This window comes from Egicoccus halophilus (assembly GCF_004300825.1).
Taxonomy (GTDB): Bacteria; Actinomycetota; Nitriliruptoria; order Nitriliruptorales; family Nitriliruptoraceae; genus Egicoccus; species Egicoccus halophilus.
Genome location: NZ_CP036250.1, coordinates 2,750,044 through 2,806,262, shown reverse-complemented (window position 1 = coordinate 2,806,262; position 56,219 = coordinate 2,750,044). Strand labels below are relative to the sequence as shown.

Here is a 56,219-nt window from a genome sequence, read left to right as displayed (position 1 = left end):
GGCGTCACCCGCCGCCCCTTCGGGGAACACGGTGCGCACCTCGTCGGCGGCCATCTGCTCGGCGAGGATCGGGGTGCCGCCGGCGTCGACCAGCCGCAGGCCGGGCTCCCAGGCGGTGGCGAACAGGTCGCGACCGGGGCCCGGCCCGAGCGAACGGATCGGGACGATCAAGGCCAGCCCGAGCGACGCGCCGGCACCGGCCAGCAGACGCAGCAGGAACCGCCGACGGCCACCGACGACGGCCTCGCCGAGCGACTCCTCGTAGGCGGCCTCGAACTCGTCGCGTGCCGGTTCGGGCGAGCGCATCGGATAGCGCTCCTCGACCACGATCCGGGGCCCGATGACCTGCTTGCCCCAGATGCCGAGACCGGTGCCCACCGCCCCGAAGGCGACGAACAGCAGCGCACCCTCGAGCTGGGTCTGCCCACCGGCGATGTAGACGCCCATGAGCCCGAACGCCGCGATGATGGCGACGACGAAGCTGATGGCGGCGAGCCGGGCGCCGCGGTCCTGCCGCTCACGCTGTTCGCGCCATTGTTCCCCGCGCGTGCGGGGCCGGTCACCGCTCGCCACGGTATTCCTCCACCTCGTCGTACTCGTCGTGCGCCTTCTCGCCGAGCAGGTACATCACGATCGTGAGCAGACCGAGGCCGACGATGATCGCGATGGCGCCCTCGGCGACCGGGCCCGAGCGCCCGAAGGACCAACCGCCCGGTGCCTCGCGTTCGCGAAGGTCCATGACCCAGGCCGTGACGGCCTGCAGGTCCTCCTCGCTCATGGTGTCCTCGAGGAACCGGGGCATCACGCCCGGGCCGCTGCGGACCGCCTCGGCGATCTCGAGCGGCGGTACGACGTCGAGGGTCGAGGAGATGTCGCGCTGCCCGACCGCGATGCCCTGGGCCGTGGGCCCGTGGCAGGCGGCACAGTTGCGCGTGAACAGCTCGAGGCCGTGGGAGAGGTCGGCCTCCTGCCAGCCGTCGATGTCGGGGATGTCGGGTCCCTCGCCCGGGGCGAGGCTCTCGACGAACGCGACCAGCGCCCGGGTGTCCTCCTCGCTGAACCGGTTGGGGCCGCGCTGCAGGCGGTTCTGCGCATCGGTCATCGGCATCCGGCCCGAGCGGACCATGAAGTCGACCGAGGCCGCCCCGACGCCGATCAGCGAGGGTCCGGCCTGCGGTCCGGGCTGCTGCAGACCGCGGCCCTGCTCACCGTGGCACAGCGCGCAGTTGGCACCGAACAGCTGTGCTCCGCGGTTGACCAGGTCCTGGTCCTGGGCCCACTGGCCACCCAGACCTGGTTCCTGGGCGGTGGCGCTCGCGCCGAACGCGAGGTTGATGCCGACGGCGACGGTCGCGATCGCGACGACACCCAGCACCCACCTCAGTGCTCGCAGCGAGCGGCCGGACGCGGACCGGAGTGCGTCGGCCGACACGTGCCTCACCTTTCGGGGGAGGAGCAGATTCGCAGAGGACGGGATCACACGAACGGCGTGGCCCTCGAGACGGCCGCGTGGGCGTTCCTCCGGAGCGGGCCGCAGCGTACCCGGCTCCTCTGTGCGCCCGGTGCAGCGTCGCGGTCCGCCCGGTCCGCGACGCGCCCGCCCCCCGTGGCCTCACGCGTTGCGGGAAGCGTCGGACTGGTTCGGCGCGAACGACTCGGCGAACTTGAGCAGTTCCATGGGGATGGGCAGCACCAGCGTGGAGTTCTGCTCCGCGGAGATGTCGGTCAGGGTCTGCAGCAGTCGCAGCTGCATGGCGCCGGACTCGGTCGCCAGCACGTGGGCGGCCTCGGACAGCCGCTGCGCCGCCTCGAACTCCCCCTGCGCGTGGATCACCTTCGCCCGGCGGTCGCGCTCGGCCTCGGCCTGGCGCGCCATCGCGCGCCGCATGACCTCGGGCAGCTCGACGTCCTTGACCTCGACGAGGGTCACCTTGACGCCCCAGTCGTCGGTGATCCCGTCGATGATCTGCTGCAACTGGGAGTTGATCTCGTCGCGGTTGACGAGCACCTCGTCGAGGTCGACGCCGCCGATCACCGAGCGCAGCGTGGTCTGGGCGATCTGGGAGGTGGCGTAGGCGTAGTTCTGCACCTTGACGACCGAGGCCACCGGTTCGGTCACGTTGAAGTAGGTGACGGCGTTGACCCGGACGGTCACGTTGTCCTTGGTGATGATGTCCTGCGGCGGGATGTCCATGGCGATGGTCTGCAGGTTGACCTTCACCATCTTCTCGATCACCGGGATGAGGAAGAACAGTCCGGGGCCGCGGGCGCCGGTGACCCGGCCGAGACGGAAGATGACCCCGCGCTCGTACTCGTCGACGATCCGGATCGACGACGCGACGATGAGCACGAGCAACACGAGGGCGAAGGCGATGCCGATGACGGCGCCGTCCATGGGGTCTCCTGGGTCAGTCGGTGCGGATGGGAGCGGCGGAGCCGTCGGCACGCGCGCGTGCGACGGGGACCACCACGAGGTCGAGGTTGTGCCGGTCGACGACCTCGACGGTCTGACCGTCGCGCAGCGGCGGCGCGCCGTCGAGCGGTTGCAGGCGCCAGTACGAACCGCTCACCCGAGCCCGTGGCGTGCCCGTCGCGGCGTCGCGGACGACGACCGTGCGGCCGAGCAGGTCGTCCGAGCCGGCGGCCGAGGGACGCGCCCGACTGCGCCAGACGATGCGTCCGGCGAGGATCGTGAGCGCGAGCATCAGCACCGCGGTCGGGGCGATGACCCACCAGTCCACCCCGAGGCCCGGCTGGTCCTGGAACAGGAACAACCCGCCCAGGACCAGCGCGCCGGTGCCCCCGGCGGCGCCCACCCCGACGCCGGGCATGAACAGCTCCGCGACGAACATGACGAAGGCCACCACGAGCAGGACCGCGCCGGCCCAGTTCACCGGCAGCACCGCGAGCGAGAACATCGCCAGGACGAGGGAGGCGACCCCGATGACGCCGCCGAGCCCGAGGCCCGGCGAGGCGATCTCGTAGAGGATGCCCAGCGTGCCCAGCGAGAGGAAGACGAACGCGAGGTTCGGGTCGGCCAGGATCGCCAACAGCGTCCGCGCCGTGGACATCTCGTAGTCGACCGTGGTCGCACCGGCCGTCGTGAGCGTCACCGTGCCGCGCCCGCGGACCTCGACGTCGGCGCCGTCGAGACGTCCGAGCAGGTCGTCGAGGTCGTCGGCGATCAGGTCGACGACCCCCTCCTCGAGCGCGGTCGCGGCGGTGACGGAGCGCCCGTCACGCACGGACGCCACGGCGAAGTCGACGTCGCGTCCGCGTTCCTCGGCGAGCGTCCGGGCGAAAGCGGCCGCGTTCTCGACGATCTTGTCGCCGACCTCACCGCCCTCGAGGTCGACCGGGGTGGCCGCGCCGATGGTGGTCGCCGGTGCCATCGCGGCGACGTGCCCGGCGTAGGTGATGAAGGTGCCGGCCGACCCGGCGTCGGCGCCCGCCGGGGCGACGTAGACGACCACCGGCAGCGGGGCGTCGAGGAAGGACTGGGCGATGCGGCGGGTCGCGTCGACCAGCCCGCCGGGGGTGTCGAGGAGCACGACCAGCGCCTGGTGTCCGTCCTGGGCGGCCAGCGCGACCGTGTCGGCGAGGTGCTCGGCGGTGACCGGCGTGATCGCCCCGGTGACGGTGGTGGTGGCGATCGAGGTCGGTGCCTGCGCCCGGACCGAGGTGGCGCCCAACACCGACAGCAGGCCGGCGACGAGGCAGGCGAGAGCGGCCGCGGCACGCAGCCGGGAGGCGTCGGTTCGCTCGACCCTGTTCACGTCCCGGTCGAGGGTAGTGGTCCCGGCGGCCGGTCTGGTTGGCTGTTGGTCCCGCCCTCGGACGCGCGTGTCCGGGCGATCCCCGACACCAGGAGCCCGCCGTGATCGTCGCCTTCTCCGTTGCCCCCGTCGGCCCCCAGCACGTCGGTGACGCCGTCGCCGAGTGCGTCCGGGTCGTGCGCGAGAGCGGCCTGCCCAACGAGACGAACGCGATGTTCACCAACATCGAGGGCGAGTGGGACGAGATCCAGGCGGTGCTCAAGCAGTGCATCGACGTCTGCGAGCGCTACGGGCCGCGGGTGTCGCTGGTGATGAAGCTCGACCACCACCCCGGCGCCGGGCACGAGCACTCACTCGCCTACAAGAAGGACCGCGTCGAGCGGGCGCTGCAGGACCCGACCGCCTGACGGGTCGCTCGGGGGCGCGCCGACAGCTGCGGGGGCGGACGCGCGTCCCTCTGCGCCGCTCAGCCGCGGCCGAGCGGCGCGGGAGGCAGCGATTCGCGGCGTGAGGTGATCCACGCCCCGGCGAGCACCAGCACGGTGCCGACGACGGCCAGCGGGTGGACCTGCTCGCTGCGGAACGCCACGCCGGCGGCGATCGCGACCACCGGGACGAAGTAGATCGCGACCGAGCCGCGCGGGCCGCCCACGCGTCCGACCAGCGTCGCCATCAGCACGAACGCCAGGCCGGTGCCGAGCAGACCGAGCGGCAGCATCGCGAGCGCCGCGCCGAGGTCCCAGCGTGACGGGCCGATGGCGGCGATGCCGAACGGGGCGATCACGACCAGCGCGGCGAGCTGGGCGCGGAGGAGGACCGACAGCGAGCCGTAGCGTTGCTGCAGCGGCACGGCGAGGTTCGCCGACAGCCCGTAGAGCACGACCGCGACGAACACCAGGCCGGTTCCGAGCGCCGTGGCACCGGTGCCGGTGCGGGTGGCTCCCACGGGCAGTTCCGGGAGCGAGATGGCGACGATCCCGGCGAACCCGACGGCCAGACCGACGGCTTGCGCGCGGCCTGGCAGGCGTCGCAGCAGCAGGGCCGACCACGCCGCGGTGGTCAGGGGCATCGCGGCGTTCACCATCCCGGCCACCGAGGAGTCGATCCACTGCTGCGCGACCGGGAACAGCAGCAGCGGGATACCCATCCACAGCACGCCGAGCAGCGCCACGCGGGGGAGGTCCTCGCGGGCGACCCGGGTGCGACGGGCCGCGGGCACCAGGGCCAACGACAGCGCTCCGAGTCCGACGCGCGCCAAGGCGATCAGGCCGGGTTCGAAGGCCTCGAGTCCGACGGCCATGAACAGGAACGAGGTACCCCAGATCGTCGCGATGACCGCGAGCAGACCCCATTCCGGGCCGCCGAACGCCTCGAGGTTGGTCCCCCCGGAGGTGGCCAGCATGCGCGGTCGATGCGGGGTCGACGGCGACGAGGCTGGCACGGGCGTCTCGTGAGGAAGCGGGCCGACGTTCGGTTCGCCGGACGATCCGATCAGCATACCGACGTTCCTGGCCGGCTCGACACCAGGCGACGGCTTGTCGACCGGTCGCTGTCAACGCGTCATCGCCCTGACCGTCCGGCCGGGGAACCCTCGTCCGGACGCGGGGGCCGTCCGCCTGCGGCGACCCACCCGACTTCCCGCCCGGGCGTACTCCCAGGTGGCCGGGCTCCCGGCGCCGCCGCACGGTGGACTCGTGTCGTCCACGTCCCCAACGCAGGAGCGTCCATGTCTCGTCGTGCCCGCACGCAGCCGGATCGTGCCCGCACGCAGCCGGATCGTGCCCGCACGCAGCCGGATCGTGCCCGCACGCAGCCGGATCGTGCCCGCACGCAGCCGGATGGTGCCCGCACGCAGCCGGATGGTGCCCGCACGCAGCCGGATGGTGCCCGCACGCAGCCGGATGGTGCCCGCCGCTCCCGCCGCGCTCCCGCCTCGCGTCTCGTCCAGGGGCTGACGGCCGCCGGCGCCGTGGTGGCGGCCGCGACGGCCGCGGTCGTGATCGATGCGGCGGCGGGCACCGGGGAGCGCGGCAGCGGTGAGGTGCGGACGGTGACGGTGACGCCGGGTGACCGGCTCGAACCGATCGTGACCGCGGAGGCTCCCCTCGCCGTCGAACTCGCCGAGTCCATGGAGGCGCGCACGCAACTGGTCGCGACCGCGGCGGCGGAGGTGGACGCGGTACCGGAGCCGGCGCCCGAGCCGGAGCCCGAGCCGGAGCCGGTGCCGGTGCCCGAGCCGGCGCCGGAGCCGGCAACGCCGGGCGGGGCCACCGACACGGGCGTCTGGGAGCGGATCGCGGAGTGCGAGTCGGGTGGCAACTGGAGCATCAACACTGGCAACGGCTTCTACGGCGGCCTGCAGTTCACGCTGGATTCGTGGCAGTGGGTCGGCGGCAGCGGCTACCCGCACGAGGCCTCCCGGGCGGAGCAGATCCGCCGTGGCGAGATCCTGCTCGAACGCCAGGGCTGGCAGGCGTGGCCCTCCTGCAGCCGGCAGCTCGGCCTGCGCTGACGGGGCCGGGCCGCCGACGTGCCGAGCGTCGCGTCGAGCGGCGCGTCGAGCGACGCGTCGAGCGACGACGGGTAGCTAGGGTCGCCCCGGGTGGTGGGGCCGACCTGGTCCGACCCGGACGAAGCACCGGTCGAGGACCGGACGATGACGGACGATGACCGGACGATGACCCGGTGGACGATGCCGGGGGAGAAGGAGCAACACGTGCGCGTGCGATCGATGCTGTCGTTCTCCGCGGGTGCCGCGATGGGCGCCGGCTGGATGTACCTCAAGGATCCCGAGCACGGTGGCGACCGACGCCGCGAGCTGCGTCGGGACGCGTTGCGTCGCGTGCGCTCGACCGCGCTCGGCGCGGCCGGTGACCTGCGCCGACGCGGCGAGGAACTCGCGCTGGCCGCCGTGGCCGGGTTCGAGCAGGGCCGTACCCGCGAACAGGCCGACCACGAGGCGGCCGATCGCCACCTGCGCAGCGTCGGCAGCTAGCGTCGCGGCTGCGGGTGCCGGCCGGTGTCCGCCACATCGCACGGGAGAGCGACGTTGGATCTGCGGCTGAGTGCGCGCGGCGAGGAGTTCCGGGACTCCCTGCTCGACTTCCTCGACGTCCACGTCTACCCCAACGAGGCCCGCTATGCCGCGGAGATCGAGGCGTCGGGGGAGCGCCATCACCACCCGGCGGTGTTGCGGGAGCTGCAGGACGAGGCCCGGCGACGCGGCCTGTGGAACCTGTTCCTGCCGGACCCCGAGCACGGTGCCGGCCTGTCGAACCTCGACTACGCGTACCTCGCCGAGCTCACCGGACGCTCGCCGCTGATCGCGCCCGAGGCGCTCAACTGCAACGCGCCGGACACCGGCAACATGGAGGTGCTGCACCTGTTCGGCACGCCCGAACAGCAGCAGCAGTGGTTGCACCCCCTGCTCGAGGCCGAGATCCGCTCGGCGTTCTTCATGACCGAGCCGGACGTCGCCTCGTCCGACGCCCGCAACATCCGTTCGCGCATCGAGCGCGACGGCGACGAGTACGTGCTCAACGGCCGCAAGTGGTGGTCGACCGGGGCAGCGAGTCCGCGCTGCCGGGTCGGCATCTTCATGGGCGTCACCGACCCCGACGAGCAGCCCTACCGCCAGCAGTCGATGATCCTCGTGCCGATGGACACCCCGGGCATCGAGATCGTGCGGGAACTGCCGGTGTTCGGCCACTACGACGGTCACGGGGGGCACCCCGAACTGCGCTTCACCGACGTCCGTGTCCCCGCCGGGAACCTCATCGGACAGGAGGGCGACGGGTTCCGCATCGCCCAGGAGCGGCTCGGCCCCGGCCGCATCCACCACTGCATGCGCCTGATCGGCATGGCGGAGCGGGCCTTCGACCTGATGTGCGAGCGGGCCGTCGCCCGCGAGACCTTCGGCAAGCACCTGGCCCGGCAGGGGATCGTCCAGCACTGGATCGCCCAGTCGCGGGTGCGGATCGAGCAGGCCCGTCTGCTCACCCTCGAGGCCGCCGCCCTGATGGACACCGTGGGCAACAAGGGCGCGCGCATGGAGATCTCGGCGATCAAGATCGTCGCGCCGCAGATGGCCGAGTGGGTGCTCGACAAGGCGATCCAGGTGCACGGCGGTGCCGGGTTCTCCAACGACACGCCGCTGGCCATGATGTGGGCCCACGCCCGCACGTTGCGGATGGCCGACGGGCCGGACGAGGTCCACGAGATGGCCCTCGCCCGGCGCGAGCTCAAGCGCTACCTGCCCCAGTGAGCGGCCGGTCGGCGTCGCGGCGGGCCGCGACCGTCGCCCGGACCGCTTCGGGGTGGGGGGTCAGCGGGTGCGGTCCGAAGGTGGCGGTGAACTCGTCGCCGAGCGCCACGTAGGGGCGGTCGAACTGCGGCACCTGCTCGCGGGCCTCGCGCAGTTGCCGGTCGACGAGGCCCGCCGCCCACAGCATCGCCGGCGGAACGGCCGCGAGCCGGCGTTCGACGCCGACGGCGTCGGTGACCAGCGCCGCGACCTCGCGCTGGGTGATCGGCTCGGCGGCGGGAAGGATCCAGCTGCGGCCGTCCGCCTCGGGACGCTCGACCAGCGTCGCGAACGCGGCCGCGGCGTCGGGCAGGTACGCGAACGTGTGCGGCTGGTCGGCGGCGACGAAGGCGCGAGGTCGCCGGCCGCGCAGCACCGGGTCGATCATCAGCATGCCGAGCAGGCTGTGCTGGCCGTGGGGGCCGTAGTAGTCGGAGAAGCGGCCGATGGTGACGCCGGTCCGGCCGGCGTCGTGGGCGGCGAGCAGCAGAGCGGCGACCCGGCGCCGCACGGCGGCCTTGCGCGAGGGGCCGGCCTCGGGGGAGCGGTCGGTGATCGGCGCGGCCGGTGCGCCGTAGGCGTAGAGATTGTCGACCATCACGAAGCGGGCGTCGGTCGCGACCGCGGCGTCGAGGGCGTTCCCGACCGTCGGCAGGAGGTGCGCGTGCCAGTCGGCGTAGGGCAGGTTCGCGGCCATCACCACCACCTCGGCACCGGCGCAGGCACCGCGGGCGGCGGCCGCGTCGGTGAGGTCGGCCGCCCGGACACGGGTGCCGGGCGGCACGTCGGACGCGGTGACCGAGCGGCTGACGGCGGTGACCTCGTGGCCGCGGGTGAGCAGTTCGTCGACCAGCGTGCGGCCGATGCCGCCGGTGGCGCCCAGGATGGTGACGCGCATGGGAGTGCTCCTGCCGGGGTGCCCGGCGGTCGAGGGGCGTAGCGCCCCGAAGTGCGAACGATGTTCGCGTTCCTGTGCAGTAAACGCGAACGACGTTCGCGTTGCAACCCCTGATCGCTACGCTGGCCGGCGACGGGCGCCCGGAGACGGAGATCGGAAATCCCGTGGAGTCGCGTGACCTGACCCCGCCCCCGGCACCGTCGGGGCATCGGGCCCGCCTGCGACTGCAGACCGAGCAGGCGCTGCTCGCGGCCGCGTACGCGGAGATCCGCGAACACGGGGCCGTCGCCCTGTCACTTCGCCGGGTCGCCCGCCGCGTGGGCATGAGCCCGGCGGGGCTCTACCGCTACGTCGCGTCGCGCGACGACCTGCTGACGCAGGTGATCACGGCCAGCTACCACGGGCTCGCCGATCATCTGAGTGCTGCCATCGGCGCACTGGACGAGCGCGTGCAGCCGCGGGAGGACGACGCGCCGCCGCCGCTGGTCGCCGGTCCGACGTGTGAGCTCGGCGACCGGTTGCGCGCCGTCGCGCTCGCGTACCGTGACTGGGGCGTGACCCACCCCCAGGAGTTCACGCTCGTGTTCGGCGATCCGGTGCCCGGGTACGCCGCGCCACCGGGTGGCCCGACGGTCGCCGCCATGGGACGTGTCGGCGCGGCCCTCGGCCGACCGCTGCTCGAGGCCTGGGACACCGGACGCCTGCGCATCCCCGCGGGATGGCGTGCCGCCGCCGCCGACGACGACACGGCCGGCCGCCTCGCCGGGATGGGCGTCCTCGACGGCCACGAGCTGCCACCACCGGTCGGGGCCGCCCTGCTGCTGGCCTGGGGGCGCCTGCACGGTCAGGTGAGCCTCGAGGTCTTCGGCCACCACCGATGGCTGTTCCCCGACGGCTGCGCGACGCTCTACGACGGCGAGGTCACCGCGCTGGTCGAGCAGTTGCTCGCAGCCTGAGTCGAGCAGTCGCTCGCAGCGGAAGTCGAGCAGTTGCTCGCAGCGGAGTCGAGCAGTTGCTCGTAGCGTTCGGCGGCTCAGTGTGCCCGGCGCAGCAGCAGCGTGAAACAGCTGCCCGCTCCGGGGGTGGAGACCACCTCGATGCGCCCACCCTGCACCTCGGCGTTGGCGCGGCTGACGAACAGTCCCACGCCGGTCCCGGTCGAGCGCGGGTCACGGGTGAAACGGTCGAACAGGTGCGTCAGCTGGTCGGCGGGGATTCCCGGTCCGGCGTCGACCACGGACACCCGCACCAGCTCGGGATCGTCGCCCCACCCCACCTCCACCCGGATCGGTGCGCGGGTGCCGGCGAACCGGACGGCGTTGTTGAGGAGTTCGGTGACGATGCGCTGCGTGCGTGGGAGGTCCGCCAGGGCCTGTGGGAGCCCGGGCTCGACGTCGAGAACGATCGTCGCCCGGTCGCGGAACAGCTCCGTCGCCTGTTCCACCACCTCGGTCAGCGTCAGCGGGGCGAGGTCGGCCGTCGGTTCGTGATGCTGGCTCTCGAGCAGGGCGAAGTCGAGGTACTGGCCCACCAGCCAGTCGAGGTGGCGGACCTGCCGTGTCAGCACCGCACGCAGTTGCGCGTCGGCGATGTCCGTCGGCGGGGTGGCCGCCGCCAGGCTGGCCACGCCCTGCAGCTTGGCGATGGGGGTGCGCAGCTCGTGCGAGATGCCGGCCAGGAGCGTGTCGCGGTAGCCGGCGGCGACCCGCTGGGACTCGGCGGCGACGGCGCCGCGGGCCGCGAGCCGCAGTTCGAGTTCGTCCATCACGATCGCCGCCAGGTCCTGCAGGTGCTCGAGCTCACCCGGTCGCAGGGACCGGGGCGCGACGTCGATGACGTTCAGGGTGCCCAGCCCGTGCCCGTCGGCGGTCCGCAGCGGGATCCCGACGTAGAACCGCAGCCCCAGCTCGCCGCGGACGAGGCTGTTGTCGAGCGTCCTCGGATCGAGACTGGCGTCGGTCACCACGTACGGGTCGGGCTGCAGGACGGCCGACGCGCACAGTCCCGGCTCGTGGGCGATCTCGGTCACGTCGAGGCCATGGGTGGCCGGGAACCAGATCCGGTCCTCGTCGACGATCGAGATCGTGGCGATCGGCGTGTCCGTGAGGCGGGCGGCCATGCGGGCGATGCGCTCGAACGCGCCGTCGGGCGGGATCGCCAGGGCGTCGTAGCGTCGAACGGCGGCGAGCCGTGAGGATTCGTCGATGATCGGGCTCGCTGCCACCTGTATCCGGGTGCTCTCGTCGGCGTGCCGAGCCTAGGGCGTGCTTCAGGAGCTGTACAGCGCGCGTCGTCGCCCGATGGGCCGCGCCGTCCTCGGCGTGCTCAGGTCTCGGGCGTCTGCCCGCGTTCCACCTCGGCGCGTGCCTCGGCCAACTCCGCGGCGGCACGCAGCAGGCGGGTCAGCTCTCCCTCCGTCGAGGCGGCGCGTGCCAACCCGGCGACCAGGTCGCTGAGCGCCCCCGGATCACCGACGTGCGCGAGTCGGGCCAGGTCGTTGACGAGGCTGCGCAGGTCCTGCACGAGGAACGGCAACTGTCGGACCACATACCCCAATGCCAGCAGCAGGTCACCCGGCAGCCTCACGGCCGCGACCACGGTCGGGAGCAGACCGTGCCGAGGGGTGGGCGGCGCCGGGGCGGGACCCCGCGCGTCGTCGTCGCCCACGGTCGGGCGCAGCGCTGTGGGCAGTCGCACGGTGGCCTCGTCTCGTCTCGTCGTCATGGACCTGCCGGTTCACCGTAAGGCGCTATCGCGGCACGACCCGGCCGTGCCCCGACCGTCCGTCCGCATGCGCCGCGCGGGGCTGTCGGGTCGCCGCCGGGCACGACGCGAGGTGGCGGACCACGCCTCAGGCGGCGATCAGGACGCTGGTGAGCAGGGCGAGTGCGACGCCCCCGGCCTGCGGGCGGGTGAGACGCTCGTGCAGCAGCTGCCGGGCCAGCACCAGTACCACGACCGGGTAGAGGCTGGTGAGCAGCGAGGCCAGCGACAGCAGTCCGGTACGGGTGGCGAGCAGGAACGACACGTTGGCGAGCTGGTCGGTCACGCCGCTGACCACGGCCAGCCGGCGGCCGTCGGTGGACGGCCAGGGACGGGGTCGGGCCCGCACGAGGGCCGCCAACAGCCCGATGCCGGCCAGGCGCGACCCCACGAGCGGCCACAGCCCCGAGTCGCCCGGCGTCGCGTCGAGCAGCACCAGGAACAGGCCGAACGCCGCCCCGGCGCCGGCCGCGACCAGCGGTCCGCGACTCCCCGCCGCGGCCCGGCCCGCTCCGCGTCGGTAGGCGACGAGCACGACCGCGGCCAGACCGGCCACCACCCCGGCGACGTCGCGGGGATCCAGGCGCTCGCCGGCGAGGCCGACGGCCCACAGCACCGGTACGGCGGCGCCGACCAGTGCGGCGACGGGTGAGATGACACCCATCGGCCCGAGTGCCATGCAGCGCAGGTAGAGCACCAGCCCGAGGCTGCCGAACAGTCCGGCCGCCGCCCCGTACCCGAGGGCGGCGAACGACGGTCGGCCCGCCACCAACACCAACGCCGGCACCAGCGCGAGCAGACCGGCCACCTGACCGAGCAGGGTCACCGTCAGCGCCGAGCCCCGCCGCGCGGCGAGCCCGCCGGTGTAGTCGGAGACCCCGAAGCCGAGTGCGGCACCGAGCGCGAGCAACGAACCCACGATCTGCCCTTCGCAACGGACGCGGCCGACGCGAGTCGCAGGGAGATCGGTGGCGCGGACCGGGAGGCTAGCGCGCCGCCCGCGCGCCGCTTCCCGCATCCCGGGGCCGGTGTTGTCGGTGTCGCACGGGTCGTTTAGCGTCCGTCGACGCCCCGCGAGGGGCCAGTCCGGGCCCGGGGTTCGGGGGAGGGCAGGACATGTACGCGGTACTCGAGGCGTGGTCGCCGCTGGCGGCCGAGTTGCTGTTGGTCGCCGTCGTGCTCGGCGCCGGTCTGCTGCTGCCCGCGGGACTGGCCAAGCTGCGGCGTCCCCAGGACGCCGGTGACGCGCTCGGCTGGCGCGGCGCCCGCGCCCGGTTGCTGGTGCGCACGATCGGTGCCGGCGAGCTCGGGCTGGCGGTGCTGGTGCTGGTCGTCGGCGGACGCCTGCCGCTGGTCGGCCTGGCCCTCGCCTACGGCGCCTTCACGCTCGTCGCCGCGCGGCAGTGGCGCCGTGGTGCTTCGTGTGGCTGCTTCGGGCAGGCCGCCGCGCCCGCCGGGCCGCTGCACGTCACGATCGACGCGGTGGTGACCGTCGCGGCCGCCGTGGCTGCCCTGGCGCCCAACCTGGCGTTGCTCGGGTCGCCGGCCGCCGGGTTGGGCCTCGCCGCGCTCCCGACCCTGGTCGCCGCCGTCCTGGCGTTGGTGGCCGTCGCCTCGCTCCAGCAACTGCTGGGCGCCTTGCCGGACCTGCGGGCCGCCACCCGCCGCATCACGTTGCCCGCGCCGCGGGTGGCGCCGTCCGACCCGGGCGCCGGAGGTCGCGCATGATGGTCGTGGTCGTACTCCTCGCCGTCGTCGTCGCCGTGCAGACCGTGCTGGTCGTCGGACTGCTACGCAGTCACGCCGAGATCCTGCGGCGGCTGCACGAGCTCGGTGCGGGCATCGACCCGGACCAGCCCGCCGGCGCGCCCGCGTCGTCCGGGGCGCCGACGGCGGCCGTCGCGGCGCCGGCCACGCCGGTCGACGGCCGGCTCGCCGACGACGTCGTCGGCGTCGGTCCCGACGGCGAGGTGCTCGCGTTGCGCGTGCGCGAGGTGCGCCACGACACGGTCCTGGTGTTCCTGTCGTCGACCTGCGCCGGCTGCAAGCCGTACTGGCCCGCGCTCGAGGCGCCCGACGTCCCGGGCGACACCCGGGTGGTGGTCGTCACCCGGGAGGAGCCCGACGAGGACCGCGACGCGATCGCCCGTCTGGCGCCGCCCGGCGCGACCGTGGTCATGAGCGACGCGACCTGGGACGCCCACGACGTGCCGGGCAGTCCGTACGTGGTCCACGTCGACGGCGCCACGGGCCGGGTCCGGGGCGAGGGCACGGCCGGGACCTGGCCGGCCGTGCGCCGCCTGCTGCTGCAGGGTGCGGCGGGGCGCGACAAGGCCGCGGCCGACGCCCGTCGCGAGCGCGACGCCGACCGGCACCTGCTCGCCGCGGGCATCGAGCCCGGCGACCCGAGTCTGTACCGCCGGGCCGAGCAGTTCGCGCCGGGCGACGAGGTCACCGTCGGCGGCGCGGGCGCGCCCGCGGCAGGCGACGACACCGGGACGCGACCGTGATCCCGGCACTCGGCCTGACCCTCGCGACGGTGGCGGCACTGCGCAGCTCCTGGTCTCCCTGAGGGATGTCGATGCTCTCCAGCATCTCCCCGGTCGGGGAGGCCTCACGAGGACAGCGGTGGTCGGTGACGGCCGCCGCCTACCTCGTCGCGTCGATCATCGGTGGGGCGGTGGTCTTCGGGCTGGCAGGTGCGGTCGGCCGGCTGGCGGCCTGGCTGGGCGCCGCCGCCGGCTGGGAGCTGCCGCGTCCGCTCGGGCTCGTGCTGCTCGGACTGGCCGCGGTGGGCGCCCTGCTGGTCGACGCCGGCCGGATGCCCGGCCGGCTTCCCAGCTGGCAGCGGCAGGTCGACGAGCGGTGGCTGGACGACTTCCGTGGCTGGGTGTACGGCGCCGGCTTCGGGGCCCAGCTCGGCGGCGCCGTCTTCACCCGCATCCCGACCGCTGCGACGCACCTGTTGCTGCTGCTCGCGCTGGCTTCGGGCTCGACCGCGACCGGTGCGTTGCTCGGGGCGAGCTTCGGCCTCGTGCGTGCCCTGCCGTTGCTGACCACCGCGCGGCTGCGGGACCCGGCCGGCCTGCAGCGCTACCACCGTGCGCTCGACCGGCGCAGCTCGTTGGCCCAGCGGATCACCGAGGTCACCGTCGCCGCGGTCGCGGCCGCGCTGTTCGTCGGCGCAGCCGTCTGAAGGAGGACGACATGCAACTGCGAGGTCACGGGATCCGGGCGGAGCTGCCCCGGGGGTGGGAGGGCGCGATCCGTCGCGAGCCGATGCACGTCGACGGCGAGGTGGGACCCTTCGCGGCGGCCGCGGCGGCCGCGGCGGCCGCGAAGGGGCCACCCGTCGTCCACCTCGCGACTTTCGCCCTGCCCAACGAACGGGGCGACTTCGGCTCCGGCGCCGTCGACCTGATGGCCGACGACGACGCGTTCGTGGCACTGCTGGAGTACGGCACCGAGGAGGCGGACACGCCGTTGTTCGCTGCCCAGGGACTGCCGCGGCGACTCGACCCGCGCACGTTCAGCACCCGTTCGCTGCAGCGTTCGATGCGCAACCAGGCCGGCTGGCAGCACTTCTTCACCGAAGCCGGTCGGGCGTTCTGCCTCTACGTCGTCCTCGGCGACCACGGGGACGTCAACCGGCAGGTGCGCCGCGTCGAGGCGGTCCTCGCGCAGATCTCCATCGACCCGGCGCAGCCGGGGGAGGAACGACCATGACGGCCACCTCCACGACCGGCCCGGTCGAGACGCGCGCTGCCGGCACCGACACCCCGCTGAGCGTCCGGCTCGTCGACCGGGTGGGTCGGGCGCTGGCCGGTCGCGGCCTGTCGCGCCGCCGGTTCCTGGGGCGGGTCGCCGTCGTCGGCTCGGCGATGGCGATCGACCCGATCCGCTACACGCTGCGGCCAGGGACGGCGTACGCGCAGGTCTGCGGGACCGGGGCGTCCTGCTCGAGCGGGTGGACCGCGTTCTGCTGCAGCGTCAACGACGGGGCCAACACCTGCCCGCCGGGGTCGTACGCCGCCGGGTGGTGGCGCATCGACGACTCGCCGTTCTGCATGGGACGTGCCCGCTACGTCATCGACTGCAACCGCAGCCCCTCGGCGTCCTGCAACTGCCGCTGCGCCGATGATCCCTGTGACCAGCGGCGGGTCTGCTGCAACAACTTCCGCTACGGCCAGTGCAACACGCAGGTCGCCGGGGTGACCGAGGTCGTCTGCCGGGTCGTGACCTGCATCGCGCCGTGGGAGTGGGACGCGTCCTGCAACCGCACGGTGCGGGTGGACAACCGCACCCGCAGTCACAACTCGACCTGTCTGCCGCAACGCGACGCCACCTTCATCGACCTCAGGTACCAGGACCTGGGTCTGTCCGGCTCGATCCTCGGGCGTCCCACCACGCCGGAACGGGGCGGAGCCGCGGGCGGGCGCTACCGCCGCTACGACAACGGTTCGATCCACTACCGCCAGGCCACGGGTGCACTGGCGGTGTACGGCTCGATCGACGCCGTCCACCGCGAGCTCGGCGGGGACACCTCGCCGCTGGGCTATCCCACCACCGAGGTGACCGCCGTCGGTGACGGCGCCGGCACCTCCGTGCGCTACCAGGGCGGAACCATCTACCTGCGTTCGCGCTCGGCGACCCCGCAACCGGTCGTCGGCGCCTTCGACGAACGCTTCCGCGCGCTCGGCGGCCCCCGCGGGCGCCTGGGCTACCCGATGGGCACGACCCGCACCGGCGGCGGCGTGATCGTCTCGTTCCAGCACAGCACGCTGGCGCAGGCCGCCGGCGGACCCATGGTCGAGCTGCGCCGTGACGTGGTGGAGGCGACCCGTCGCTGGCCGAGCGGGCCGGACGCGGTCGGACTGCCGGTCGCCGAGGAGACCACCTCCGGCACCGCCCGTCTGCAGCGCTTCGAGCGCGGCATCGTCACCCAGACCCGGGGCGGGACGCTGTTCCCGATCGGCGACGACCTGGCGGTGCGCTACCTCGAGGCTGGCGGCCCCGGTGGTTCCTGGGGGCGGCCGCTGCGCTCCGCGAGCAGTGTCGCCGGTGGACGCGGCCGCCGGCTCGACCTCGTCGAGGGAGCGCTGTTCACCGGCGAGGGGACGGGGGTCCGCCACCTGTCCGGCCCGGTGCTCGCCGCCTACGACGACGCCGGCGGTCCCGACGGCCGGCTCGGTCTGCCGACCAGCGACGTCGTGGCCGTCCCGGGCGGCCGACGGCGTGCGTCGTTCGAGGGTGGCGCGATCGTCGTCGGTTCCGACGGCCGCGCGCAGATCCTCGAACGACGCCCCGCACGCCGCCCGGCCGCCGTCTCGGGCACCGGACCGGACGGCACCGCGCCGCGGTCGCCCCGACGCCCCAGCGACCTGCCCTGACCGATCTGCCCTGCTGAGCCGCGCCCGCCCGCGGTGCCCCGCCGCCCGAATCGTGAGCTGAAAGGCCGTAGCCATGCCGACCCCCCGCCGCCGCACCCTGTTGCTGGTGCTGTGCCTGGCCTCCCTGGCCATCGCCGTGCCGGCCGCGGCTCACCACGTCTTCAGCGACGTGCCCTCGAGCAGCACCCATCACGACGCGATCTCCGAGCTGGCCGGCTCGGGCATCACCGCCGGGTGCGCGACCGACCCGCCGCGCTTCTGTGCCGGCAACGCGGTCAACCGCGGGCAGATGGCGGCATTCCTGACCCGCGGCCTGCCCCGCGTGAGCGCCGATCACAGCACCACCACGCTCGCCGACGGCAGCGGGGTGCCGGTCACCGTCACCGTCGAGGCGACGGGGGACCGCGGGGGCACCGGGTACGTGGTGCTGCAGGGATCGCTGACGGTGCACGCCGAGCAGGCCACCGCGTGTCCGTGTGAGGTCGAGGCGTTCGTGTTCCGGGCCCGCGACGAGGCGCAGGGACCCTCGTCCTGGTCGGTCCTGACCGGTCAGGCGGGGGCGAGCGGTGTCAGCAGCGTGTCCCTGCCGGTCACCTGGGCCGTGCCGCAGGCCTCGGGCACGACCGACGAGTACCGGGTCGCGGTGTTCGTCGACGGGGCGCCCGCCTCGGCGCGTGCGGAAGCGAGTCTGACCGCGATGACCAGCCCGTTCGGTGAGGTGCCCCAGCCCTGACCGGTAGGAGGGCGGGGCGCGCCGACTACCCTGCCCGGCTCGCGGGCCGGTAGCTCAGCTGGTCAGAGCAGGCGACTCATAATCCTTTCCGTGGGTCCTCGGCCACCTCGCGAGTTCGGCCCAAGCGCGTGAGAAATCTCACGAATCTGCGTGGCTAGCACCCCGTACGTGGCCAACCTCGGTTCGTGCGTGAACGTGCGTGACGGAGCGCCGTCGAGCGTGACCGCGGGTCCTGGTGGGTCCTGGGCGGGTCCTAGCTACCCTCCGCCTCCTGGGGCCGGTAGCTCAGCTGGTTAGAGCATGCGACTCATAATCGTTTGGCCGCGGGTTCGAGCCCCGCCCGGCCCACCCAGCCCTTGTCCACAGCTGTCGGGCAGCTCCTTCGCAGCCGCGTCAACCCCCGGGGTAGGGTCGCCGCGCTGCCGCGTCCTGCTCCCGAATCGTCAGCTACCCCGCTGCTGGAGGAAGTTCTCGTGCTCAACCTCAAGGACGATACGGACTACGTCGTCCATGCGGACAACGCCGAAGTGCTTCCGGCGTTGCCCGACGCCTCGTTCCAGCTGGTCTACATCGACCCTCCGTTCAACACGGGGAAGACGCAGCAGCGTCGCACGCTGAAGGCAACTCGGTCGGAGTCCGGCGAGCACGTGGGCTTTGGTGGGAATCGGTATGACATCTCGGAGTTGGCTCGGCGCGGCTATCTGGATGCGTACGATGACTACTTGTCCTTCATAGGTCCTCGACTTGAGGAAGCGCATCGCTTGTTGTCTCAGGATGGAACTCTCTACTTCCACATTGACTATCGGGAAGCGCACTACTGCAAGGTTCTTCTCGACAGCATCTTCGGTCGAGATGCATTCCTGAACGAAATCATCTGGGCCTACGACTACGGCGGGCGAGCCCGTGACCGGTGGCCGGCGAAGCACGACACAATCCTCGTATACGTGAAGAGCCCGAAGAATCACTACTTCGACCAAGAAGCCATCTCGCGCATTCCATACATGGCGCCGGGACTCGTCTCCAAGGAGAAGGCAGCAAGAGGAAAGCTCCCGACCGATGTCTGGTGGCACACCATCGTGCCGACGAACGGCTCGGAGAAAACCGGATACCCGAATCAGAAGCCCGAGGGCATTCTGCGACGGGTCATCCAGGCTTCAACGACGGCTGATGGGCGCGTTCTCGACTTCTTCGCGGGTAGCGGCACAACGGGCGCGGTCGCTCGCGAGCTGGGCCGACGCTTCGTCATGGTCGACTCGAATTCCGAAGCAGTCGAGGTGATGGGGCAGCGCTTGGGCTCGCGCGGCATCAGTTACGTCGACATCAACGGCGACGATGCCACGCCCTCCTCCGTCGAAGACGCCGAAGTGAGCCTTTTCTGACGGAAGCGCTACACGGCGACCGAGGCTGCGCTTGACTCCCCGGCCCACGTAACGTCGGCCTTGGAGTACTAGTGAGCCACGGGTTCCCGGAATCGTTCGCTGTCGCCAACGAGGATGCGAAACGCGAGATCATGGCTACGCGAACCGGCGCAGAGAAGTGGGTCGGTTCTCCCTTCGAGTGGATCATGTCGCTGCCTTCGCGGACACGCGGGAAGGCCGGGGAGGTCCTTGTCGAGAAGTGGTTGACGACCGTCGGACTCGCCGTAACTAGGCCGCAGAACTCCGGTCATGACCGGATTGTCAACGGGCGGAAGTTGGAGATCAAGTTCTCCACCCTGTGGGACAAGCAGAATACTTACGTATTCCAGCAACTTCGCGACCAGGACTACGAGTTCATCTTCCTCCTCGGTGCCAGCCCCAACGACGTCCACGCGTGGTGCCCACCGAAGGCGTTGGCCTTTGACCATGCAGTGCCTCAGCACGGCGGTAGTAAGGGAACTGACACCCGGTGGCTGACCTTCCCCGCGGTGTCGCCTCCCGACTGGCTTGAGCCGTACGGAGGAAGCCTTGATGACTGCGAGAGGGTCATCAAGGAGAGCTTCTAGGGGCGCCGCCGACGCCCGTAGCTGAGCATCGGGTACTTGGTCTCGAGCTTCTTGGTGTCGTAGGTCGGGCCGGCACGCTGCTGGATGCGGCTCCCGACCGGACCACCGGATGGGGCGTGCTTCGAGGGGTCTGTCCGGGTCGCCGGAGCGGCGTGCTCGGCGAGGAGGTAGGGGTGGCGCTCCGCCAGCGAGGCCATCGCCTCCGCCACTCCGACCGGCTCGCCGGCCTCGTCGGTCTCGATGGCGTCCCGGACCAGCGGGAGTACGACCTCGACGTCCGCGAAGGGGCTGTCTCGGCGAGCGGCGACCTCGCGCCGGACGGCTAGCTCGACCTGTGCGCTGCGGAGGTCGCTGTCGCGTTCCTCGACAGCGGCGGCGAGTTCGGAGGCGCGCTTGTCGGCCGCGACCATCCGTGCGTGGGTCCGTTCCAACTCTTCGGCCGGGACGAAGCCCTCCGGTGGCTCGTCCTGTTCCTCGTCGCCCTGCTCGGGTGGCGGCTCGTCGCCGGCTCCACCGGCGATGGCGTAGATGGGTCGTCCGCGGCGGGTGAGGCCGAGGACCGTCGCGCGCGCGGTGATGTTCGGGCTCGTTTACAGCGTCATCCCCTCAACTACCGCGACGAGCAGGGCACTGACGAGGAGGTACAGCGTCAGAACCGGGTAGCGCTTCACGGTTGCGCCCCAACGGGTTCGTCGACGAGCGCCCAGACGTAGGGCCATCTGCCTTCCTCCTCGAAGCCCTCGATGGGGCCCATCAGGCGCAGGTGGGAGCCGGCTCGATGCGCCAGGTTGTCGATACTGAGAGCGGCCTCGACGGTCGACGTCGACCACAGTTCGGCCATCCGGCTCGCGAGGCCGCGGTTGGAGGGGAAGCGACCGGAGGTGAGGACCGTCAAGCCGACCATCGTCTCGACGAACCGGAGCGGGTCGTGCTCTCGGTCCGGGTAGCGCAGGTCGGTCGTCTCGATGCTGCCGTCACGGCGGTAGGTGCGGGTGACGGTCCGGTAGATGTCCTCGGCCTTGCTCATGGGCGTTCCTCCTCGATGTCCACGACGAGGCGGAGCGTCGAGCGTCCATCCCGGTCGAGTGCGGCTTGCTCCAACAGGTCGAGTCGGTCGGCGGCCTCGTGCTCGGTCAGCTCGTAGGTCGACATGAGGTAGGCGGTCGCGTCGAATCGGTCGGGCCAGTCGCCGCGCTCGCGCTGGTAGTCGAGGAGCGCCATCGAGGTCGCGGCGACCTGGAGTGAACGGACGTCGTCCCGGCCCTCGGCGAACCGCCAGAACTGGAGCCGGTCGGCGATGACCTCGCTCACGTCCGAATCGACCGCGAGCGTCCCATCCTCCGCTACGAGCACGTCGCCTCGGTCGAGTGCCGCTCGGATGCGCGAGTCCGCATTGGCCAGCTCGACGGTCTCCCACTCGGCGAGCCTTGCGCGCGCGGAGGCCACGGTCGGAGCGCGGCCATCGCTGGCGAGGGAGTACACGACTTCGGCGGCCAACGTGTCGGTCGGGCCGCCGATGCGCTCCTCGAATGCTTAGTCGATGGAGGCGAGCGGGAGGGGTGACATCGTGGCCTCCTAGAAGGTGAACGCAGGCATCAGCTTGGGGTAGCGCCGGAACACACCGTCGAGCCACGCGTCCGGGTCGTCCTCGACCGTCTCGACGCCGTCCAGCTCGCGGACGGTCTCGGAGTAGGCGTTGTCGACTTGGGTGCGGCGGGCTTCGAGGGCTTGGAGCTGCTCGGCGTAGTCCGCAGCAGAGATCAACCCACCAGCGCCCTCGGCTTCGAGCGCGTCGAGTTCGTCCCGCACTTGGCAGGCCTCAACGAGCAGCGTCGCTCGGCGCTCCTCGACGGTCGCGAGGTTCGAGGCGAGGAAGTTGTCGGCGTACCGGCGAGCCTGCCGCTGGGCGGTCTTCAGCTCGTCCTCCAGTCGTCGGTACATCTCGGGGTTGAGGGATGGGGCCAGGTCGGCGAGGGCTTGGCGCGCCTCGGTGAGCGTTCGGTTCGGCATGGTCTACCTCCGGGACGGGACGCGGCTTCGTCGTCGCTCGTCGCGACGTCGCTCGCGTTCCTCAAGGTCCGCCAGCCGGTCCTCGGCACGGAGCCGAGCCAACGCGGCCTCTCGTCGAGCACCGTCGACAGCGGTCAGCCGTCGCCCGCACTTGGTCAGTCTTCGCGCCCATCGTTCTCCTCGCTGTTGAGCCCGCGCTCGATGAGGGTTCGGACGAGCGCCGAGAGGGTTGTGTCGCGCTGCTGAGCGACGGTCTCCAGTCGCTCCCGGAGGCTCGGCCGAACCTGCACACGTAGCTCCGACGTGAGGATTGCTCGCGGTCCCACCACGCTCTCCTCAGCCTCGGCGCGGACTCTTTCTCCGACCGTACGCCCTCCTGCCACTTGCCGTAAACAGGCCCATCTCTTGCGAATCTTGAGGCTTTGGCGTGACAGCGCGTGCCGACGCGGGACGCTTCCCTTTGGTGCGGCGGCGCGCTACCGTCGCGTCACGCCTACCGCACGAGGTTAGCGCTTCACCGGCTCGTCGAGCCGGTCCCGCACTCGCGGAGTCGCGTTCGCGGCAACCCATAGACCAGAGATCAGACGTCCTGAATCCCTGCTCTGTGGAGAGGCCCGAACGTGCCAGACGACGAAGCCAAGAACCCCGACCCGCTACTGAACTCGGCCGACGCGGCGGCCTACCTCGGCGTGACTGAGGCGTGGGTCCGTCGAGCCCGCTGCAACAAGAAGCTCGATTGCGTGAAGGTCGGGCACCACACCCGCTACCGCCGCAGCGTCCTCGACGCATTCATCGAAGCCAACACCGACGTCGCGGGCTCGCGATGACGGCCAACAGCAAGCCCCCTCGCAAGCGAGGGGGCCAGCCAAGCTCTGCCCGAGCTAACGGTCGCCGACTCGTTGCCGTCCCGGACGACGAGGACGAGCAGGCTTGGGACGAGTTCGACGATGACGCGGCCGTCTACCCGTATGTGGATGCGGCGGGTGAGCTGCTGTTCGAGGTCGTCCGAGAGCCTGACAAGCGGTTCCGTCAGCGACGCCCGGATGGGAAGGGCGGTTCGGTCTGGAAGCTCGGGGACGTCGAGCGTGTCGCGTATCGGCTGCCACGGGTACTTGAAGCCGTCGCCAACGGGGAGCGCATCCACGTCTGCGAGGGCGAGAAGGACGTTGGGGCACTGGAGGAGGCCGGCGAGGTGGCGACGTGCAACCCCGGCGGCGCTGGGAAGAACCTCGCAACGCTCGATGTGCTCCGCGGCGCGGCGGAGGTCTGGGTCTGGCAAGACCGCGACGATGTCGGCCGTTCCCATGCCGCCAAGGTCGTAGCGAGGCTGGCCGATCACGTCGCCTCCATCCGCGTCGTCGAGGCAGCACAAGGCAAGGACGCGGCGGACCACCTCGCGGCTGGGTACGGAGTCGAGGGCGCGGTCGAGGTCAAGGTCAAGGCTCAACCCGAAGCGTCGCCGTACGAGTCCCCGGACCGAAGGCTCCAGGCCGTGGTCGGGGCGCTCAAGGCGCAGCAGACCGACGTCCACCAGTGGGAAGCGCGCTGTCCAGGCCACGACGACCGCAACCCATCCCTCTCCATCACGCTGGGCGAGGACGGCTACCCGAAGCTCCACTGCCACGCCGGTTGCACCGAGGACGACGGATGGCCTGGCTTCCGCACGCTGCTGTTGGAGACCGTGGGCGTCCCTTCGTGGGCACTCGGCAAGGCCGACGAGGACGCCGTCGAGGTCGAGCTCAAGCGGTTGCTCGGCGAGCTTGACGAAGCCGACCGGGACCACATCGGTCGGATGCTCACCAAGGAGCAGCTTCACGCGCTCGAACCGCCGGACTGGCTCGTCGACGGCTACCTGCCGCGCGTCGGCGTGGCAGTCCTCTACGGCCAACCCGGAATCGGCAAGACCCTCGAACTCATCGCCATCAGCGAGTCGGTCGCTCGCGGTGCTGCCTGGCATGGGCGACCGACGCGGCAGGGCGCGGTTGTGTTCTACGAAGGGGAAGGGCTCGCGGAGTTCGGACCTCGCATCCGTGCCTACGAGGCCAAGCATGCTCACGATGGCGACGAAGCGCCGATGCTGTTCGACGCCGAGGGCATCGACTTGACCTCGTTGCCGTCGCTAGCTGCGACGGTCAGGACCGTTCGCAGGCTCGCCAAGGACTCCCCGTACCCGGTTCGGCTGCTCGTGGTTGAGCCGCTCATCGAGAACATGAGCGGCGACGAGAACGCCGAGGGGATGGACGCGGCCAGCCGCGGCCTACGCGCATTGGCGCGGGCACTCGACCTCTGTGTGCTCGTCGGCCACCACACGAACGCCTCCGGTGAGCGAGCCCGAGGCAACGACAAGCTCCGCGCGCGGGTCCATTCGATGTTCCGGATGGAGCCGCTGGGGACGGCCTCGAACGCTCGCGCCATCGTTGCCGAGAAGCAGAGGAACGGTCCGCTCTTGGCGCTGGAGGTACTGATGGTCGAGGCGGCCGGGTCGGTCGTCTTCCAACACGTCCGCGAGGTCAGTTCAGACGAGTTCGTGAGCCAACGAGACGAGCGCCGCGAGCAGGCGCAGCAGATGAAGCGTGCTGCTCGCAAGGAGGCCGACCGGTCGAAGGCGCGCGAGCTGCTGTCCGCGGCGATCACCGACAACCCCGGCGCCAGCCAGAAGAAGGTCGTGTCGGCATGCAAGAGCAAGGGCATCGGGACGGGCGCGCTCGAGGATGAGCTGGAGGCCATGCGACAGGACGGAGCTGTCCGAGTGGAGACCGGCCCGGGAACGATGAAGAGGCACTTCCCGACGGTGCGGGAGCGGGCGGCGATGACGGTGGCTAGGCGAACGCAGATGCCCGACCCGCCCGACCCCGGGTCGACCCCGGGTCGGGGCCGTCGCCCACGACGAAGAACTTCCAACCTGAGTTGAGGAGAAGGCTGATTGGACCTCCCCCCTGCAGCCGGACACCCTGGATGACAGGATGTCCGCATGGGACACGACAACGAACGACGACAACCAAGACCGCGCCGCAAGTTCTCCGACGAGTTCAAGCGCGACGCGGTCGACCTGGTGCTCACGACCGGCCGCCCGGTCGCGGAGGTCGCCGCGGAGCTGGGGGTGTATGACTCCACGCTGGGCAACTGGGTGCGTCGCCACCAGGATGAACAGGTCGCCGGCAGCGGCATCGCACCTGACGAGCGCGCCAGGTTGAAGGAGCTCGAGGCGGAGAACGCCAAGCTTCGGATGGAGCGTGATTTGCTCAAACGAACCGTGGCCTTCTGGGTGAAGGAGTCACCGCAGTGACGCGCTATCGCTGCGTGGCCGCCCGGAAGGCCGAAGGGTTCACGTCAACGCTGCCTGCGCCGCCGCCGGTGTGTCGCGATCGGCGTTCTATGCCTGGCTCGAGCGCGGCGAGGGGCCGACCGAGGCGGAGTGGGACGAAGCGCGGCTGATCAACGAGATCCGTGATCTGCACGCCGCCTCGGACGGGACCTACGGCGAGCCGCGCATGACGGCGGAGCTCGTCGAGAAGGGGTGGGTGCTCAACCGCAAGCGCACCGCCCGGCTGATGCGCCAGGAACGGCTGCAGGGCCATCGTCCCCGGCGTCGTCGGTCGTTGACCAAAGCGGATGAGGCCGCGCCGGCGATCGAGGATCTGGTCGGCCGTAGGTTCCAGCCGCAACTGCTCGACACCGTCTGGGCCGGTGACATCACCTACGTCCGCACCGGTCAGGGATGGCTGTACCTGGCCACCGTGATCGACTGGCATCCCGGCGGCTGATCGGCTGGTCCATGGGTGACCGCCACGACGCGACGCTGGTCGTCGATGCGCTCGAGATGGCGGTCGCCGCCCGTGGGCGACGCAAGATGGACGGCACGATCTTTCATCACGACCGCGGCTCGGAGTACACCTCCGAGACGTTTCGAACCGCGTGCCGCGACCTGGGTGTCACCCAGTCGTGCGGGCGGACCGGCTCGTGCCTCGATAACGCGGTTGCTGAGAGCTTCTTCGCGACGTTGAAGGTTGAGCTCATCCACCGGCTGCACCTACCGACCCGAGCCGCCGCCCGCCGGGCGATCTTTGTCTGGGTCCATCGCTACAACCATCGACGGCGGCACTCCACGATCGGGATGATCCCGCCAGCCCTCTACGAACAGCACCAACGGCAGACCCAGTCGCTACCGTCGACGGTGGCCGCATATGCCGGTGTCCGGCCCGCGGGGGGAAGTCCAGATGACCGGAGGGGAATGCTGATGGCGAGTGGCGGGAAGCGAATCCATGTGGGCGGCGTCAACGCCGCCATCTTGAAGGGGGAGGAGGACGTGGGGGAGTGGGACGAGGAGGAGCTGTGGCGGGGGAGGCGGCGAGACACGGCGGGGACGTTCCGCGGCCGGCCGCCGACCGTCGTCCCCTTCGAGGTCCACCAGGAGTTGAACCGACGGAAGCTCGACGAGGCGCTGGAGGTCTGTCGGTCCTCGGTCGTCGACGCCGTGAAGCTCTGGCAGGAGTTGGTCGCGGACCACGAGGCCGACATGAAGTACCGGCTGGAGGCCGCGCGGCAGATTGCGGACCGGGTCCTCGGCAAGCCGGTCGACCGGACGCAAGTCGAGGTCTCCCTCCGCCCTGAGCCGTGGCGCGAGGCCATCGAGGTCGCCGTTGTCGGGTCGATGGCCGACGTCATCGACGTCGAGCCGGAGGACGACTGGCCGGAGTGGGACGAGGCCGAGTGAGCCTCCCCGTGGCTCCGTCTCACACCTCGCGCGAGATCACGGCTCGCCGGTACCTCGGGGTCCGCGGGGAGGCTCCGTGGCTTAGGTGTGAGCCTCGCCGCTCGGTGGAAAGCGTTCTCAGAACCCGTACGGGAATCCTCCGTTTCGCCTAAGCTTCGTCAGGTGGTTGCGGATGCAACGACCGGGACGGAGCAGAGATGAACACGGGAACCGACCGGACGCGAAACCACGACGCCGAGCTACGAGTAGAAGCTGAACGCGAAGCCATTGAGGCCGAACTTGGCCGATTCGAGGTCGCGGTTGACGAGGAAGGCCGCTGCGTCCTGACCGCGACGGAGACGGGTTGGCAGTTCGAGGCGCGCTTCGCGACGCCTCACGCGGACGCCAGCCTCATCATCGAGGAGGTGGACGCATGAACGCTCTCGACCTCTGCAACTGCTGCGACGTCGAGCCCGTCCGACCGGGCTCGGCCGCCGGGTACTGCGAAGGCTGCGAGCGTGCGGCTCGCACTGGCTCGCCCTGCTGGCACGAGGAGGTGGCCTCGTGAGGGTCCTTGGCTACCCGCGTGTCTCGACCGACGAGCAGGCCCGCTCCGGGCTCGGCCTCGTCGCCCAGCGCGCCTCCATCGAAGCTGAAGCCGCTCGACGTGGCTGGACCGTCGACTACGCCACCGACGATGGCATCTCGGGCTCGGTCCCTCCCGCGGACCGACCGGCGCTCGGCGCGACCCTCGACCGCCTCGACCGCGGTGACGTCCTCATCGCGGCCAAGCTCGACCGCATCGGCCGTTCCGCGCTCGACGTCCTCGCGCTCGCCGCTCGGGCCGACGAGGAGGGATGGGACCTGGTCGTGCTCGACCTTGGCCTCGACACCTCGACCCCGGTCGGGCGGTTCGTCCTCACGATGCTGGCCGGGGTGGCTGAGCTTGAGCGAGGGCTCATCGCGGCTCGGACCCGCGACGCGCTCGCAGCCGCGAAGGCGCGCGGGACCCGGCTCGGTCGCCCCGTCGAGACACCCGAGACCATCCGCCTCACCATCGCCCACCTCCGACGCGAGGGGTGGTCGCTCCGAGCCATCGCCGACCACCTGACCGCCGAGGGCGTCCCGACCGCCCGCGGTGGCGCTCGGTGGTATCCGGCCAGCGTCTCTGGCGTCCTCCGGTCGCTCGCGCTCGACGCCGAGGCCGAGACGGCGCGGGAGGTCGCGTGATGCCGGAGACGAGGGTGCCGAGAACATCTGGCGCCGGGACCTCGCGGGAGGCCGGACCGCCTACAAGGTCCGGTACCGCGACGAGCGAGGGGAGCGGCGCAGCAAGAGCTTCGAGCGCTTCGAGGATGCGCGTCGGTTCCTGACCGAGACCCGCGCCTCGGTCCAGCGAGGGGAGTGGGTCGACCCGCGGATGGCGGAGACGACGCTCAAGGAGTTCGGGGACCGTTGGCTCGACGCGAAGCGACGGCTCAAGCCGAAGACGCGGGACGGGTACCTCGTGCTGCTGCGAGCCCGCATCTACCCAGCCTTCGGCGATCATCCCCTCGGTCGCATCGACCGGCTCTCGGTGGAGCGTTGGGTGGGCGGGATGGTCGAGGAGGGCTTGTCCCCGACGCACATCCGACACTGCGCCCGACTCCTCCGCGCCATCCTCGACGCGGCCGTCGATGACCGGTACCTCACGCGGAACCCGGCGGTCCGGGTCGAGCTACCGAAGATGGTCCGGCCGGAACACCGCTTCCTCGACGCGAGCGAGGTCGCCCGGCTGGCGGAGGCGATGCGACCGGAGCACCGGGCGCTGGTCCTCGTGATGGCCTACGGCGGGCTCCGGTACGGCGAGGCCGCCGCGCTCCGCTGCCGACACGTCGACTTCCTCCGCCGACGCATCCTCGTGACCGACGCGATGGCGAACGTGTCCGGGCGGGTCATCTTCCACGACACGAAGACCGGCAGGGGACGGACGGTCTCGCTGCCCTCCTTCGTGGTCGAGGAGCTGGCCGCTCACTACGAACGGTCCGGGCTGGGCTCCGACCCCGACGCGCTCGTCTTCGTGGCTCCGATGGGCGGTCCGCTCATCTACGGCAACTTCCGGCGCAACTCCTGGAACCCCGCGAGGAAGCTCGCCGGGCTCGACGACGTCACCCCGCACCACCTCCGACACTCATGCGCCAGCATCCTCCGAGCGATGGGCGCGGACGCGAAGGCCATCCAGAGCCAGCTCGGGCACAGCTCCATCCAGGTCACGCTCGACGTCTACACCCACCTGTTCGAAGGCGACCTCGACGACGTCATGGGGAAGCTCGACACCGCCCACCGGGAGGTAGGCGGTGCCGAGCTTCGAGAGGTGAAGTAGGAGTAGCCTGCGAAGAGGCGTAGCACTCGCCATAGGCCAAGGTTGCTTGGCGGTTCGCGAAAGCCGCGAGTGCTACGCCTCCTCTTCGCATCGGGCCTACTCCTGGGGCGAGCCCGCCATCAGCGCCGGCTGCTCCTCCATCACGAGGCTCTGGAGGTAGGCGGTCAGCCGCTTCACATCGGGACCCGTGAGCCCCTTCGTGGGCAGGTAGAGCTGAGCCTGCACCCCGCCTTGGAGCGGGAAGGGGTAGCGCGTCAGACCTTCGGGCACCTGCTCGTCACGGCCGCCCATCTCCGGCTCAGTCACCTTCGACTGCTGCTGGGCCTGGGTCTCGCTCTCCTTCTTCTTGTCGGCCTTGCCCGACCGCGGAGCCCTCGTGTTGGTCCGGAGGGACTGTGCCCAGGCGGTCTGGTCCTTGTTGAAGAGCGTGTAGCTCTCGATGGCCTTCGTGAAGCGGCCCTCGTAGGTCTCCATGCTCTTGGGCGTGACGTCGAACTTCGCCTTGTTGCGGAACCGGAGGAAGAGGTCGGCCTCGTCCAGGTCCTTCACGGACTGGCTGGGCCACTCCTCGCCGTACACGTACTCGAAGACGCGCTTGACCGCGCTGCCTCGCGCGGCGGCCGTGGACGCGTTCATCCGGCCTTCCTTCCCGGCCCACTCGTGGAAGTCCACGACGTGGCCGGCGGACCACTCCTCGAACTCGCTGTTCATCGCGTCGCTCCTTGTGGCTGACGCTCACCGCCACCCTGGCGGCACCTGAGTTGACCACATGGTTCTGTCGTCCGCCACAGACGAATTCGCTCAGCACACCTCGCGAGCTAGCGTCGAGTCGCGCTAGACAGGAAAGATTCTTCGCCTAAGCACACCGCAAAGCTGTAACTACGCCGCTAGCGGGAATCTAGGTTCCCATCTCGTCAAGACGCCTTGACGCCTAGGGGTGTGCGCTGGCGAGACCAAGAGCGCGCGCCTTCCGAACACAGCGCCACGATTCGAGGCCCGTCGGGAGGTCGCAGGGACCCACCCGGGACCCAGGCCACTTCCCCGAACCCGAAAGCGACCAGGGCCGACGTGAGACGGCCTACTCGTCTCATAATCGTTTGGTCGCGGGTTCGAGCCCCGCCCGGCCCACGCGCGCTCATCGCGTCTCGCGTTCTGTCGATCGGACGCGCCTTGTGGTCACAACGGGCTGCCCCTATGCTGCGCTCATAATTTGTTGCCGCGCCATACTAATAGGGAGCGGACCGGCTCGGGAGGCCGGTCCTCGCGGCGACAGGGGAGCTTCGCCATGCGTAGAACACGTACTCCGAGACGTTCGACCGTCGCGCTGTCGCTCGCGGCGGCACTCGCGGCGACGGCCCTGGCACCCACCGCCGGGCTCGCCGACGACACCGCCCGACCCGCCAGCGCGACCGACACCCTGCGCGGGGTCGCGCCGCTCGACCTCGAGGTCGGGGTCGCGGTCGCCGGGGGCGGCCACCACCTCGAGATGCCCTACCCGGACCCGTTCCCCAACGACGTGGTCTACCGGTCGCACCTGGCCCGCGAGTTCAGCTCGTTGACGCCCGAGAACCACCTCAAGTGGGAGTTCGTCCATCCGGAACAGGGGACCTACAACCTCGCTCCCGCCGAGGCGATCGTCGAGTTCGCCGAGGCCAACGGCCAGGTCGTGCGCGGCCACACGCTGCTGTGGCACAGCCAGAACCCGCTGTGGCTCGAGGAGGGCGACTTCACGCCCGACGAGCTGCGCGGGATCCTGCGCGAGCACATCCTCACCGTCGTGGGGCACTTCGCGGGCCGCATCCAGCAGTGGGACGTGGCCAACGAGATCTTCACCGGCGAGGGCGAGTTCCGCGAGGAGAACATCTGGATCCGCAACCTCGGTCCCGGCATCATCGCCGACGCGTTCCGCTGGGCGCACGAGGCCGACCCGGACGCGCTGCTGTTCTTCAACGACTACAGCGTCGAGTCCATCAACGCCAAGAGCACGGCCTACTACGAGCTCGCCCAGCAGCTGCTCGACGAGGGCGTCCCGGTCGACGGCTTCGGGGCGCAGGGGCACCTCGGCATCCAGTGGGGCTTCCCCGGTGACCTGCAGGCGAACCTGGAGCGCTTCGACGCGCTCGGCCTCGAGACGGCCATCACCGAGGTCGACGTCCGCATGGTGCTCGACGACACCGGTCGCCCGACGCCGGCACAACTGGCCCGTCAGGCCGACGACTACCGGCGCACGCTGCAGGCGTGTCTGAACGTGGAGGGCTGCCGTTCCTACACCATCTGGGGTTGGTCGGACCGCTACTCGTGGGTCCCGGTGTTCTTCCCCGACCAGGGCGCCGCGACGGTGACCTTCGAGGACTTCAGCCGCAAGCCGGCCTACTACGCCCTGCACCGCACGCTGCTCGACAGCCTGCCGGGCTATCCCGACGTCCCGGCCGGTGCGCACGAAGCCAACATCCGTGCGCTCAGCCGCGACGGGATCGTGGCCGGGTTCCGGGACGGCACGTTCCGTCCGGCGTCCTCGCTCACGCGTGGACAGTTGGCGACGCTTCTCGCCCAGGCAGCGGGGCTCGACACGACCGGTACCACCACCCGGTTCACCGACGTGGCCGGCACCCAGCACGAGGGTGCCATCGCGGCACTGGTCGCCGCCGGCGTCGTCGACGGGTACCGCGACCACACCTTCCGTCCGGGCGCGACGATCAACCGAGCGCAGCTGGCGACCATGCTGGCGAACTGGCTCGAGCTCGACGACGTCGACACGGGTCCGTTCACGGACCTGACGCCGACCCACGCGGGGGCCATCAACGCCCTGTACGGCGCGAACGTCGTCTTCGGCACCACCGCGACCACCTTCTCGCCGAACCAGCCGGTTCGTCGCGACCAGGCGGCGTCGCTGGTGAGTCGGGCACGCGTGCTCACCGACTGAGTCCGGGGGTCCCGGCACCCGGCGGGCGGGCCGGGGGAGCGTCCACGGACGCGTCCCCGGCCCGTTGCCGTGCGGTCAGCCCCGGTGCGGTCCGCTCCGCATCACGCGGCGTAGCGTGCGCGGGGAACGTCGCCACCGCAGCTGCCGCTTCGTCCAGGAGGACGCATGGACCCCGTCGTCGCCGCCCTCGCCCTGCTCGTGATGCTCGTCGGCCTGGTCGGCGTGGTCGTCCCGGTCCTGCCGGGCCTGCTGCTGGTGTGGCTCGCCGGTGCGGGCAGTGCCCTGCTGGTCGCCACCGACACCGCGGGGTGGACGATCGCGGCCATCCTCACCGTGCTGTTCGCCATCGGCACCGGGGCCACGATCTGGTTGCCGGCGCGCTCCGGACGCCGCGGCGGCGTGCCGATGCGCTCGCTCGGACTGGCCGCGCTCGGCGCCGTCGTCGGGTTCTTCGTCATCCCCGTGCTGGGGTTCCTGATCGGCGCCGCGGCCGGGCTGCTGGTGGCCGAGTTCCAGCGACTGGGGGACTGGGAACCGGCATGGCGCTCGGTCGGGTCGGTCGTACGCGCCTACGGCATCGGTGTGGTCGTGGAGCTCGTCGTCGGACTCACCATGATCGCGGTGTGGGGCGTGGCGGCGTTCGTGCGCTGACGCGTCACCCGGCGGTCAACGCCCGGAGGTCAGCACGTCCTCGAGGCGCTGGAGCGAGACCTCGTTGCGCTGCCGGATCGACGGTCCGAGGACGAACGACGGGAGGAAGCGTCCGGGGCCGGAGATCGGGAACTCCACCATGCGCACACGCGTGCCGCCGGGGACCTCCTCGAGGTGCAGCTCCACCGTCGCGCGGCCCAGCGGGCGACCACGGGCCTCCAGTACGAGCTGCTCGTCGGGGACCATCGTCACGACACTGGTCGAGTCCTTCAGCCGCAACGGGAACGCCCCGACCACGTGGTGGAAGGTCGATCCCTCCTGCGGCCAGTCACCCTCGACCGCGCGGATGCGCTGGGCACCGACGACCCAACGCGGATAGTTCTCCGGGCGCGACAGCGCCTCGAACACGGCGTCGCGTGACGCGGGGATGATGCGAACGACCTCGGGCACGGACCGGCCTTTGTGTGCGGGAGCGTGCACGGTGCCCGGTCGGCGGGCCGCCGGGACGCGGCCGTTCGGGTGCCGCGGCGTCCGGACGGCCCGGCACCGCCGCCGTCCGGCCACCTCGGCCGGGTGCCCTCTCAGCCCATGTGGGGGTAGCGCGGGTCCACCGGGGACACCCACGTCTCCTTGATGACCCGCGGTGACACCCACCGCTGCAGGTTGAGCACCGACCCAGCCTTGTCGTTGGTGCCCGAGCGGCGCGCGCCACCGAACGGCTGGCGTCCGACGATCGACCCGGTCGGCTTGTCGTTGACGTAGAAGTTGCCGGCGGTGTCGCGCAGCGCGTCGGTCGCCCGGGCCACCGCCCGCCGGTCGTCGGCGAAGATCGACCCGGTCAGCGCGTACGGGGCCGCCTGGTCCACCTCGCCGAGCACGGTGTCGAAGTCGGCGTCGTCGTAGACGTGCACGGTGAGGATCGGGCCGAACAACTCCTCGGTCATCGTGCTGGCGCGCGGGTCGTCGGTGACCAGCACCGTGGGCGGCACGAACCACCCGTCGGCGTCGTCGGGGTCGCCACCGACGAGGACCTCGGCGCCGGCGTGTGCCGCCTGGTCGATGGCGTCGCGGTGGCGGGCCCACGCGCGCCCGTCGATCACCGCCCCCATGAACGTCGACAGGTCCTCGCCGACGTCGCCCATCGTCAGCGACGAGGCGAGGTCGGCCAGCGGATCGCGGACGTGCTGCCAGACCGAGCGCGGCACGTAGGCCCGCGACGCGGCCGAGCACTTCTGCCCCTGGTACTCGAACGCTCCGCGTCCGAGCGCGACGACCAGTCGGTCGACGTCCGCCGACGGGTGCGCCACCACGAAGTCCTTGCCGCCCGACTCGCCGACGATGCGGGGGAAGGCACGGAACCGGTCGATGTTCTCCCCGACCTTGCGGAACAGCCCCGAGAGCACCGCCGCGGAGCCGGTGAAGTGCAGCCCGCCGAGGTGCGGTGACGCGGTGGCGACGTCGACGGCCTGCGCGCCGTCACCGTGCACGAGGTTGATCACCCCGTCGGGCAGACCGGCGGCCTGCAGCAGGCGCATCAGGTGGTGTGCCGACAGTGCCTGCTTCTCCGAGGGCTTCCACACCACCGTGTTGCCCATCAGCGCCGGTGCGGTGGGCAGGTTGCCGGCGATGGCGGTGAAGTTGAACGGTGTGACGGCCAGCACGAAGCCTTCGAGCGGCCGGTGGTCGGTGCGGTTCCACTCCCCGGCGACCGACTGTGGCTGCTCGTCGTACACGCGCTGGGCGAAGGCGACGTTGAACCGCAGGAAGTCGATCAGCTCGCACGCGGCGTCGATCTCGGCCTGCAGCACCGACTTCGACTGGTGGAGGACCGTGGCGGCGTTGAGGGTGTCGCGCCACGGTCCGGCGAGCAGCTCGGCCGCGCGCAGGAAGATGGCGCAGCGATGCTCGAATGGCGTCCGCGACCAGTCGTGCTTGGCGGCCAGGGCCGCCTCGATGGCCTGCTGCACCTCGTCGCGGCCCGCCGCGTGCACGTCGGCGAGCTCGAGGTCGTGACGGTGCGGTGCGCGGGCCACGAACGTGTCGCCGGTGGTGACGTCGCGCCCGTCGATGACGTTGGGCGCCTCGACGCGTTCGCCGCTCATGGTGCGCAGGCGCTGTTCGAGCGAGGCGCGCTCCGGGCTGCTGGGGGCGTAGTCCCGTACGGGTTCGTTGACGGGTTCGGGGACGCGGAAGCGGCCGTCGCTCATGACTGGTCTCCACTCGTCAAGGCACGTAGGAAGAACGCGAGGTTGGCCGGCCGTTCCGCGAGCCGGCGCACGACGTAGGGGAACCACTCGGTCCCGTAGGGAACGTAGACACACAGCCGGTAGCCGTCGCCCACCAACGTTCGCTGCAGGTCGTCGCGGACGCCGTAGAGCATCTGGAACTCGTAGCTGTCCCGTGCGCGTCCGAGCACCGCGGCCTCGCGCTTGATGGCGGCCACCAGCCGGTGGTCGTGGGTCGCGAAGCGGGGGTAGGTGGCCTCGCGCAGCAGGTAGCGGGCGGCCTCGAGATAGGCCCGGTCGACCTCGACCCGACGCTGCCAGGCGACGTGAGCGGGTTCGGCGTAGGCCCCCTTGCACAACCGGATGCCGGCCCCGAGGCGGGTGAGACGACGTACGTCCTCGGGCGTGCGATGCAGGGCCGACTGCAGGGCGCAGCCGACGTTGGTCGCCCCGTCGGCATGGGCCTGCTCGACCAGGCGGACCGTCGCCTCGGTGACCGTGTGGTCCTCCATGTCCAGGGTCACGTGCGCGTCCGCCTCGGCGGCGCGGGCGGCGAGGTCGGCCACCCGGGCCTTGCAACCCGGCCGATCGAGCAGCAGGCCGAGCTGGGTCGGCTTGACGCTGATGCCGGCCGGCAGCTGTTCCTCGGCGCTGCGCGCGAGCAGATCGCGGTAGGCGCCGGCGGCCGCGTCGGCGTCCTGCTCGTCGGTGACGTACTCACCCACGTGGTCGAGCGTCAGCGTCGCCCCGACGGCGGCGAGTTCGGTGGCGGCCCGGAGACCGTCCTCGAGCGTGTCGCCGGCGACGAACCGGTCGACGAGCGGACGCACGAGCGGACTGGTCGCGGCCAGCTCGGCGAGCCGGGGGTCACCGGCCGCGCGCGAGAGCAACCATCGCAGCATGGGGTCTCCTGGTGCCGGTCGGATTCGGTGCCGTCCGGATGCAAGCAGGCCGCGGGACACCGGACGCGGCCGTGCGATGGTCACGCACGCGGTGGCCGACGCTCGCCCGACCGTGCGGCCGCTCGTCCGCGGCCGCTCGTCCGGGCGGGTCTTGCCGCACGAGCACCCGGCTCAGTCGGTGGCGGCGGCCAGCGCCTGGTCGAGGTCGGCGAGGATGTCGTCGATGTGCTCGATGCCGACGTTCAGCCGGATCGCGTCGGGACTCACCCCGGCCGTCACGAGCTCCTCCTCGGTCAGCTGGCGGTGGGTGGTGGACGCCGGGTGGTTGACGAGTGACTTGGTGTCCCCGATGTTGACGAGGCGGGTGAACAACTCCAGCGCGTCGTGGAACCTCACCGCCGCCTCGTAGCCGCCCTGCACCCCGAACGTCAGCAGCGACGCGGGTCGGCCACCGGTGTACTTCTGCGCCAGCTCGTGGTACGGGGAGTCCGGCAGGCCCGCGTACTCGACGTAGGCGACGCTCGGGTGGTCGGCGAGGTGTCGCGCGACCTTCGCCGCGTTCTCGACGTGGCGTTCCATGCGCAACGGCAGGGTCTGCAGCCCCTGCAGGATCTGCCACGCGTTGAAGGGACTGATCGCCGAGCCGGTGTTGCGCAGCGGCACCGTGCGGGCGCGGCCGATGAACGCGGCGGCACCGAGGGCCTCGGCGTACACCACGCCGTGGTAGGCGGGCTCGGGCTGGTTGAACTGCGGGAAGCGCTCGGCGTGGTCGGCCCAGGGGAAGCGGCCGCCGTCGACGATGATCCCGCCGACCGAGTTGCCGTGCCCACCGATGTACTTCGTCATCGAGTGGATCACGATGTCGGCGCCCCACGAGATCGGCTTGAGCAGGATCGGGGTGGCCACGGTCGAGTCGACGACGACCGGCACGCCGGCGTCGTGGGCCACCTTCGCGATGGCCTCGATGTCGGGGATGTTGCCCGCCGGGTTGCCGATGGACTCGAAGTAGACCGCCTTGGTCCGTTCGTCGATCAGCGAGCCGAGCGCGTCGGGGGAGTCGTCGGCGGCGAAGCGGACCTCGACGCCCTGCGCCGGGAACATGTGCTTGAACAGGGTGTACGTGCCCCCGTAGAGCAGCGGCACGGTCACGATGTTGTCGCCGAAACTGGTGAGGTTCTGGATCGCGTAGGTGATCGCCGCCTGTCCGGAGCTGGTCGCCAGAGCCGCGACGCCGCCCTCGAGCGCGGCGATGCGCTGCTCGAGCACGTCCTGGGTCGGGTTCATGATGCGGGTGTAGATGTTGCCGGGGACGGCGAGGTCGAACAGGTCAGCACCGTGCTGCGCGTCGTCGAAGGCGTACGCGACCGTCTGGTAGATCGGAACGGCGACCGCCTTGGTGGTCGGGTCCGGTTCGTAGCCGGCGTGGATCGCCAGGGTCTCGTCATGTGGCATGGGGTTCCCTCCCGGGGTGGTGGTCGGTCGACGATTCGGTCGGTGCGGTCGGTGCGGTCGGTGCGGTCGGTGCGGTCGGTGCGGTCGGTCGGTGCGGTCGGTCGGTGCGGAGACCGAGGGGATCCTCGGGGTCGACGCCGGGCATGAACGGGACCCCACGCTCCACGTCGGTGAGGCGGTGAACGAGCCCGAGCCAGTTGGCGAACACGGCCTTGGCGGTGTCGGCCCAGGTGTTGTCGAGCCCGGCGGCCAACTCGTCCTCCGGGAAGGGCGGTGCCGGGCGTCCGGCCTCGCGCGCTGCGACGACCGCCTCGAGGTGGCGGTGGGCGAGGCGTGCCGCGGACTCGGACACGTAGTGCTGGGGCAGCGGCGGCAGTTGGTCGAGCTCACCGGCCGAGTAGCGCCCGACCTCGCGCTTGTACTCCTTGAGCAGGCTCACCGTGTCGTACTCGGGGTGGCCCTGCAGGAACACCATGCGGATCCCGTCGGCGCTGGCGCCGAGGTGGAGGTCCGCCTCGGTCGACTCGATCAGCACCTGCAGGCCACGTGCCTCGAGCTGGACCGAGGTGACCTCGTTCCACCGTGAGTGGGGCACGTCGAACCGGCTGTTGATCCCACGCAGCAGCGGGTGGCCGGGCCGGGTGGCACGGTGCGCGAAGACGCCCCAGCGCTTGCTCTGCAGCGGACGACGGGAGATGCCGTGCAGGTGCTGCAGCAGCGCGTGCGTGGCCAGACACGAGCACAGCACCGAGGTGACGTGGTCGCCGGCCCAGTCGATCACCTCGAGCAGCGGCTGCCAGAACGCCTCCTGCTCGAGGCGCGGGTTGGACACGTTGGCGCCGGAGACGATCAGCGCGTCGAGGCCGTCCTCGCGTAGCTGCTCGAACGGGGTGTAATACCGCTCGATGTGGTCGCGTGCCGCGTCGTCGCGGACGAGGCCGGGCACGGTGAAGGGATGGACGTAGACCTGCACGATCCGGTTGGCGTGGCCGAGGAGCCGTATGAACTGCTGCTCGGTCACGTGGAGGGCGGCGTCGGGCATCATGTTGAGCAGGCCGACGTGCAACTCACGGATGTCGGCGTGTCTCGCCTGTTCGAGGCTGAGGACGTCCTCGCCGACGGCGGCGAGCTCGCCGAAGGTCGGCAGCGCGGAGTGGGCGACGATCGGCACGACGGACCTGCGGGTCGGGAACGCCCGTCGCAACCTAGCGGTGGCGGCGTCGGGTGCCGCCCCCCGGTGACGAGAGACACCGTGCAGCCCCCGGCGAACCGCCCGATCGGAACGGGCACGGATCGTCGGGTGACGGGGGAATGGGTCCCGTAAGCCTGCGTCACCGTGAGGAGGTGACTGACGATCGACGGACTGAAGCGGGCCCTCGAGACCTCGAGCAGCACCTCGAGCAGCACGTGGGAGACGGGGGCGACGTCGAGGAGTTCGTGCCGATCGCGCAGACCTCGTCGCACCACCTGCGGCGGACGTTCACGTCGTTGGCCGGCATGCCGCTGTCGAGCTCCGTCCGTTGGCGGCCGGTGTCGCTGGCCGCGGCGGCGGTCGTGGCGGGTGACACGCCGCTGCTCTCGGTCGCCGTCCGTTCCGGCTACCGGTCGACCGAAGCCTTCGGTCGGACCTCCGTGACGTTCTCGGACACCCCACGCGAGATCCGAGCGGGCAGGTCCGCCGCCGGGCCGTCGTGCCGCGGCGACCTGCGACTACAACCAGCCTCCGTCGAGCCCGACCTGCTGCGCTGATGCGGTGCGCACGCCGAGCCCACCACGGCGACGCCTCGGCGAGGCGTGCGTGGTGGGCGTCGGGTGGTTGCTGCGGTGCGGGGACGCGGTGTGGAAGGGAGCCCGGGGGCGGTCAGAAGGGCAGGGGTGGGTCGCTGCCCGTGCCGGGTTTGGGGACGTCGCGGGCGGGGCGGTCAGGGTGTTCGCCGGGGTGGACGAGCCTGGTCGATCCGGTCAGTGGCGGTGACGTCGGTGGGTCGTGGCCGTCGGGGGCGGCCGTGCTGCGGTGGTGTGGTGCCGGGTCGGCCAGTGTCAGGTCATCTGGTGGCGGGACGCGCAGGCGGGTGGTGGCGGGGAGGGTGTCGATGGTGAGGCCGGTGTGGGGGTGGTGCCAGTGGCGGGTTCCGTCGGGGGTCTGGGTGGCGGTCCAGCCGTCGGGTTCCTTGGTGCGGTTGGCGGTGCGACACAGCGGGCCGACGTTGCCGGCGTCGGTGGTCCCGGGCGGGTGGTCGGCCCGGGTGGGGTGCCAGGGGGTGGCGTGGTCGAGGTCGCAGGCGGTGGCGGCGATGTTGCAGCCGGGTTCGGTGCAGGTGTCGTGGACCGCGAGGACGGCGTCGGTGAGCCAGCCGGGCGGGATCCGGGTACGGCGTCCGACGCCGACGACGTTGCCGGTGGTGTCGAGGACGATGGTGCGCAGCTCTGCGCCGCGTTCGTCGATCAGCCGGCGTGCGGCGGTGGCGGTGAGGGTCATGCGCCCACCAACGAGCCGGGTCAACAGTTGTGCCGGGGTCTGTCGGCGGTCGCACAGGGTGTCGAGTTCGGCACGCAGCAGCAGCCGCACCGGCGGGAGCCGCCGCCTCCCAACGCGACCTCCGCTGCTGCCGCCGTCCTGGTCGGTGGTGGTGCAGGTGGTGCAGGTGGTGGTTTCGAGCCGGTCGAGCAGGGTGTGCAGCCGGCGTCGGCCGCGTTCGGCGATGCTGCCGGCGGTCCGGTCGGGGTCGGGGCTGGCACCGAAGCGGGTCCGGGTCGGACCGCCGACCGGGCCGGGGTCGGTGGCGGCTTCGAGGCGGGCGAAGGTTTCGGGGCCGGCTTCGCCGTGGAACCGTCCGCCGGTGCCGTCCAGGCGGGGTTGGAGTGTCAGGTACTCGACCGGCCCGGACCCGTCGTCGGGCTGGTCGGTCTCGTCGGTGGTGGTGAGGTCGGACACCAGCCAGCCGGTCAGGGTGGCGAGGTTGTCGGGGTCGGCGGTCTCGGCCCGATCGATGGCCTGCTCGACCGCGGCGTCGAGCTGTCGGTCGAGCCGGTGTGGGAGCCGGTGGAGCTGGAGCACGAGGGTGCGGACCTGGGACCAGGAGATCCGTCCGGCGGTGAAGGCGTGTCGGAGGGCGGGCAGGCGGCGGCAGACGTCGGCGGTGGTGAGCAGCATGCGCCGGTCGGTGCCCGTGCGGCGGGCCACGATGAGCAGCCACTGCTCGAGCGGGACGCCGGTGACCGTTTCGGCCAGCTCGGTGTCCTGCAACTCCACGATGGTGTCGATCGCGTCGGCGATCAGCCGGTCGACCTGCCGCAACGTGGCCAGCAGCTGTCCCAGCAGCGGCGCCTGCGCCAACACCGGATAGTCCAGATCCACCCCGCCGCCGGACGTCGGGGCGGCCGTCGGTAGGGCAGGGTCGTAGCTGGTGGCCGGTTCGGCCACCAGGTCCGGGAACGCCTCGAGCAGCAGCATGACCCCAGTGTCGCACCGTGGTGTGACACCGACCGATCGGCTTCGTCGCAGCCTGGGGACAACCCGGACCGCGGGCGAGCGGCCGCCGTCGAAGGTTTGCGAGCGTCGCCGGACGACCGCGACTCGACATTCCCGGAACCGGTCCCCGAGACCGATCGCGGCCGGGTCGCCGAGACGGTGAACCCGGCTACTCGACGGCGGCCTCGGCCTCGGCGAGCTGGGTGACGAAGTCGCGCCGTGGTGGCGACCCGAGGGCGCTGAAGGCGACGCAGGCGACGGCGGAGGCGATCACCCCTGGGACGATCTCGTACAGGTCGCCGCCGACGACGTTGTTCCACAGCACCACGGTGACGGCACCGGCGAGCATGCCGGCCAACGCACCGACGTCGGTCATGCGTCGCCAGTACAGCGACAGCGGCAGTGGTACCCCGAACGCCGCGCCGAAGCCGGCCCAGGCGTAGGCGACCAGATCGAGCACCGTCCCGCCACGCAGCGCCAGCCACAGCGCCACGCCGGCGACCGCCACCGTCGTGAGGCGGCCGACCCACAGCAGGGTCCGTGGGGGTGCGTCACGGTGCAGGTAGGCCCGGTAGACGTCCTCGGTCAGCGCGGAGGAGGTCACCAGCAGTTGCGAGTCGGCGGTGGACATGACCGCGGCCAGGACGGCGGTGAGCAGGATGCCGGCGATCCAGGCCGGCATCGTCTCGGTGATCAACCCGAGGAACACCGTCTCCTCGTTGTCCAGGGGCGTGTCGAAGAAGGCGATGCCGGCCACGCCCACGAGCACCGCGCCGGCCAGGCAGATCGCCACCCAGGTGGTCCCGACCCGTCTCGCGACCGGCACCAGGGCGGCGTCGCGGATGCCCATGAACCGGGCCAGGATGTGGGGCTGACCGAAGTAGCCGAGTCCCCAGGCGAGCCCGGACACGATCGCCACGACACCCAGGGCGCCGGCGTCCTCCCATCCGTCACCGGTGAACTCGGCCGCGCCGAACAGGTCGAGCAGTCCGGGCGCCGGCGCGTACCGCCTGGTTCATGGCCCCGAGACCGCCGTCGGCGAGCACGCCGACGACCGGTACCACGATCAGCGCCACCAGCATCAGCGAGCCCTGGAAGGCATCGGTGTAGCTGACGGCGAGGAAGCCACCGAGCAGGGTGTAGGCGACGGTGACGACGGCACTGAGCGCCATCGCGAGCTCGGGGTCGACACCGAAGACCAGCTCGAACAGCAGCCCGCCGGCGACCAGCCCCGAGGCGACGTAGATCGCGAAGAACAGGATCGTGACGACCGCCGAGGTGGGACGCAGGAGACGGGTCCGGTCCTCGAAGCGGTGCTCGACGTAGGCCGAGAGCGTGAGCGCGTCACCGGCCTGCTCGCTGAAGGTGCGCAGGCGGCCGGCCACCAGCAGCCAGTTGAGGTAGGTCCCGATCAGCAGGCCGATGCCGATCCAGGCCTCGCCGAGACCGGAGGCGTAGATCGCGCCGGGCAGGCCCAGCAGCAGCCAGCCGCTCATGTCCGACGCCTGTGCCGACAGTGCCGCCGGGTACGTACCCAGCGAGCGACCGCCGAGCACGAAGTCACCGAGGTCGTGCGTGCGCCGGTACATCCAGATCCCGACGCCGACCATGCCCACGAGGTAGAGCACCATCGCGGTCACGACCGGAACCGACACCTCGACCACGACGCCCCCTCGTCCGTCGCGACCCTCGACGCGAGGTTTCCGCGAGGCGAGTGGTCATTGGTCGAACGGACGTATCCGAGGATGTCGGGCGACATCCGCGCGGGCCGTTCGGGTCTCTTGTCCCACTCCTGGGCCGGGGGCTTGGATGCGCGGGCTCCACCCACCCGCCTCCCAGGAGACCTCCGTGTCCCACGCCCCACGGCACCGCACGTTCGGTGCCGCCATGACTGCGCTGCTGCTGGCACTGGTGACCGTGCTGCCGGCCTCGGCCCAACCCGCCAATCCACGCGCCGTGGTCAACCACACGGCCGAGCTGTCGATCCTTTCGACGACCGACCTGCACGCCCGCCTGCTCAACTGGGACTACCTGCAGGACCGCCCGTACGGCACCGGTCGCGGGCTGGCGCGCGTCTCGACCATGGTCGAGCAGGTCCGCGCCGAGCGCACCCCGGGCAGCACGCTGCTGCTCGATGTCGGTGACACGATCCAGGGCACCACGCTCGGCCGCTACTACGCGACGATCGACTCGGTCGCAGACGGCACGCCGCACCCGATCGCAACCGCGATGAACGCCATCGGCTACGACACCATGACCGTGGGCAACCACGAGTTCAACTTCGGACTGCCGGTGCTGTCGGCGTTCGCCGAGCAGCTCGACGCCGAATTGCTGGGCGCCAACGTGCTGCGCGCGGGAACCGACGAGCCGGCATTCACCCCGTACGTGATCGAGACCGTCAACCTGCCCGGGCACAAGCCGATCCGGGTCGGCATCCTCGGCCTGACGACCCCGGGCAGCGCGCTGTGGGACCGCACGCACGTCGACGGGCGCCTCGACTTCGTCGGCGGCCTCGAGACCGCGCACCGCTACGTGCCGGAGATGCGGGCCAAGGGGGCAGACCTCGTCATCGCCGCCGTGCACGCCGGTCTGGGGAACAACTCGTCCTACGGCGACCAGCTGCCCTACCCGGAGAACTTCGGCACGGCCGTCGCCGAGCAGGTGCCCGGCATCGACCTCCTGCTCGCGGGGCACACGCACAGCAACGTGCCGCAGCGGCTGGTCACCAACCAGGTGACCGGTGAGCAGGTCGTGGTGTCGCAGGCCGGTAGCCACGGTCAGCGGCTGGGGGTGACCGACCTGGTGCTGCGCAAGGAACGCGGCCAGTGGCGCATCGCCGAGGCGGCGGCCTCGCACCTCAACGCCAACGACTTCGCGGACGACCCGGCGATCGTCGAGTTGGTCACCGACCAGCACCAGGCGGTGGTCGACTACGTCAACGCGCCGGTCGCGACGTCGCTGCAGGAGCTGACGCTGCGCAACTCCATGACCGAGGACGTCGCCGCGATCGACATGATGGCGCTGGTGCAGGCCGAGGCGACCCGCGAGGGCCTGGTCGGCACCGCCTACGAGGGCTTGCCCATCCTCTCGGCACGCTCGCCGTTGACGACCTCCCCGGTCACCGTCCCGGCCGGCGAGGTCAACGTCCGCCAGCTCGCGTCGCTGTACCTGTACGACAACAACGTGCTGGTCGCGCTACAGGTCAACGGTGGCGAGGTCGTCGAGTTCCTCGAGTGGGTGGCGAGCTTCTACACCGGCGTCGAGGACGCGGGACCGCACACGCGAGCGAGCCTGGTGCGCTCGGGCACGAACGCCCAGTGGTTCCTGCAGCACGTGTACGGGCTGAGCTACGACATCGACCTGACCCGCCCGGTGGGGCAGCGGCTGGTCGACGTCCGCTTCGAGGGCGAGCCGCTCGACCCGACACAGGAGTTCATCCTGGCGACCGACAACTACGTCGCCGGTGGCGGTGGCAACCCACCGGTCCTGCCGACCGCCGAGGTGGCCTACGACCCGCTCGAGAGCATCCAGGAGCTGATCACGGTCTGGGCCGCCGAGCAGGGCGTGCTCGACGCCGACGCGTTCCACGCGGTCGACTGGCGTCTGGTGGCCGGCGACACCCCGATCGTGTTCGCCGACTGATCTCGCCCGGCATGCCGGAGGTGGCCGCCCCGGACGGGGCGGCCACCGTCGTCTCACACCGGGGCGGCGCCGTGCTTGGCGCGCTTGGCCTGGCGGCCGCGGATGGTCGCGGCCAGCTCGACCTTGCGCAGGCGGACGGCGTCGGGCGTGACCTCGACGGCCTCGTCCTCGCGGATGAACTCCAGTGCCTGGTCGAGCGAGAGGTTGCGCGGCGGGGCGAGGCGCACCAGTTCGTCACCGGTGGACGAGCGCACGTTGGAGAGCTTCTTCTCCTTCGCGGGGTTGATGTCCATGTCCTCGCTGCGAGCGTTCTCGCCCACGATCATGCCCTCGTAGACCTCGACGCCCGGGCCGATGAACAGCTGCCCGCGTTCCTGGAGGTTGAGCAGCGCGAACTGGGTGGCGGCCCCCTGACGATCGGCGACGAGTGAGCCGTTGGGGCGGGTCTTGATCTCGCCCTGCCACGGCTCGTAGCCGTCGAAGACGTGGTGCAGGATGCCGGTACCGCGGGTCTCGGTCAGGAACTCGGTGCGGAAGCCGATCAGCCCACGGGCCGGCACGCGGTACTCGAGGCGGACCCAGCCGGTCGCGTGGTTGATCATCTGCTCCATGCGGCCCTTGCGCAGGCCCAGCAGCTGGGTGACGACCCCGACGTAGTCCTCGGGCACGTCGATCGAGAGGTGCTCGAAGGGCTCCTGGATCACGCCGTCGACCTCGCGGGTGACCACGCGCGGCTTGCCGACGGTGAGCTCGAAGCCCTCGCGGCGCAGGTTCTCGACCAGGATGGCCAGCTGCAGCTCGCCTCGTCCCTGGACCTCCCAGGTGTCGGGCCGCTCGGTGGGCAGCACCCGCAACGAGACGTTGCCGATCAGTTCCTGCTGCAGGCGGCTCTCGATCAGGCGGGCCGTGAGCTTGTTGCCGCTGCGGCCGGCCAGCGGCGAGGTGTTGACGCCCAGCGTCATCCCGAGGCTGGGCTCGTCGACCGTGATGACCGGCAGCGGGCGTGGGTCGTCGGGGTCGGCGAGCGTCTCGCCGATCGTGACCTCCGCGATGCCGGCCACGGCGATCAGGTCCCCGGGCCCGGCCTGCTCGGCCGGCACACGGTCGAGCGCCTCGGTGAGGTAGAGCTCGCTGAGCTTGACGGTCTCGACGCTGCCGTCGGCGCGGCACCACGCGACGCTCTGGCCGCGCTTGACCGTGCCGTGCTGCACCCGGCACAGCGCGAGCCGGCCGACGTACTTCGACGAGTCGAGGTTGGTGACCAGCGCCTGGAACGGGTGGTCCGGGTCGTGGGTCGGGGCCGGCACGTGGTCGAGGATGGTCGTGAACAGCGGCTTGAGGTCGGTCCCCGGCGTGTCGAGGTCCAGCGTCGCCGTGCCGTCCTTGGCGTTGGTGTAGAGCACCGGAAGGTCGATCTGGTCGTCGTCGGCGCCGAGGTCGATCAGCAGGTCGAGGGTCTCCTCGACGACCTCGTCGATCCGCGCGTCGGGCCGGTCGATCTTGTTGACCACGACGATGACGGGCAGCTTGCTCGCCAGCGCCTTGCGCAGCACGAACCGGGTCTGGGGGAGCGGCCCCTCGGAGGCGTCGACGAGCAGCAGGGCGCCGTCCACCATGGTCAGGGCGCGCTCCACCTCGCCGCCGAAGTCGGCGTGGCCGGGGGTGTCGACCACGTTGACGACCGTCGGCGGGGCGTCGTCGATGCCCGGCAACGAGATGGCGGTGTTCTTGGCGAGGATGGTGATGCCCCGCTCGCGCTCGATGTCGTTGGAGTCCATGACGCGCTCGCCGACGTCCTGGTTCTCCCGGAAGGCACCGGACTGCCACAGCATGGCGTCGACCAGCGTGGTCTTGCCGTGGTCGACGTGGGCGATGATCGCGACGTTGCGCAGGTCGGAACGGACAGCCACAGGTAGCACCGAGGTTCGAGGAAGGGACGGCGCCCCACGGCGCGCGCGACGAGGACGCACGCGAAGGGGGTCGACCAAGCGTACCGGCCGGCGGCGCGGGCCCGTCGGGACAGGGCCGGCGCACACGGTGGCGGTCGGGGAGGGGTACCCCGACGAGGGGACGACCACGGAGGCGGCGATGGACACCCGGCAACCGGCGAGCTCGCGACTGCAGGGCGTCGCCTTCGACTTCGAACCCCGGTACCGACCGCTGCTGCGTCTGCTGGGGGTGCGCCCGGAGACCGCGCAGGTGGTCGTCGGTGCGCAGGTCCTGCGGGTGCGCTTCGGCCTGTGGTGGCTCGAGACGACGCTCGACAACGTCACCGACGTCACGCTGACCGGTCCGTTCCGGGCGATCAAGGCGATCGGCCCCCACCTGTCGTTGGCCGACCGGGGGGTCACGTTCGGGACGACCACCCGCGCCGGGGTGTGCCTGACGTTCCGGGAACCGGTCGGGGCGCTCGCCGGCCGGCGGTGGCTGCGTCACCCCGGGGCGACGCTGACGGTGCAGGACCCCAGCGGGTTCGCCCAGCTCGTGCGGGTCCGCGCCGGCCTGGACCTGCGCGAGGGGTGACCGCCCGGCGTCGCGGTGCCACGGGACCGAACGTCGAGGGCGCGGTCAGCGGCGGGCGGCCCGCTCGCCGCTGACCTCCGGCAGGCGCAGGCCCGCGGGGACGGCGGCCACCCCCAGGGCCGAGAGCAGCAGCAGGGCCGCCGCGGGGCCGAAGCCCGCCACGGCCGACGACAACGCTCCCGTCGCCAGCAGCAGCAGTCCCATGGCGGCGTTGGAGACCGCGACGTACTCGGTGCGTCGGTTGCCGTCGGCGAGGTCGACCACGTAGGTCTTGCGGCCGATCCGCGTGCCGGTGTGGGCGAGTGCCAGCACCAGGTAGACGGCCGGGTACAGCCAGGCCGTGTCCCGCAGCGTCGGCACCTGCAGCGCGGCGAGGAACGCCAGGGTGGCGGTCGTCGCGATCACGGCGGCGGCGACCATCACCCGCCGGCTCGAACGGTCCGCCGCCCGTCCCCACAGCCGTCCGCCGAGCAGCGAGGCGATGCCGCTGCCGAGCACGAAGGGTCCGAGGCCGGCGAGGCCGCCACCGCCCTGTCGGCTGGCGAGGGTCACCACGAACGGCGGCGTCAGCGCCGACACGAGCAGCAGCGTGCGGGCCACCACGAACGAACGGAACGGCCGGTCGTGGCGCAGCAGGCGGACGGCGGTCGCCAGTGCCCCGGGGGCTTCGTCGGCATCCTCGACGGGCTCGGGAGCCTCGACGATGCGGGCGAACACCCCGGCGGCGAGCAGCCACGTGACCGCTCCACCGCCGATCAGGATCGCCAGGGCGGTGGCGTCGGTGGTCCCTCCGTCCCCCAGCAGGCGCAGGCCCAGCCCGAGGGTGACCGCGACCCCGCCCGAGGCCACCGACGCCCAGCCGTTGAGCTGCCCGCGCTGACCAGCGGGAACGGTGCGTCCCATGACGTCCTTGGACGCGATCGAGGTCACCGACCGGGCCAGGGCGAACGCGCCGAGCGCGGCGAGGACGCCCCAGCCCGCGACCGCACCGGTCGTCGTGGCCGCGAGGACGGCGATGGCCACGACGGCGACGAACTGGCCGAGCTCGCCCGCGACCCAGACCCGCTTGCGGACCGCCTTGCGGCGCAACCACGGCACCAGCGCGGCCTGGGGGAGCATCGAGCCCGACTCGCGCACGGGGACCAGCAGGCCGGCGACGACGGCCGGGGCACCGACGGCGCCGAGCAGCCAGGCCAGGACGGTCTTGGGGTCGACGACGAGGTCCCCGGCGCCCTGCAGCGCGAGGCCACCGACCTGGCGGGTGGCGTTGGCGGGCACGGCCCGGGCGACGGCGGGTGGCAGCTCGTCGCGGGCGCCGTCGTCGGCGACGAGGCGTGCGTACACACGCTCGCTGAGCGGTCGGGACACGGTGGAGCGGTCTCTCAGGCGAGTTCGGGCGGGAACCCGCCGGTGGCGATCGGGCCCCAGCGGGTGATCGTCATTCGCAGCAGACTCTTGCCCTGGTCCACCATCGCCCGGCGGTACTCGTCCCAGTCCGAGTGCTCGCCCGCGATCACCCGGAAGTACTCGACCAGCGGTTCGACCGCGTCGGGGAGGTCGAGCACCTCGACCTCGCCGTCGAGCTGCACCCACGGGCCGTCGAAGTCGTCGGAGAGCACGACGGCGCTCGCCCGTGGGTCGCGTCGGAAGTTCCTCGTCTTCGCCCGCTGCGGATAGGTGGCGACCACGAGCCGGCCCTGGCCGTCGAGCCCGGCCGTGACCGGCGAGGACTGTGGCGAACCGTCCCGACGGAACGAGCTCAGGACCACCTTGTGGCGCGGTCGCACGAAGTCGAGCAGCGCGTCGCGCTCGACACGGTCGGTGGTGGCGATGTTTCGGCTCATACCCGTAGCCTAGACCCGCCCGCCGGGCGTATCCGGTGCGCGGTCCGGTCGTGGGGCCGTGCACGTCACGGGCCGGACCCGATGGCTCGCGTGCTGTCGAGAAGTGCGCACCCGTCCGCGCGCCCGCGACGCTCCGAAGCCTCGTCGTCCCCTGCCGGCGCCCCCGCCGAACTCGAGGATGCCGCCGTGCCGCTGTCCGCTGCCCGCCCCGCCGTCGCGCCACCGGCTCCGGACGCCGACAGCGACGTCGCGGTCGCGCTCTCCGGCGTCGCCAAGACCTACCCGGGCGGCCCCCGGTCACCGCGCTGGCGGGGGTCGACCTCGCCGTCCGGCGTGGTGAGTTGTTCGGCCTGCTCGGGCCCAACGGTGCCGGCAAGTCCACGACCGTCGGGATCTGCACCACGCGGATCCGGCCCACGGCGGGGTCGGTGCGGGTCGAGGACGTCGACGTGGTCCGTCGGCCGGCCGCGGCCAAGCGGCGCCTCGGCGTGGTGACCCAGGACAACACGCTGGACCGGTCGTTGACGCTGTGGGAGGACCTCTACCACCACCAACGCTACTTCGGCATCGCGGCCGCCCCGGCCCGGCGCCGCGCCGACGAGCTGCTCGAGCGGTTCCGGCTGACCGGGCGGGCGAGCGGGCTGCCGCGCCAGATCTCCGGTGGCATGGCGCAGCGGCTGCAGATCGCGCGTGCGGTGAGCCACGACCCGGCGGTGCTGTTCCTCGACGAGCCGACCGCGGGCCTCGACCCGCAGAGCCGACTGCTGCTGTGGACACTGGTGCGCGAGCTGCAGGCCGACGGGCTGACCATCGTGCTGACCACCCACCACCTCGAGGAGGCCGAGCGCCTGTGCGAGCGGGTGGCCATCGTCGACCACGGGCAGGTGCTCGTCTGTGACCGGCCCGAGGTCCTCCAGCGTGAGCACGGCACCGGCATGGTCGTCGAGCTCCGCCTCGACGGGGCGGTCGACGACGCGCTCGTCACGGCGCTGGGCCGACTCGACGGGGTCGTCGCGGTGGACCGACGCGACGACGGTCTGCGGGTGCGGGCCGAGGACCGCGACCACCTGGTCGGCGAGGTCGTCGCCGTGGTCGCCGGGCAGGGGCTGACCGACCTGAGCGTCTCGCGCTCGTCGCTGGAGGGCGTGTTCATCGCGTTGACCGGGCGGGACCTGCGTGAGTGAGCTGGCAACGACGCCCGGGGTGGGCGGGACGCTGCGGACCGTGCAGGGGCTGCTGCTGCGGGACCTGCGGGTACTGCGGCGCGAGTTGTGGCCCTTCGTCGCCCGCGCGGTGGCGCAGCCGCTGCTGTTCGTGTTCGTCTTCGCCTACGTGTTCCCGCGCATCGGTCAGGGCATCGGTGCCCCGGCGCAGGCCGGCGCGGCGGACTTCGCGACGGTGCTCGTGCCGGGGCTCGTCGCGGTCGCGGTGGTGTTCCAGGGCATCACCTCGGTGGCGCTGCCGTTGTCGCAGGAGTTCGGCGCGACCCGGGAGATCGAGGACCGCATCCTCGCGCCCGTCCGGGTCGAGGTCGTGGCGTTGACCAAGGTGGCCTTCGGCGCGTTGCAGAGCCTGCTGGCCGGGGCGGTCGTGCTGCCGCTGGTCGCCCTGGTGCCGGCCGGCGAGGTCGATCTGGCGGTGCCCCGGCCGGGCCTGCTGGTCCTCGTCGCGGTGCTGGCGGCGGTGCTGTCGGGGGCGCTCGGCCTGGCGCTGGGCACCCGGGTCAACCCGCGTCAGATCGGACTGATGTTCTCGCTGGTCGTGCTGCCGCTGACGTTCCTGGGCGCGGTCTACTACCCGTGGACGTCGCTGGCGGCGGTGCCCTGGTTGCAGTGGCTGGTGCTGCTCAACCCGTTGGTGTACGTCAGCGAGGGGCTGCGGGCGGCGCTGACCCCGGCCGTCGACGCGATGCCGCCGGTGGCGTTCCTGACGGCGATGGCGGTCGCGGTGGCGCTGCTGCTGACGGCCGGCCTGGGGGGGTTCGTGCGCCGCACCGTCGGCTGAGCCTCAGATGCAGGGGCCGGTCTCGCCGGGGGCGCGAGGCGCGTCGACGATCGCCTCGAGCTCGTCGAGGTCGAGGGCGAACGCGGCCGTGGGGTTGTCCGGGCTGATGGCGAACACGACCCCGTTGAGCCGACCCTCGACGTCGATCACGGGGGAGCCGGAGTCACCCTGCTGCAGCGCCGACGACAGGAACAGCACCTGGCGTTCGGTGCGTTCCTGGCCGTAGATGTCACGACCGACCGCGGTGCGTTGGTCGTCGATCCGCGTCGGCGCGACCCGCGGGGTGTCCTGCCCACCGGGGTAGCCGATCACCGCGCCGTCGGAGCCCGTCTCGGCGGGCGCGGTCGGCAACGGCTGTTGACCGAGATCGGGGACCTCGAGGATCGCGAGGTCCCGGTCGGGATCGAAGACCACCACCGTGGCGGGCCGGACCTCGCCGTCGGGCCGCTTGACCTGCACGTCCTCGGCGCCGGCGACCACGTGCGCGTTGGTCACGACGGTGTCGGTGGCCAGGGCGAACCCCGAACCCTCGTAGCGACGGTTGCAGCCGTCGGCCTCGACGTTCACCGTCGCCGCGGTGGCGCGGTCGACGATGTCCTGCGGGACGGGGATGTCCTCGGGGGGAGGCCCGGTGACCGGCGCGGGTTGCAGGTCGGCGAACACCTCGGGGAAGCGGCTGTTGTCGACCAGGTTGCGCAACGCCCGCACCGCGTCCGGTGGTTCGGGGGTGGAGCCTTCGAGCGTGGCGGCCAGTGCGGAGGTACGGACCTGACGCGACACCTCGCCGGGCACCTGCGCGGCGGCGGGCAGCAGGAGCCAGATCACCGCCACCATCGCGCCGGCGCCGGCGAGCGCACCCAGTCCCCGGTCCAGGCCCGACAGGGGCGTCGCGGCGATGGAGCGCCGGGCCCGGAGGCCGACGGCCTGGAACAGCGACGCGACCACGGTCACGGTCACCGCCAGCACGACCAGGCCGACGAGCAGACGCATGCCGGCTTCGCCGCCCTCGACGAGCGACAGGGCGTTGGGCACCGTCCAGGTCGCACACACGACCCCGACGGCCAACCCGATCCAGGAGGCGGCCCGGGCCACGAAGCCCAGCCGCAGGCCCCCGCCGATGGCGACCAGGACCAGCAGGATCAGCAGGACGTCGAGAAGGTTCACCATGCCACCGTAGCGCCGGTGGTGGACGGTCCGGCGGCCGTCCACGACACGCGGGCCGACGACGACGGACGGCGCCCGCAGCGATCGCGGGCGCCGTCCAGGTCGAGCCGTCGGGGGGTACGCCGAACGCTCAGTTGGACAGGGCCCGCTTGCGGGCCTCGCGCTCGAGGTACTCGGTCAGGCGGGTGTGCAACTTGGCCGCGGACAACTCGGACTGCGGGTGGTGGCCGCCGCGACGGGCGATCCACAGCGGCCGCGAGTCTCCCTCCCAGGTGGCGGTCTCGTCGATCGAGACCTGCCAACCGGGGAATTCGTTCTCGAGCCAACTGATGACCGTGTCGTTGCGGTCGGCCGTCATCGTGGTCCCGGGCTGGTCCGTGGCCGGGGTGCGTGTGTCGTCGGTCACGAGCGACCTCCGTGGGTGGGGCGGGGGGCTTGGGGGCGTCGGGGGCGGGGGGGACAGACGCGTGTGTCGGTGTCGCAGCGTGTCGGTGCAACGACCGTCCGGGAGACGGACGGTCCGCGGGTGGCTGTCTGCTGTTCGTAGCCAACGAGGTGTCGGCTGTTGCGTCAGCCCCCGGAGCGTGACCGCCCGGACGTGACCGGGCGTGGGGCCCCCGTCCTCGGTACAACGCCACGACGGCGCCGCAGCTTCCCGCCGACGGCTGCGTGGGCCGATCGGCCGCCGACCGTCTACGCTCGTGGGCCGTCTGTCGCCAGAAGGAGCGGGTGCTTGGCCGAGCGTGCGCAGCTGTCGTTCGTGCCGGGTGATCTCGTGCCCGCCTCCGGGCTCTTCGCGGTCTGGTTGCCGCGACTCGACGGCCCGGGCGACGGGGTGGCTGCGCCCGAGGCCGGGATCCGCGGGGTCGGGAAGCCCGACACGGTGGTGAGCGAGGCGGACGACGCCGCACTCGCGCAGGCCACGCGTGCGCTCGACCTGCCGGCGGGGGCGCCCGGTGTCCTGGCCGGGGTCGCACTCGGGGCGGGCGTCGAGGTGCAGCCCCGGGCACGTCCGGCCCGCATGGTGGCCCTGCTGCCGGCCGTGCGCCGTCTGGCCGCCATGCCGCCGGGGCCGGACTGGCCCGCCTGGTCGCGCCCATCGGCGTCGGTGCTGGCCTGGAGCGTCGCGGCCAAGCTGGCGCTGGAACTGGTGGCCGCAGGGCGGCTGCTGCCGGTGTTCCGGCCCGGCGACCACCCCTCGACCGGTCTGGCGTCGTGGCGGGTGGCCGCCCCGTCGGACACGCGCCTGGGGCAGCTGGCCGCGGCCCTCCCGCTCGCGGCCCATGCGGTGCGCCGTCCCTCGGGACCGTTGTGGCGGCCGGGCGAGCTGCTCGGCGCGTTCCTCGACGCGGTCGCCGACGCCTGTGCCCGGGAGGGGCGACGGCCCGAGCTGGACCCGCGCCGCCGTGGCCCGCGCCGTCCGTGGCAGGAGATGTGGGCGGACGCACTGGCGGGCAGCGATCCGACCGTGGACCGTCTGCGGGTCCCTGCCGACGAGATCGCGGCCGAGGTACAGGAGTGGGCCGGTCCGCTGCTCGGCGGCGACCACGAAGCGGTCGCCCGTCTCGCCGTGAGGCTCGAGCCCCCGGTCGTCGGCGACGACGGACGCGACGACGTGGTCGCCCGCCTGTCGGCCACCGAGGCGAGCTGGCGCTTGTCCTACCTGTTGCAGTCCACCGTCGACCCAGCGGCTCGCATCGAGGCGGCCGAGGTGTGGGCCGGTCAGGGCGCCGGGGTGGAGTTGGCCGGGCGACGACTGCCCGATCCCGAGGTCACCCTGGTGCGGGGCCTGGCCAGCGCGGCCCGGCTCTACGTCCCGATCGACCGCAGCCTGTCCGAGGCGCGCCCGGTCGGACTCGACCTGCGGGCGAGCGAGGTGGCGTCGCTGCTGGGACAGGGGGCCGACGCGCTGGCCGCCGGCGGCATCGGGGTCGAGGTCCCGCCGGAGCTGCGCAACAGCGGTGACCGGCGACTGCGGCTGCGGGTGCGGATCGGCCGCGGTACCGAGCTCGCGCCCCGGGTGGATGGCGCCGACCCGCTCGGGCTGACCTCGGTCGCGGACCTGCGCTACGAGGTCGCCCTGGGCGAGGACACGCTCAGCGCGGACGAGTTCGCCGAGATCGTGGCGCTCAAGCAGCCGCTGGTCCGCTGGCGGGGCAACTGGATCCGCGTCGACCTCGACGAGGTGGACCGGATGGCGGAGCTCGCCGGCCAGACCGCGTCGCTGGAGCTGACCGAGGCCCTGGCCGCGGCGCTGTCCGGTCAGCACCAGGCGGGCGAGCTCGGCTGGGTCGACGCCGTCGCCGACGGGGCGCTGGGCGAGCTGATCGAACGGTTGCGCCACAGCGAGGAACCCGGCGATGCGCGCATCGAGCACATCGAGGGCGACCTGCGGCCCTATCAGCGCCGCGGTGTGGCCTGGCTGCAGCGGCTCACCGAGCTCGGCATGGGCGGGGTCCTGGCGGACGAGATGGGGCTGGGCAAGACGCTGATGGCGATCGCGCTGCTGACCTCCCGCGAGCAGGACCGGCCCCACCTGGTGGTGTGCCCGACCTCGGTGGTCGGCAACTGGGAGCGGGAGCTGGCGCGCTTCGCCCCCGAGGTTCCGGTCGTCCGCCACCACGGCCCGGAGCGACCGGTGACACGGCGCGCCTTCAAGCCCGGGTTCGTCACGGTCACGTCCTACGCGCTGCTGCGACGCGACATCGGCATGCTCCAGGACATCGACTGGGACGTCGTGGTCTTCGACGAGGCCCAGCAGATCAAGAACGCGGCGTCCAAGGGTGCCCGGGCCGCGCGGTCGCTGACGGCCCGGGCCCGCATCGCCATGACCGGTACGCCGATCGAGAACCGGCTGGCGGAGCTGTGGGCGATCGTCGACGTCACCAATCCGGGCCTGCTCGGCTCGCAGCGGGCCTTCAACGAACGCTTCGCCGTCCCGGTCGAACGCTGGCACGACGAACACGCGGCCTCGCGGCTGCGTCGACTGGTCGCACCCTTCGTCCTGCGACGGCGCAAGGCCGATCCCGAGGTTTCCGTCGACCTGCCGCCCAAGCAGGAGCTGACGGTCAGCTGCTCGCTCACGCGGGAACAGGCCAGCCTGTACCAGGCGGCGATCGACCAGGCCTTCAGTGGCAAGGGACTCGGCAACACCGCCTTCGAACGGCGTGGTCGCATCCTGGCCCTGCTGACCGCGCTCAAGCAGATCTGCAACCACCCGGCCCAGTACCTGCGCGACGCCAACGGTCCCGAGGGCGATCGGCGTCTGCCGGGTCGCTCGGGCAAGCTCGCCCGGTCCACCGAGATCCTGGGGGAGATCGTCGACAACGACGAGCGCGCGCTGGTGTTCACCCAGTTCCGCGAGATGGGGGACCTGCTGGTCCGCCACCTCGGTGGTGAGCTCGGGCTGCCCGAGGTGCCGTTCCTGCACGGCGGCCTGCCGCTGCCGAAACGCGACGAGATGGTGCAGCGGTTCCAGACCGACGAGGACGCACCGCCGATCCTGTTGGTGTCCCTGCGTGCCGGCGGTACCGGCCTGAACCTCACCCGTGCCAGTCACGTGCTGCACTTCGACCGCTGGTGGAACCCGGCGGTCGAGGACCAGGCCACCGACCGGGTGCACCGCATCGGACAGACCCGTGCCGTCACCGTGCACACCCTGGTGACGGCCGGGACCATCGAGGAGCGCATCGCCGTGCTGCTCGACCGCAAACGCGCACTCGCCGACGCGGTCGTCGAGGCGGGCGAGACCTGGATCACCGAACTCGACGACGACGAGCTGCGGGAGCTGGTCTCGTTGTCGACCGACGACCTCGCGGACGAGGACGACGAGACCCCGACGGTCGCGCCGGGCCGCCCGACGCTGACCGCGATCCCGGGAGGTCGTGCGTGAGCGGCACGGTTCCCGGGTCCGGGACGGACCCTTCCGCTCCCGACGGCCGGCACTGGTGGGGGCAGCGCTGGCGCGAGGTGCTCGACGCGTCCGGAGCGGCCAACGCCCGTCGCGTGCAGCGCGGGCAGGGCCTGGCCCGCCGCGGCGCGGTCAGCGACGTGCGCATCGAGCCCGGCGAGGTGCACGGCACGGTCCGCGAGGACCGGGGCGCGCCCTGTGACGTGGTGCTCGCCTGGAGCCTGCCGGAACCCGGGGCGTGGGACCGGGCCATGTCGGCGCTGGCCGCGGAGCTGCGCTTCACCGCGGCGCTGCTCGACGGGCAGCTGCCACAGGGGGTCGCCGCGGTGCTCGAGGCCGCCGGGGTGCCGGTCCTGCCGCGCTTCACCGACCTCGCGATCCGCTGCAGTTGCGAGGCCGACCGGCAGCTGTGCCGGCACGCCGCGGCCGTGCACACCGTGGCGGCGGCCGCGATCGACCGCGACCCGTTCCTGCTGCTGCGGTTGCGGGGACGTGACCGCGAGCGTCTGCTGCGGGAGCTGCGGAGTCGTCGTGGCGGGAGCGAGCAGGTGGCCGACGACGGGCTCGACCTGTCCCGTGGGATGTTCGCCGCGGG

Annotated in this window: 56 protein-coding genes, 1 tRNA gene and 1 pseudogene (2 of these 58 only partly in view); 31 read left to right on the top strand and 27 right to left on the bottom strand. The window is 71.8% G+C overall.

Annotated elements, in window-relative coordinates:
- The 4 genes from ELR47_RS12620 to ELR47_RS12605 form a co-directional block, all read right to left on the bottom strand.
- On the bottom strand, positions 1-573 hold the 5' portion of the coding sequence (locus ELR47_RS12620) for a ubiquinol-cytochrome c reductase iron-sulfur subunit (protein WP_130650222.1). 342 nt of this gene lie to the left of the window's left edge; only the first 573 of its 915 coding nucleotides appear in the window; the start codon lies at positions 571-573; the stop codon falls past the left edge of the window.
- On the bottom strand, positions 560-1,432 hold the full coding sequence (gene qcrC, locus ELR47_RS12615) for a cytochrome bc1 complex diheme cytochrome c subunit (protein ID WP_130650221.1): 873 nt from the start codon (positions 1,430-1,432) through the stop codon (positions 560-562). Before qcrC ends, ELR47_RS12620 begins: the two co-directional genes overlap by 14 nt.
- A gap of 180 nt (positions 1,433-1,612) precedes the next feature.
- On the bottom strand, positions 1,613-2,395 hold the full coding sequence (locus ELR47_RS12610) for a slipin family protein (RefSeq protein WP_130650220.1): 783 nt from the start codon (positions 2,393-2,395) through the stop codon (positions 1,613-1,615).
- Between the two features lie 13 nt (positions 2,396-2,408).
- Positions 2,409-3,776, bottom strand: coding sequence for an NfeD family protein (locus tag ELR47_RS12605; RefSeq protein WP_130650219.1), 1,368 nt, complete (start codon positions 3,774-3,776; stop codon positions 2,409-2,411).
- Between the two features lie 101 nt (positions 3,777-3,877).
- On the opposite strand from ELR47_RS12605, the gene ELR47_RS12600 reads away from it, so the two are divergent.
- Complete coding sequence (locus ELR47_RS12600) at positions 3,878-4,183, top strand: thiamine-binding protein (protein ID WP_130650218.1); 306 nt, start codon at positions 3,878-3,880, stop codon at positions 4,181-4,183.
- A gap of 59 nt (positions 4,184-4,242) precedes the next feature.
- Here ELR47_RS12600 and ELR47_RS12595 read toward each other — a convergent pair whose 3' ends face one another.
- Positions 4,243-5,178, bottom strand: coding sequence for a DMT family transporter (locus ELR47_RS12595; protein WP_165404051.1), 936 nt, complete (start codon positions 5,176-5,178; stop codon positions 4,243-4,245).
- Between the two features lie 324 nt (positions 5,179-5,502).
- On the opposite strand from ELR47_RS12595, the gene ELR47_RS19155 reads away from it, so the two are divergent.
- The 3 genes from ELR47_RS19155 (at position 5,503) to ELR47_RS12580 (ending at position 8,040) form a co-directional block, all read left to right on the top strand.
- Positions 5,503-6,288 (top strand): transglycosylase family protein, encoded by a 786-nt coding sequence (locus tag ELR47_RS19155; RefSeq protein ID WP_276319906.1) that lies wholly within the window; start codon positions 5,503-5,505, stop codon positions 6,286-6,288.
- A gap of 144 nt (positions 6,289-6,432) precedes the next feature.
- Positions 6,433-6,771: a hypothetical protein gene (locus ELR47_RS12585; protein ID WP_130650216.1), complete on the top strand. Its 339-nt coding sequence runs from the start codon at positions 6,433-6,435 to the stop codon at positions 6,769-6,771.
- A gap of 54 nt (positions 6,772-6,825) precedes the next feature.
- Positions 6,826-8,040 carry an acyl-CoA dehydrogenase family protein gene (locus ELR47_RS12580; protein WP_130650215.1) on the top strand — a complete coding sequence of 405 codons (1,215 nt, stop codon included), beginning with the start codon at positions 6,826-6,828 and terminating at the stop codon, positions 8,038-8,040.
- Here ELR47_RS12580 and ELR47_RS12575 read toward each other — a convergent pair.
- Positions 8,018-8,977 (bottom strand): NAD-dependent epimerase/dehydratase family protein, encoded by a 960-nt coding sequence (locus ELR47_RS12575; RefSeq protein ID WP_130650214.1) that lies wholly within the window; start codon positions 8,975-8,977, stop codon positions 8,018-8,020. The two genes, ELR47_RS12580 and ELR47_RS12575, sit on opposite strands and share 23 nt — an antisense overlap.
- 164 nt (positions 8,978-9,141) lie before the next feature.
- On the opposite strand from ELR47_RS12575, the gene ELR47_RS12570 reads away from it, so the two are divergent.
- Positions 9,142-9,933: a TetR/AcrR family transcriptional regulator gene (locus tag ELR47_RS12570; protein ID WP_165404050.1), complete on the top strand. Its 792-nt coding sequence runs from the start codon at positions 9,142-9,144 to the stop codon at positions 9,931-9,933.
- Positions 9,934-10,010: 77 nt separating this feature from the next.
- Here the strand turns inward: ELR47_RS12570 and ELR47_RS12565 are convergent, their stop codons facing one another.
- The 3 genes from ELR47_RS12565 to ELR47_RS12555 form a co-directional block, all read right to left on the bottom strand.
- Positions 10,011-11,201: a GAF domain-containing sensor histidine kinase gene (locus tag ELR47_RS12565; RefSeq protein WP_130650212.1), complete on the bottom strand. Its 1,191-nt coding sequence runs from the start codon at positions 11,199-11,201 to the stop codon at positions 10,011-10,013.
- A gap of 101 nt (positions 11,202-11,302) precedes the next feature.
- The gene (locus ELR47_RS12560) at positions 11,303-11,674 is read right to left on the bottom strand and encodes a hypothetical protein (protein ID WP_130650211.1); all 372 of its coding nucleotides are present in this window, start codon (positions 11,672-11,674) and stop codon (positions 11,303-11,305) included.
- Positions 11,675-11,828: 154 nt separating this feature from the next.
- Positions 11,829-12,659, bottom strand: a complete 831-nt coding sequence (locus ELR47_RS12555; protein ID WP_165404049.1) for an EamA family transporter — start codon at positions 12,657-12,659, stop codon at positions 11,829-11,831.
- 197 nt (positions 12,660-12,856) lie between these two features.
- Between ELR47_RS12555 and ELR47_RS12550 the strand changes: the two genes are divergently transcribed.
- The 9 genes from ELR47_RS12550 (at position 12,857) to ELR47_RS12510 (ending at position 19,847) form a co-directional block, all read left to right on the top strand.
- Positions 12,857-13,468: a MauE/DoxX family redox-associated membrane protein gene (locus tag ELR47_RS12550; protein ID WP_130650209.1), complete on the top strand. Its 612-nt coding sequence runs from the start codon at positions 12,857-12,859 to the stop codon at positions 13,466-13,468.
- The gene (locus ELR47_RS12545) at positions 13,465-14,250 is read left to right on the top strand and encodes a hypothetical protein (RefSeq protein WP_130650208.1); all 786 of its coding nucleotides are present in this window, start codon (positions 13,465-13,467) and stop codon (positions 14,248-14,250) included. Before ELR47_RS12550 ends, ELR47_RS12545 begins: the two co-directional genes overlap by 4 nt.
- 71 nt (positions 14,251-14,321) lie before the next feature.
- Positions 14,322-14,936, top strand: a complete 615-nt coding sequence (locus ELR47_RS12540; protein WP_130650207.1) for a hypothetical protein — start codon at positions 14,322-14,324, stop codon at positions 14,934-14,936.
- 11 nt (positions 14,937-14,947) lie between these two features.
- On the top strand, positions 14,948-15,466 hold the full coding sequence (locus ELR47_RS12535; RefSeq protein ID WP_130650206.1) for a hypothetical protein: 519 nt from the start codon (positions 14,948-14,950) through the stop codon (positions 15,464-15,466).
- Entirely contained in the window at positions 15,463-17,130 is a 1,668-nt protein-coding gene (locus tag ELR47_RS12530) for an LGFP repeat-containing protein (protein WP_130650205.1), read from the top strand. Before ELR47_RS12535 ends, ELR47_RS12530 begins: the two co-directional genes overlap by 4 nt.
- Before the next feature lie 73 nt (positions 17,131-17,203).
- Complete coding sequence (locus tag ELR47_RS12525; RefSeq protein ID WP_130650204.1) at positions 17,204-17,863, top strand: S-layer homology domain-containing protein; 660 nt, start codon at positions 17,204-17,206, stop codon at positions 17,861-17,863.
- A 274-nt stretch (positions 17,864-18,137) separates the two neighbouring features.
- A tRNA-Ile gene (locus ELR47_RS12520) sits at positions 18,138-18,211 on the top strand.
- Positions 18,212-18,336: 125 nt separating this feature from the next.
- Complete coding sequence (locus tag ELR47_RS12515; RefSeq protein ID WP_188584443.1) at positions 18,337-19,242, top strand: DNA-methyltransferase; 906 nt, start codon at positions 18,337-18,339, stop codon at positions 19,240-19,242.
- A gap of 71 nt (positions 19,243-19,313) precedes the next feature.
- Entirely contained in the window at positions 19,314-19,847 is a 534-nt protein-coding gene (locus tag ELR47_RS12510; RefSeq protein WP_130650203.1) for a hypothetical protein, read from the top strand.
- Here ELR47_RS12510 and ELR47_RS12505 read toward each other — a convergent pair.
- The 4 genes from ELR47_RS12505 to ELR47_RS12490 form a co-directional block, all read right to left on the bottom strand.
- On the bottom strand, positions 19,844-20,257 hold the full coding sequence (locus tag ELR47_RS12505) for a hypothetical protein (RefSeq protein ID WP_130650202.1): 414 nt from the start codon (positions 20,255-20,257) through the stop codon (positions 19,844-19,846). The genes ELR47_RS12510 and ELR47_RS12505 overlap by 4 nt on opposite strands.
- A gap of 257 nt (positions 20,258-20,514) precedes the next feature.
- A complete protein-coding gene (locus ELR47_RS12500; RefSeq protein WP_130650201.1) occupies positions 20,515-20,874 on the bottom strand; it encodes a hypothetical protein in 360 nt (119 codons plus the stop codon).
- A complete protein-coding gene (locus ELR47_RS12495) occupies positions 20,871-21,158 on the bottom strand; it encodes a hypothetical protein (protein ID WP_130650200.1) in 288 nt (95 codons plus the stop codon). The genes ELR47_RS12500 and ELR47_RS12495 overlap by 4 nt, the downstream gene beginning before the upstream one ends.
- A gap of 264 nt (positions 21,159-21,422) precedes the next feature.
- On the bottom strand, positions 21,423-21,857 hold the full coding sequence (locus ELR47_RS12490) for a hypothetical protein (protein WP_130650199.1): 435 nt from the start codon (positions 21,855-21,857) through the stop codon (positions 21,423-21,425).
- A 620-nt stretch (positions 21,858-22,477) separates the two neighbouring features.
- On the opposite strand from ELR47_RS12490, the gene ELR47_RS12485 reads away from it, so the two are divergent.
- The 8 genes from ELR47_RS12485 to ELR47_RS12450 all read left to right on the top strand — a co-directional run bounded on the left by ELR47_RS12485 (position 22,478) and on the right by ELR47_RS12450 (position 28,912).
- Entirely contained in the window at positions 22,478-22,684 is a 207-nt protein-coding gene (locus ELR47_RS12485; RefSeq protein ID WP_165404048.1) for a helix-turn-helix domain-containing protein, read from the top strand.
- Positions 22,681-24,768 carry an AAA family ATPase gene (locus ELR47_RS12480; RefSeq protein WP_130650197.1) on the top strand — a complete coding sequence of 696 codons (2,088 nt, stop codon included), beginning with the start codon at positions 22,681-22,683 and terminating at the stop codon, positions 24,766-24,768. Before ELR47_RS12485 ends, ELR47_RS12480 begins: the two co-directional genes overlap by 4 nt.
- Positions 24,769-24,828: 60 nt before the next feature.
- Complete coding sequence (locus ELR47_RS12475) at positions 24,829-25,143, top strand: transposase (protein ID WP_130650196.1); 315 nt, start codon at positions 24,829-24,831, stop codon at positions 25,141-25,143.
- Positions 25,144-25,213: 70 nt separating this feature from the next.
- On the top strand, positions 25,214-25,621 hold the full coding sequence (locus ELR47_RS12470) for an IS3 family transposase (protein WP_165404047.1): 408 nt from the start codon (positions 25,214-25,216) through the stop codon (positions 25,619-25,621).
- An 11-nt stretch (positions 25,622-25,632) separates the two neighbouring features.
- Entirely contained in the window at positions 25,633-26,571 is a 939-nt protein-coding gene (locus tag ELR47_RS12465) for an integrase core domain-containing protein (protein WP_165404046.1), read from the top strand.
- 197 nt (positions 26,572-26,768) lie between these two features.
- Positions 26,769-26,987 (top strand): hypothetical protein, encoded by a 219-nt coding sequence (locus tag ELR47_RS12460; RefSeq protein ID WP_130650193.1) that lies wholly within the window; start codon positions 26,769-26,771, stop codon positions 26,985-26,987.
- A 127-nt stretch (positions 26,988-27,114) separates the two neighbouring features.
- Positions 27,115-27,780, top strand: coding sequence for a recombinase family protein (locus tag ELR47_RS12455; protein ID WP_205745238.1), 666 nt, complete (start codon positions 27,115-27,117; stop codon positions 27,778-27,780).
- Positions 27,781-27,970: 190 nt separating this feature from the next.
- On the top strand, positions 27,971-28,912 hold the full coding sequence (locus ELR47_RS12450) for a tyrosine-type recombinase/integrase (protein ID WP_130650191.1): 942 nt from the start codon (positions 27,971-27,973) through the stop codon (positions 28,910-28,912).
- Between the two features lie 96 nt (positions 28,913-29,008).
- Here the strand turns inward: ELR47_RS12450 and ELR47_RS12445 are convergent, their stop codons facing one another.
- Entirely contained in the window at positions 29,009-29,623 is a 615-nt protein-coding gene (locus tag ELR47_RS12445; RefSeq protein ID WP_130650190.1) for a hypothetical protein, read from the bottom strand.
- 574 nt (positions 29,624-30,197) lie between these two features.
- On the opposite strand from ELR47_RS12445, the gene ELR47_RS12440 reads away from it, so the two are divergent.
- On the top strand, positions 30,198-31,835 hold the full coding sequence (locus tag ELR47_RS12440) for an endo-1,4-beta-xylanase (RefSeq protein WP_130650189.1): 1,638 nt from the start codon (positions 30,198-30,200) through the stop codon (positions 31,833-31,835).
- Positions 31,836-32,000: 165 nt separating this feature from the next.
- The gene (locus ELR47_RS12435) at positions 32,001-32,486 is read left to right on the top strand and encodes a DUF456 domain-containing protein (RefSeq protein ID WP_130650188.1); all 486 of its coding nucleotides are present in this window, start codon (positions 32,001-32,003) and stop codon (positions 32,484-32,486) included.
- Positions 32,487-32,501: 15 nt separating this feature from the next.
- On the opposite strand, the gene ELR47_RS12430 is transcribed toward ELR47_RS12435, so the two are convergent.
- From ELR47_RS12430 to metA, 5 genes and pseudogenes are all read right to left on the bottom strand, one after another.
- A complete protein-coding gene (locus ELR47_RS12430) occupies positions 32,502-32,936 on the bottom strand; it encodes an SRPBCC family protein (RefSeq protein ID WP_130650187.1) in 435 nt (144 codons plus the stop codon).
- Positions 32,937-33,067: 131 nt separating this feature from the next.
- Positions 33,068-34,693 (bottom strand): L-glutamate gamma-semialdehyde dehydrogenase, encoded by a 1,626-nt coding sequence (pruA, locus tag ELR47_RS12425; RefSeq protein WP_130650186.1) that lies wholly within the window; start codon positions 34,691-34,693, stop codon positions 33,068-33,070.
- A complete protein-coding gene (locus tag ELR47_RS12420; protein ID WP_130650185.1) occupies positions 34,690-35,613 on the bottom strand; it encodes a proline dehydrogenase family protein in 924 nt (307 codons plus the stop codon). Before ELR47_RS12420 ends, pruA begins: the two co-directional genes overlap by 4 nt.
- Before the next feature lie 171 nt (positions 35,614-35,784).
- Positions 35,785-37,065, bottom strand: a complete 1,281-nt coding sequence (locus ELR47_RS12415; RefSeq protein ID WP_130650184.1) for an O-acetylhomoserine aminocarboxypropyltransferase/cysteine synthase family protein — start codon at positions 37,063-37,065, stop codon at positions 35,785-35,787.
- Positions 37,066-37,171: 106 nt separating this feature from the next.
- Positions 37,172-38,236, bottom strand: a pseudogene (gene metA / locus ELR47_RS12410) (homoserine O-succinyltransferase MetA); the annotation flags it as partial.
- A gap of 173 nt (positions 38,237-38,409) precedes the next feature.
- Between metA and ELR47_RS12405 the strand changes: the two are divergent.
- Positions 38,410-38,814 carry a helix-turn-helix transcriptional regulator gene (locus tag ELR47_RS12405; RefSeq protein ID WP_130650182.1) on the top strand — a complete coding sequence of 135 codons (405 nt, stop codon included), beginning with the start codon at positions 38,410-38,412 and terminating at the stop codon, positions 38,812-38,814.
- Between the two features lie 112 nt (positions 38,815-38,926).
- On the opposite strand, the gene ELR47_RS12400 is transcribed toward ELR47_RS12405, so the two are convergent.
- From ELR47_RS12400 to ELR47_RS19145, 3 genes are all read right to left on the bottom strand, one after another.
- Complete coding sequence (locus ELR47_RS12400; protein WP_130650181.1) at positions 38,927-40,519, bottom strand: HNH endonuclease signature motif containing protein; 1,593 nt, start codon at positions 40,517-40,519, stop codon at positions 38,927-38,929.
- Positions 40,520-40,706: 187 nt separating this feature from the next.
- Positions 40,707-41,456 carry a sodium:solute symporter family transporter gene (locus tag ELR47_RS19150; RefSeq protein ID WP_205745237.1) on the bottom strand — a complete coding sequence of 250 codons (750 nt, stop codon included), beginning with the start codon at positions 41,454-41,456 and terminating at the stop codon, positions 40,707-40,709.
- A gap of 31 nt (positions 41,457-41,487) precedes the next feature.
- On the bottom strand, positions 41,488-42,201 hold the full coding sequence (locus ELR47_RS19145) for a sodium:solute symporter family transporter (protein WP_205745236.1): 714 nt from the start codon (positions 42,199-42,201) through the stop codon (positions 41,488-41,490).
- 184 nt (positions 42,202-42,385) lie between these two features.
- Here ELR47_RS19145 and ELR47_RS12390 point away from each other — a divergent pair, with 184 nt between their 5' ends.
- A complete protein-coding gene (locus ELR47_RS12390; protein WP_165404045.1) occupies positions 42,386-44,179 on the top strand; it encodes a bifunctional metallophosphatase/5'-nucleotidase in 1,794 nt (597 codons plus the stop codon).
- A gap of 53 nt (positions 44,180-44,232) precedes the next feature.
- Here ELR47_RS12390 and typA read toward each other — a convergent pair whose 3' ends face one another.
- Positions 44,233-46,089 (bottom strand): translational GTPase TypA, encoded by a 1,857-nt coding sequence (typA, locus tag ELR47_RS12385; RefSeq protein WP_130650179.1) that lies wholly within the window; start codon positions 46,087-46,089, stop codon positions 44,233-44,235.
- A gap of 178 nt (positions 46,090-46,267) precedes the next feature.
- Between typA and ELR47_RS12380 the strand changes: the two genes are divergently transcribed.
- On the top strand, positions 46,268-46,702 hold the full coding sequence (locus ELR47_RS12380) for a hypothetical protein (protein ID WP_130650178.1): 435 nt from the start codon (positions 46,268-46,270) through the stop codon (positions 46,700-46,702).
- A 45-nt stretch (positions 46,703-46,747) separates the two neighbouring features.
- Here ELR47_RS12380 and ELR47_RS12375 read toward each other — a convergent pair whose 3' ends face one another.
- The gene (locus ELR47_RS12375) at positions 46,748-48,046 is read right to left on the bottom strand and encodes an MFS transporter (RefSeq protein ID WP_130650177.1); all 1,299 of its coding nucleotides are present in this window, start codon (positions 48,044-48,046) and stop codon (positions 46,748-46,750) included.
- Between the two features lie 38 nt (positions 48,047-48,084).
- Positions 48,085-48,546 carry a PPOX class F420-dependent oxidoreductase gene (locus ELR47_RS12370; RefSeq protein WP_130650176.1) on the bottom strand — a complete coding sequence of 154 codons (462 nt, stop codon included), beginning with the start codon at positions 48,544-48,546 and terminating at the stop codon, positions 48,085-48,087.
- 341 nt (positions 48,547-48,887) lie between these two features.
- Between ELR47_RS12370 and ELR47_RS12365 the strand changes: the two genes are divergently transcribed.
- Positions 48,888-49,730 (top strand): ABC transporter ATP-binding protein, encoded by an 843-nt coding sequence (locus tag ELR47_RS12365; protein WP_205745235.1) that lies wholly within the window; start codon positions 48,888-48,890, stop codon positions 49,728-49,730.
- Positions 49,723-50,550: an ABC transporter permease gene (locus ELR47_RS12360; RefSeq protein ID WP_205745234.1), complete on the top strand. Its 828-nt coding sequence runs from the start codon at positions 49,723-49,725 to the stop codon at positions 50,548-50,550. Before ELR47_RS12365 ends, ELR47_RS12360 begins: the two co-directional genes overlap by 8 nt.
- Positions 50,551-50,553: 3 nt before the next feature.
- Here the strand turns inward: ELR47_RS12360 and ELR47_RS12355 are convergent, their stop codons facing one another.
- Positions 50,554-51,714, bottom strand: a complete 1,161-nt coding sequence (locus ELR47_RS12355; RefSeq protein WP_165404043.1) for a MarP family serine protease — start codon at positions 51,712-51,714, stop codon at positions 50,554-50,556.
- A 130-nt stretch (positions 51,715-51,844) separates the two neighbouring features.
- Complete coding sequence (locus tag ELR47_RS12350) at positions 51,845-52,120, bottom strand: hypothetical protein (RefSeq protein WP_130650174.1); 276 nt, start codon at positions 52,118-52,120, stop codon at positions 51,845-51,847.
- Between the two features lie 327 nt (positions 52,121-52,447).
- Here ELR47_RS12350 and ELR47_RS12345 point away from each other — a divergent pair, with 327 nt between their 5' ends.
- Together ELR47_RS12345 and ELR47_RS12340 are read left to right on the top strand one after the other, a co-directional pair.
- On the top strand, positions 52,448-55,606 hold the full coding sequence (locus tag ELR47_RS12345; protein WP_130650173.1) for a DEAD/DEAH box helicase: 3,159 nt from the start codon (positions 52,448-52,450) through the stop codon (positions 55,604-55,606).
- Positions 55,603-56,219, top strand: the 5' portion of a protein-coding gene (locus ELR47_RS12340) for an SWIM zinc finger family protein (protein ID WP_130650172.1). It continues 355 nt past the right edge of the window; the window shows 617 of its 972 coding nt (coding positions 1-617); its start codon is at positions 55,603-55,605; its stop codon lies off the right edge, out of view. Before ELR47_RS12345 ends, ELR47_RS12340 begins: the two co-directional genes overlap by 4 nt.

What these genes read in the sequence shown, in the direction of transcription:
- ELR47_RS12610 (WP_130650220.1), bottom strand. Translation starts at nt 2,395, where the DNA reads ATGGACGGCGCCGTCATCGGCATCGCCTTCGCCCTCGTGTTGCTCGTG.
- ELR47_RS12595 (WP_165404051.1), bottom strand. Translation starts at nt 5,178, where the DNA reads ATGCTGGCCACCTCCGGGGGGACCAACCTCGAGGCGTTCGGCGGCCCG.
- ELR47_RS19155 (WP_276319906.1), top strand. Translation starts at nt 5,503, where the DNA reads ATGTCTCGTCGTGCCCGCACGCAGCCGGATCGTGCCCGCACGCAGCCG.
- ELR47_RS12585 (WP_130650216.1), top strand. Translation starts at nt 6,433, where the DNA reads ATGACGGACGATGACCGGACGATGACCCGGTGGACGATGCCGGGGGAG.
- ELR47_RS12575 (WP_130650214.1), bottom strand. Translation starts at nt 8,977, where the DNA reads ATGCGCGTCACCATCCTGGGCGCCACCGGCGGCATCGGCCGCACGCTG.
- ELR47_RS12550 (WP_130650209.1), top strand. Translation starts at nt 12,857, where the DNA reads ATGTACGCGGTACTCGAGGCGTGGTCGCCGCTGGCGGCCGAGTTGCTG.
- ELR47_RS12545 (WP_130650208.1), top strand. Translation starts at nt 13,465, where the DNA reads ATGATGGTCGTGGTCGTACTCCTCGCCGTCGTCGTCGCCGTGCAGACC.
- ELR47_RS12540 (WP_130650207.1), top strand. Translation starts at nt 14,322, where the DNA reads ATGCTCTCCAGCATCTCCCCGGTCGGGGAGGCCTCACGAGGACAGCGG.
- ELR47_RS12535 (WP_130650206.1), top strand. Translation starts at nt 14,948, where the DNA reads ATGCAACTGCGAGGTCACGGGATCCGGGCGGAGCTGCCCCGGGGGTGG.
- ELR47_RS12530 (WP_130650205.1), top strand. Translation starts at nt 15,463, where the DNA reads ATGACGGCCACCTCCACGACCGGCCCGGTCGAGACGCGCGCTGCCGGC.
- ELR47_RS12525 (WP_130650204.1), top strand. Translation starts at nt 17,204, where the DNA reads ATGCCGACCCCCCGCCGCCGCACCCTGTTGCTGGTGCTGTGCCTGGCC.
- ELR47_RS12505 (WP_130650202.1), bottom strand. Translation starts at nt 20,257, where the DNA reads ATGGTCGCGGCCGACAAGCGCGCCTCCGAACTCGCCGCCGCTGTCGAG.
- ELR47_RS12500 (WP_130650201.1), bottom strand. Translation starts at nt 20,874, where the DNA reads ATGAGCAAGGCCGAGGACATCTACCGGACCGTCACCCGCACCTACCGC.
- ELR47_RS12490 (WP_130650199.1), bottom strand. Translation starts at nt 21,857, where the DNA reads ATGCCGAACCGAACGCTCACCGAGGCGCGCCAAGCCCTCGCCGACCTG.
- ELR47_RS12480 (WP_130650197.1), top strand. Translation starts at nt 22,681, where the DNA reads ATGACGGCCAACAGCAAGCCCCCTCGCAAGCGAGGGGGCCAGCCAAGC.
- ELR47_RS12475 (WP_130650196.1), top strand. Translation starts at nt 24,829, where the DNA reads ATGGGACACGACAACGAACGACGACAACCAAGACCGCGCCGCAAGTTC.
- ELR47_RS12465 (WP_165404046.1), top strand. Translation starts at nt 25,633, where the DNA reads ATGGGTGACCGCCACGACGCGACGCTGGTCGTCGATGCGCTCGAGATG.
- ELR47_RS12460 (WP_130650193.1), top strand. Translation starts at nt 26,769, where the DNA reads ATGAACACGGGAACCGACCGGACGCGAAACCACGACGCCGAGCTACGA.
- ELR47_RS12450 (WP_130650191.1), top strand. Translation starts at nt 27,971, where the DNA reads ATGGCGGAGACGACGCTCAAGGAGTTCGGGGACCGTTGGCTCGACGCG.
- ELR47_RS12445 (WP_130650190.1), bottom strand. Translation starts at nt 29,623, where the DNA reads ATGAACAGCGAGTTCGAGGAGTGGTCCGCCGGCCACGTCGTGGACTTC.
- ELR47_RS12440 (WP_130650189.1), top strand. Translation starts at nt 30,198, where the DNA reads ATGCGTAGAACACGTACTCCGAGACGTTCGACCGTCGCGCTGTCGCTC.
- ELR47_RS12435 (WP_130650188.1), top strand. Translation starts at nt 32,001, where the DNA reads ATGGACCCCGTCGTCGCCGCCCTCGCCCTGCTCGTGATGCTCGTCGGC.
- pruA (WP_130650186.1), bottom strand. Translation starts at nt 34,693, where the DNA reads ATGAGCGACGGCCGCTTCCGCGTCCCCGAACCCGTCAACGAACCCGTA.
- ELR47_RS12420 (WP_130650185.1), bottom strand. Translation starts at nt 35,613, where the DNA reads ATGCTGCGATGGTTGCTCTCGCGCGCGGCCGGTGACCCCCGGCTCGCC.
- ELR47_RS12415 (WP_130650184.1), bottom strand. Translation starts at nt 37,065, where the DNA reads ATGCCACATGACGAGACCCTGGCGATCCACGCCGGCTACGAACCGGAC.
- ELR47_RS12400 (WP_130650181.1), bottom strand. Translation starts at nt 40,519, where the DNA reads ATGCTGCTGCTCGAGGCGTTCCCGGACCTGGTGGCCGAACCGGCCACC.
- ELR47_RS12380 (WP_130650178.1), top strand. Translation starts at nt 46,268, where the DNA reads ATGGACACCCGGCAACCGGCGAGCTCGCGACTGCAGGGCGTCGCCTTC.
- ELR47_RS12370 (WP_130650176.1), bottom strand. Translation starts at nt 48,546, where the DNA reads ATGAGCCGAAACATCGCCACCACCGACCGTGTCGAGCGCGACGCGCTG.